Source organism: Vermiculatibacterium agrestimuris (assembly GCF_943193085.1).
GTDB classification, from domain to species: Bacteria; Bacillota; Clostridia; order Oscillospirales; family Oscillospiraceae; genus Vermiculatibacterium; species Vermiculatibacterium agrestimuris.
The window spans coordinates 1-55,941 of sequence record NZ_CALPCU010000001.1 but is presented as its reverse complement, the minus strand read 5'-3'; the positions used below and the strand labels follow the sequence as shown (position 1 = coordinate 55,941).

General features: G+C 61.3%; 57 protein-coding genes, 1 pseudogene and 1 riboswitch (1 of these 59 only partly in view). Of the genes and pseudogenes, 26 read left to right on the top strand and 32 right to left on the bottom strand.

The features are described 5' to 3' along the window. The 4 genes in view from alaS to NFR87_RS00275 are tightly spaced (at most 23 nt apart) and all read left to right on the top strand, a layout consistent with a single transcriptional unit that may run on beyond the window. Positions 1-178 carry the 3' portion of an alanine--tRNA ligase gene (gene alaS / locus NFR87_RS00290; protein ID WP_251444836.1) on the top strand. It extends 2,495 nt beyond the left edge of the window, so 178 of the gene's 2,673 nt are visible here — the last part of the coding sequence; its start codon lies off the left edge, out of view; it ends in the stop codon at positions 176-178. 3 nt (positions 179-181) lie between these two features. Then, positions 182-355, top strand: coding sequence for a DUF4250 domain-containing protein (locus tag NFR87_RS00285; RefSeq protein ID WP_251444833.1), 174 nt, complete (start codon positions 182-184; stop codon positions 353-355). A gap of 23 nt (positions 356-378) precedes the next feature. After that, positions 379-717, top strand: a complete 339-nt coding sequence (locus NFR87_RS00280) for a histidine triad nucleotide-binding protein (RefSeq protein ID WP_251444830.1) — start codon at positions 379-381, stop codon at positions 715-717. Then, the gene (locus NFR87_RS00275; RefSeq protein ID WP_251444827.1) at positions 702-2,759 is read left to right on the top strand and encodes a hypothetical protein; all 2,058 of its coding nucleotides are present in this window, start codon (positions 702-704) and stop codon (positions 2,757-2,759) included. Before NFR87_RS00280 ends, NFR87_RS00275 begins: the two co-directional genes overlap by 16 nt. 95 nt (positions 2,760-2,854) lie before the next feature. On the opposite strand, the gene NFR87_RS00270 is transcribed toward NFR87_RS00275, so the two are convergent. The 5 genes from NFR87_RS00270 to NFR87_RS00250 all read right to left on the bottom strand — a co-directional run bounded on the left by NFR87_RS00270 (position 2,855) and on the right by NFR87_RS00250 (position 8,671). Then, positions 2,855-3,481, bottom strand: a complete 627-nt coding sequence (locus NFR87_RS00270) for a folate family ECF transporter S component (RefSeq protein ID WP_251444824.1) — start codon at positions 3,479-3,481, stop codon at positions 2,855-2,857. A gap of 79 nt (positions 3,482-3,560) precedes the next feature. Continuing rightward, a riboswitch (THF riboswitch) is annotated at positions 3,561-3,663 on the bottom strand. Between the two features lie 52 nt (positions 3,664-3,715). Then, on the bottom strand, positions 3,716-4,309 hold the full coding sequence (locus tag NFR87_RS00265; protein WP_251444820.1) for a ribonuclease M5: 594 nt from the start codon (positions 4,307-4,309) through the stop codon (positions 3,716-3,718). Between the two features lie 3 nt (positions 4,310-4,312). Then, on the bottom strand, positions 4,313-6,196 hold the full coding sequence (locus NFR87_RS00260) for a DUF4914 family protein (protein ID WP_338147017.1): 1,884 nt from the start codon (positions 6,194-6,196) through the stop codon (positions 4,313-4,315). A gap of 24 nt (positions 6,197-6,220) precedes the next feature. Next, entirely contained in the window at positions 6,221-7,258 is a 1,038-nt protein-coding gene (gene holA, locus NFR87_RS00255; RefSeq protein ID WP_251444815.1) for a DNA polymerase III subunit delta, read from the bottom strand. Between the two features lie 84 nt (positions 7,259-7,342). After that, the gene (locus tag NFR87_RS00250; RefSeq protein ID WP_251444812.1) at positions 7,343-8,671 is read right to left on the bottom strand and encodes an MATE family efflux transporter; all 1,329 of its coding nucleotides are present in this window, start codon (positions 8,669-8,671) and stop codon (positions 7,343-7,345) included. Positions 8,672-8,852: 181 nt separating this feature from the next. Between NFR87_RS00250 and NFR87_RS00245 the strand changes: the two genes are divergently transcribed. Further along, the gene (locus tag NFR87_RS00245) at positions 8,853-9,896 is read left to right on the top strand and encodes a DmpA family aminopeptidase (RefSeq protein ID WP_251444809.1); all 1,044 of its coding nucleotides are present in this window, start codon (positions 8,853-8,855) and stop codon (positions 9,894-9,896) included. Positions 9,897-9,944: 48 nt separating this feature from the next. Here the strand turns inward: NFR87_RS00245 and NFR87_RS00240 are convergent. The 9 genes and pseudogenes from NFR87_RS00240 to NFR87_RS00200 form a co-directional block, all read right to left on the bottom strand. Beyond that, a pseudogene (locus tag NFR87_RS00240) lies at positions 9,945-11,353 on the bottom strand (MATE family efflux transporter). Between the two features lie 219 nt (positions 11,354-11,572). Further along, positions 11,573-11,731 (bottom strand): rubredoxin, encoded by a 159-nt coding sequence (gene rd / locus NFR87_RS00235; RefSeq protein WP_251444806.1) that lies wholly within the window; start codon positions 11,729-11,731, stop codon positions 11,573-11,575. A gap of 4 nt (positions 11,732-11,735) precedes the next feature. Continuing rightward, entirely contained in the window at positions 11,736-12,389 is a 654-nt protein-coding gene (locus tag NFR87_RS00230; RefSeq protein WP_251444803.1) for a stage II sporulation protein R, read from the bottom strand. A gap of 55 nt (positions 12,390-12,444) precedes the next feature. Continuing rightward, on the bottom strand, positions 12,445-13,311 hold the full coding sequence (gene ispE, locus NFR87_RS00225; protein WP_251444800.1) for a 4-(cytidine 5'-diphospho)-2-C-methyl-D-erythritol kinase: 867 nt from the start codon (positions 13,309-13,311) through the stop codon (positions 12,445-12,447). A 49-nt stretch (positions 13,312-13,360) separates the two neighbouring features. Further along, on the bottom strand, positions 13,361-14,644 hold the full coding sequence (locus tag NFR87_RS00220; protein ID WP_251444797.1) for a DUF1015 domain-containing protein: 1,284 nt from the start codon (positions 14,642-14,644) through the stop codon (positions 13,361-13,363). 36 nt (positions 14,645-14,680) lie between these two features. Then, the gene (gene thrH, locus NFR87_RS00215; RefSeq protein ID WP_251444793.1) at positions 14,681-15,283 is read right to left on the bottom strand and encodes a bifunctional phosphoserine phosphatase/homoserine phosphotransferase ThrH; all 603 of its coding nucleotides are present in this window, start codon (positions 15,281-15,283) and stop codon (positions 14,681-14,683) included. Positions 15,284-15,314: 31 nt separating this feature from the next. Further along, complete coding sequence (locus NFR87_RS00210; RefSeq protein ID WP_251445140.1) at positions 15,315-16,484, bottom strand: aminotransferase class I/II-fold pyridoxal phosphate-dependent enzyme; 1,170 nt, start codon at positions 16,482-16,484, stop codon at positions 15,315-15,317. Positions 16,485-16,486: 2 nt separating this feature from the next. Further along, on the bottom strand, positions 16,487-16,969 hold the full coding sequence (locus NFR87_RS00205; RefSeq protein ID WP_251444790.1) for an Lrp/AsnC family transcriptional regulator: 483 nt from the start codon (positions 16,967-16,969) through the stop codon (positions 16,487-16,489). A 74-nt stretch (positions 16,970-17,043) separates the two neighbouring features. Further along, the gene (locus NFR87_RS00200; protein ID WP_251444788.1) at positions 17,044-17,613 is read right to left on the bottom strand and encodes a uracil-DNA glycosylase; all 570 of its coding nucleotides are present in this window, start codon (positions 17,611-17,613) and stop codon (positions 17,044-17,046) included. A 443-nt stretch (positions 17,614-18,056) separates the two neighbouring features. On the opposite strand from NFR87_RS00200, the gene aspS reads away from it, so the two are divergent. From aspS to NFR87_RS00140, 12 genes are all read left to right on the top strand, one after another. Beyond that, positions 18,057-19,379: an aspartate--tRNA(Asn) ligase gene (gene aspS, locus NFR87_RS00195; RefSeq protein ID WP_251444785.1), complete on the top strand. Its 1,323-nt coding sequence runs from the start codon at positions 18,057-18,059 to the stop codon at positions 19,377-19,379. A gap of 18 nt (positions 19,380-19,397) precedes the next feature. Then, entirely contained in the window at positions 19,398-19,688 is a 291-nt protein-coding gene (gatC, locus tag NFR87_RS00190; RefSeq protein WP_251444782.1) for an Asp-tRNA(Asn)/Glu-tRNA(Gln) amidotransferase subunit GatC, read from the top strand. Then, positions 19,685-21,133 carry an Asp-tRNA(Asn)/Glu-tRNA(Gln) amidotransferase subunit GatA gene (gene gatA, locus NFR87_RS00185; protein ID WP_251444779.1) on the top strand — a complete coding sequence of 483 codons (1,449 nt, stop codon included), beginning with the start codon at positions 19,685-19,687 and terminating at the stop codon, positions 21,131-21,133. The genes gatC and gatA overlap by 4 nt, the downstream gene beginning before the upstream one ends. Further along, positions 21,130-22,566, top strand: coding sequence for an Asp-tRNA(Asn)/Glu-tRNA(Gln) amidotransferase subunit GatB (gatB, locus tag NFR87_RS00180; protein ID WP_251444776.1), 1,437 nt, complete (start codon positions 21,130-21,132; stop codon positions 22,564-22,566). The genes gatA and gatB overlap by 4 nt, the downstream gene beginning before the upstream one ends. A gap of 92 nt (positions 22,567-22,658) precedes the next feature. Beyond that, positions 22,659-23,315 carry a class II aldolase/adducin family protein gene (locus NFR87_RS00175; protein WP_251444773.1) on the top strand — a complete coding sequence of 219 codons (657 nt, stop codon included), beginning with the start codon at positions 22,659-22,661 and terminating at the stop codon, positions 23,313-23,315. A 1-nt stretch (position 23,316) separates the two neighbouring features. After that, positions 23,317-23,754, top strand: a complete 438-nt coding sequence (locus tag NFR87_RS00170; protein WP_251444771.1) for a cupin domain-containing protein — start codon at positions 23,317-23,319, stop codon at positions 23,752-23,754. A 14-nt stretch (positions 23,755-23,768) separates the two neighbouring features. Beyond that, on the top strand, positions 23,769-24,518 hold the full coding sequence (locus tag NFR87_RS00165) for an SDR family oxidoreductase (protein ID WP_251444768.1): 750 nt from the start codon (positions 23,769-23,771) through the stop codon (positions 24,516-24,518). A gap of 183 nt (positions 24,519-24,701) precedes the next feature. Then, positions 24,702-25,889 (top strand): BMP family lipoprotein, encoded by a 1,188-nt coding sequence (locus tag NFR87_RS00160; RefSeq protein WP_251444765.1) that lies wholly within the window; start codon positions 24,702-24,704, stop codon positions 25,887-25,889. A 240-nt stretch (positions 25,890-26,129) separates the two neighbouring features. Next, positions 26,130-27,665 (top strand): ABC transporter ATP-binding protein, encoded by a 1,536-nt coding sequence (locus tag NFR87_RS00155; RefSeq protein ID WP_251444761.1) that lies wholly within the window; start codon positions 26,130-26,132, stop codon positions 27,663-27,665. Then, positions 27,662-28,801, top strand: a complete 1,140-nt coding sequence (locus NFR87_RS00150) for an ABC transporter permease (protein WP_251444758.1) — start codon at positions 27,662-27,664, stop codon at positions 28,799-28,801. The genes NFR87_RS00155 and NFR87_RS00150 overlap by 4 nt, the downstream gene beginning before the upstream one ends. Continuing rightward, a complete protein-coding gene (locus NFR87_RS00145; protein ID WP_251444755.1) occupies positions 28,798-29,766 on the top strand; it encodes an ABC transporter permease in 969 nt (322 codons plus the stop codon). The genes NFR87_RS00150 and NFR87_RS00145 overlap by 4 nt, the downstream gene beginning before the upstream one ends. A 68-nt stretch (positions 29,767-29,834) precedes the next feature. Then, entirely contained in the window at positions 29,835-31,274 is a 1,440-nt protein-coding gene (locus tag NFR87_RS00140; protein ID WP_251444753.1) for a stalk domain-containing protein, read from the top strand. A gap of 46 nt (positions 31,275-31,320) precedes the next feature. Here the strand turns inward: NFR87_RS00140 and NFR87_RS00135 are convergent, their stop codons facing one another. Together NFR87_RS00135 and NFR87_RS00130 are read right to left on the bottom strand one after the other, a co-directional pair. Then, positions 31,321-31,644, bottom strand: a complete 324-nt coding sequence (locus NFR87_RS00135; RefSeq protein WP_251444750.1) for a hypothetical protein — start codon at positions 31,642-31,644, stop codon at positions 31,321-31,323. Positions 31,645-32,436: 792 nt separating this feature from the next. Continuing rightward, a complete protein-coding gene (locus NFR87_RS00130; protein ID WP_251444747.1) occupies positions 32,437-32,760 on the bottom strand; it encodes an HNH endonuclease in 324 nt (107 codons plus the stop codon). A 117-nt stretch (positions 32,761-32,877) separates the two neighbouring features. On the opposite strand from NFR87_RS00130, the gene NFR87_RS00125 reads away from it, so the two are divergent. Further along, positions 32,878-33,060 carry a hypothetical protein gene (locus NFR87_RS00125; RefSeq protein WP_251444744.1) on the top strand — a complete coding sequence of 61 codons (183 nt, stop codon included), beginning with the start codon at positions 32,878-32,880 and terminating at the stop codon, positions 33,058-33,060. A 93-nt stretch (positions 33,061-33,153) separates the two neighbouring features. On the opposite strand, the gene NFR87_RS00120 is transcribed toward NFR87_RS00125, so the two are convergent. The 4 genes from NFR87_RS00120 to NFR87_RS00105 form a co-directional block, all read right to left on the bottom strand. Then, the gene (locus NFR87_RS00120; RefSeq protein ID WP_251444741.1) at positions 33,154-34,386 is read right to left on the bottom strand and encodes a Zn-dependent hydrolase; all 1,233 of its coding nucleotides are present in this window, start codon (positions 34,384-34,386) and stop codon (positions 33,154-33,156) included. 14 nt (positions 34,387-34,400) lie between these two features. Next, complete coding sequence (locus NFR87_RS00115) at positions 34,401-35,555, bottom strand: amidohydrolase (protein WP_251444739.1); 1,155 nt, start codon at positions 35,553-35,555, stop codon at positions 34,401-34,403. A gap of 88 nt (positions 35,556-35,643) precedes the next feature. Further along, positions 35,644-37,050 carry an alanine/glycine:cation symporter family protein gene (locus NFR87_RS00110; RefSeq protein WP_251444736.1) on the bottom strand — a complete coding sequence of 469 codons (1,407 nt, stop codon included), beginning with the start codon at positions 37,048-37,050 and terminating at the stop codon, positions 35,644-35,646. Positions 37,051-37,162: 112 nt separating this feature from the next. Beyond that, positions 37,163-38,383, bottom strand: a complete 1,221-nt coding sequence (locus tag NFR87_RS00105) for a diaminopropionate ammonia-lyase (protein ID WP_251444732.1) — start codon at positions 38,381-38,383, stop codon at positions 37,163-37,165. Between the two features lie 159 nt (positions 38,384-38,542). Here NFR87_RS00105 and NFR87_RS00100 point away from each other — a divergent pair, with 159 nt between their 5' ends. Then, positions 38,543-39,220 carry a GntR family transcriptional regulator gene (locus tag NFR87_RS00100; RefSeq protein WP_251444729.1) on the top strand — a complete coding sequence of 226 codons (678 nt, stop codon included), beginning with the start codon at positions 38,543-38,545 and terminating at the stop codon, positions 39,218-39,220. A 75-nt stretch (positions 39,221-39,295) separates the two neighbouring features. Here the strand turns inward: NFR87_RS00100 and NFR87_RS00095 are convergent, their stop codons facing one another. The 5 genes from NFR87_RS00095 to NFR87_RS00075 form a co-directional block, all read right to left on the bottom strand. Then, positions 39,296-40,093: a cell wall hydrolase gene (locus tag NFR87_RS00095; protein ID WP_251444726.1), complete on the bottom strand. Its 798-nt coding sequence runs from the start codon at positions 40,091-40,093 to the stop codon at positions 39,296-39,298. Positions 40,094-40,291: 198 nt separating this feature from the next. Then, positions 40,292-41,767, bottom strand: coding sequence for an IMP dehydrogenase (gene guaB / locus NFR87_RS00090; protein WP_251444723.1), 1,476 nt, complete (start codon positions 41,765-41,767; stop codon positions 40,292-40,294). 38 nt (positions 41,768-41,805) lie between these two features. Beyond that, a complete protein-coding gene (locus NFR87_RS00085; protein ID WP_251444720.1) occupies positions 41,806-42,555 on the bottom strand; it encodes an acyl-[acyl-carrier-protein] thioesterase in 750 nt (249 codons plus the stop codon). Then, entirely contained in the window at positions 42,555-43,166 is a 612-nt protein-coding gene (locus tag NFR87_RS00080; protein WP_251444717.1) for a hypothetical protein, read from the bottom strand. The genes NFR87_RS00085 and NFR87_RS00080 overlap by 1 nt, the downstream gene beginning before the upstream one ends. Before the next feature lie 31 nt (positions 43,167-43,197). After that, on the bottom strand, positions 43,198-43,680 hold the full coding sequence (locus tag NFR87_RS00075; RefSeq protein ID WP_251444714.1) for an N-acetyltransferase: 483 nt from the start codon (positions 43,678-43,680) through the stop codon (positions 43,198-43,200). A gap of 153 nt (positions 43,681-43,833) precedes the next feature. On the opposite strand from NFR87_RS00075, the gene spoVAD reads away from it, so the two are divergent. Continuing rightward, positions 43,834-44,844 carry a stage V sporulation protein AD gene (spoVAD, locus tag NFR87_RS00070; protein WP_251444711.1) on the top strand — a complete coding sequence of 337 codons (1,011 nt, stop codon included), beginning with the start codon at positions 43,834-43,836 and terminating at the stop codon, positions 44,842-44,844. Positions 44,845-44,857: 13 nt separating this feature from the next. After that, positions 44,858-45,226, top strand: a complete 369-nt coding sequence (gene spoVAE, locus NFR87_RS00065; RefSeq protein WP_251444708.1) for a stage V sporulation protein AE — start codon at positions 44,858-44,860, stop codon at positions 45,224-45,226. Here spoVAE and NFR87_RS00060 read toward each other — a convergent pair. After that, positions 45,223-45,747, bottom strand: a complete 525-nt coding sequence (locus NFR87_RS00060; RefSeq protein WP_251444705.1) for a ferritin-like domain-containing protein — start codon at positions 45,745-45,747, stop codon at positions 45,223-45,225. The two genes, spoVAE and NFR87_RS00060, sit on opposite strands and share 4 nt — an antisense overlap. A gap of 157 nt (positions 45,748-45,904) precedes the next feature. Here NFR87_RS00060 and trhA point away from each other — a divergent pair, with 157 nt between their 5' ends. Beyond that, a complete protein-coding gene (gene trhA, locus NFR87_RS00055; protein WP_251444702.1) occupies positions 45,905-46,627 on the top strand; it encodes a PAQR family membrane homeostasis protein TrhA in 723 nt (240 codons plus the stop codon). Between the two features lie 56 nt (positions 46,628-46,683). On the opposite strand, the gene NFR87_RS00050 is transcribed toward trhA, so the two are convergent. From NFR87_RS00050 to NFR87_RS00025, 6 genes are all read right to left on the bottom strand, one after another. Beyond that, positions 46,684-47,178 (bottom strand): pyridoxamine 5'-phosphate oxidase family protein, encoded by a 495-nt coding sequence (locus tag NFR87_RS00050; protein WP_251444699.1) that lies wholly within the window; start codon positions 47,176-47,178, stop codon positions 46,684-46,686. A gap of 8 nt (positions 47,179-47,186) precedes the next feature. Then, positions 47,187-47,651, bottom strand: a complete 465-nt coding sequence (locus NFR87_RS00045) for a hypothetical protein (RefSeq protein WP_251444697.1) — start codon at positions 47,649-47,651, stop codon at positions 47,187-47,189. 80 nt (positions 47,652-47,731) lie between these two features. Continuing rightward, the gene (locus tag NFR87_RS00040) at positions 47,732-48,097 is read right to left on the bottom strand and encodes a type II toxin-antitoxin system PemK/MazF family toxin (RefSeq protein WP_251444694.1); all 366 of its coding nucleotides are present in this window, start codon (positions 48,095-48,097) and stop codon (positions 47,732-47,734) included. 195 nt (positions 48,098-48,292) lie between these two features. Continuing rightward, positions 48,293-49,444: an alanine racemase gene (gene alr / locus NFR87_RS00035; RefSeq protein WP_251444691.1), complete on the bottom strand. Its 1,152-nt coding sequence runs from the start codon at positions 49,442-49,444 to the stop codon at positions 48,293-48,295. A 54-nt stretch (positions 49,445-49,498) separates the two neighbouring features. Beyond that, positions 49,499-50,116 carry a hypothetical protein gene (locus NFR87_RS00030; protein ID WP_251444688.1) on the bottom strand — a complete coding sequence of 206 codons (618 nt, stop codon included), beginning with the start codon at positions 50,114-50,116 and terminating at the stop codon, positions 49,499-49,501. 3 nt (positions 50,117-50,119) lie between these two features. After that, positions 50,120-50,989, bottom strand: a complete 870-nt coding sequence (locus NFR87_RS00025) for an NAD(P)H-hydrate dehydratase (RefSeq protein ID WP_251444685.1) — start codon at positions 50,987-50,989, stop codon at positions 50,120-50,122. Positions 50,990-51,397: 408 nt separating this feature from the next. Here NFR87_RS00025 and pheS point away from each other — a divergent pair, with 408 nt between their 5' ends. From pheS to NFR87_RS00005, 4 genes are all read left to right on the top strand, one after another. After that, on the top strand, positions 51,398-52,423 hold the full coding sequence (gene pheS / locus NFR87_RS00020; protein WP_251444682.1) for a phenylalanine--tRNA ligase subunit alpha: 1,026 nt from the start codon (positions 51,398-51,400) through the stop codon (positions 52,421-52,423). Positions 52,424-52,437: 14 nt separating this feature from the next. Continuing rightward, a complete protein-coding gene (locus tag NFR87_RS00015; protein ID WP_251444679.1) occupies positions 52,438-52,797 on the top strand; it encodes an Imm51 family immunity protein in 360 nt (119 codons plus the stop codon). Between the two features lie 47 nt (positions 52,798-52,844). Further along, positions 52,845-55,553, top strand: a complete 2,709-nt coding sequence (gene pheT / locus NFR87_RS00010) for a phenylalanine--tRNA ligase subunit beta (RefSeq protein WP_251444677.1) — start codon at positions 52,845-52,847, stop codon at positions 55,551-55,553. Between the two features lie 100 nt (positions 55,554-55,653). Continuing rightward, entirely contained in the window at positions 55,654-55,905 is a 252-nt protein-coding gene (locus NFR87_RS00005; RefSeq protein WP_251444674.1) for an IreB family regulatory phosphoprotein, read from the top strand. Positions 55,906-55,941 lie beyond the last annotated feature (36 nt).

The window sequence follows — 55,941 nt, the reverse complement described above, 5'->3', positions numbered from 1 at the left end:
GGCGGCTGTTGCCAAGGGCATCAAGGCCGGCGACATTATCCGCTCCGTCACCGCCATCTGCGGCGGCAAGGGTGGCGGCAAGCCCGACTCCGCCATGGGCGGCGGCAGTGACCTGCTGAAGCTGGACGACGCCCTGGCCACGGTGGACGGCTTCGTGGCGGAAAAGCTGGGGCTTTGAGCCATGCTTCCTCAGGATCCCTTTATCCTTTTGAGCGTGGTCAACACCCAGCTCAGAGATCGCTTTCCCACCTTAGCGGCCCTATGCGAGGAGCATGAGACCACGCCAGAGGCCCTGTGTGCCAGGCTGGAGGCCGCCGGCTTCCGCTATGACAGCGCCCAAAACCAGTTTCGGTAATTTGTAAAAAGGAGGAACGCCCTATGTCCGAGTGCCTGTTTTGTAAGATCGTCGCTGGGGAGATCCCCAGCAAGAAGGTCTATGAGGACGAGCTGTGCTACGCCTTCTATGACATCGATCCCCAGGCTCCCACCCACTTCCTGGTCATTCCCAAGGCCCACATTCCGTCGGTATCCCAGGTGGATGAGACCAACGCCGCCACCATCGGCCACATCTTCACCGTCATTGCCAAGCTCACCAAAGAGCTGGGCCTGGAGAGCTACCGCGTGGTCTCCAACATCGGTGACCAGGCGGGTCAGAGCGTCCGCCACCTCCACTTCCACGTCCTCTCCGGGAGGGATATGACTTGGCCTCCCGGCTGATGGTCTCTCCAAAACAGAATAACCCGGTATTGCCCTGGGTCTTCGCCATCATAGCCGCCCCCTTCCTCTGGGGGTGGCTTTTGGTGCGCCTTTGGGTGCTGCTCCCCCTGGCGCCCCTGAGCGGACTTCAGCTGACCGTGGCCGCCGGGGTGATCACCGCCGCCGTTCTCATTTCCGGCACGTTGCTCCATGCCGGGAAAAAGCTGCTGCTTCTGAACCGGCCCTGGCAGACCCTGCTGGTGGGCACAGTAAGCTTTCTTCTGGGCTTTTTCTTCGATGTGAGCCTGTCCATGCCCTCCTCCCCGCCGGAGCTTCCCGGCGTACCGGTGGAGAAGCTCTGCCATATGGGAAACGGCCTGGTTTTTGCCGTCATCGTTCTGGCCCTCTGCCATGCGGGACGAGAGCTTTTGGGCCTGGGACGGGTGCCGTGGCGGCAGATGCTGCTCCTCTTTCTCTGCCTCAACGCCGTCACCGCGCTCTACGCCTTCACCTCAAAGACGGTCTATGTCTGGGACAGCGCCGGATACTGGGCCATCGCCCGCTCTCTTGCGGCGGAGGATCTGATGAACTACGGGCATCTCCTCCGCGTCCTGGAGAGCACACTGACCCAGGATTACAACCAGCTTCTGGCCCTGCCCATCTCCCTGGTGATGCGCCTGTTTGGCGGCAGCCGAACGGTATTTCTCTTCGCCCTGTCCAACTTCTATACCCTCCCCGCCCTCTGGGGTCTGGCCGCCATGGCAAAGGAGAGAAAGTGGAGCGGCCTTGTGCTGGTAGGTCTGTTCCCCATGCTGGGCTATACCGGCCTTGTGGGCTTTGTGGATGTGGCCGCCGCCGCGCTGGGCATCTGGGCCTATGTCATCTATACCAGCGACCGGCCCGCCGTCAGCCGCGGCATCTTCTCCGGCGCACTGTTGGTGGGCTCCTTCCTTCTGCGGCGGTATTTCTTCTTTTTTGCCGCCTCCTTTGGTGTGGCCGCCCTGGTACAGAAGCTGGTCTGCGACCGGAAGAGATGGGCAGACTTCGTCGCCCTCTTCGGCTCCTGCGCTCTGTGTTCTCTGACTTTTACCTACCAATTCCTGCTGGATAAGGTACTGGGCACCAACTACAAGGATCTCTACTCCGCCTATGACCTGGGTCTACGCACAGATATCTTCCTTATCTGCCGCTATTTTGGCCTTATTTTACTCATCGTCGTTTTTCTCTCCGCCCTCTACGGTCTGCGGCGCAAGGAGGATCGGGCCAAGCTGGTGCTGGGCCTTGTCCAGGTGGCGGTGTGCTTCGCCGCCTTCATCGCCGTCCAGTCCCACGGTCAGCAGCATCTGCTCATCTATCTTCCTGCCGTGGCCCTGCTGGCGGTGACGGCCCTGTCCGCCGCGCCCCAGTTCTGGAGCGCCATCTTCGCCATCCTTACGGCGGTGAACTGCTTTATCTACAAGGTACAGCCGGTCTCCATCGCCAGCTTGCGCCTTCCCGCCCTGCTCCCCTCCTTCCAGTTCTACGGCCCCCAGCGCACCGACATCGACCAGCTGCTGGAGCTGTCCGACTTCATTGACGGCCTCTCCGCCACCGAGCCCCACACCGCCGTGGTGATGGCCTCCTCCTTCACCTTTAACAGTGAGACCCTCACCAGCCTCCGGCCCTCCCTGGGCCTTTCAGATCCGCAGGTACGCACCACCATCCAGTACCACGGCACGGTGGACAAGCGGGACGCCTTCAACTGGAATACCCCCACCGCCGACTACATGATCGTGGGCGATCCGGTTCAGGTGCACCTGGGAGAAGAAAACCAACGGGTCATGACCATTCTGGCCTACGATGTGCTGTCGCACACCGGCCCCGGCAAAGCCTACGAACCGCTGCCTGAGACTTTCCAGCTCTCCGACGGCGTCACCGTGCGCATCTACCGGCGTACCCGGCCCTGGAGCTATGAGGAGTACCAGTCCATCTCTGAGCGTCTCACCGAGTATTATCCCGACTACGCAGACCTCTACGCCCTCCCCGCCTGGATGGTGGAGGCCCACGAAAAGGAGACCGGCTGAAACTGCAAAATGCCCGTGAGAAATATTCTCACGGGCATTTTTATGTGCCGCTCACAGTAATCGCAGACGGCACCTGTCCTTGATCCATCGGCCTTCTATATCCCTGCGCTCCCCGCTTTTTCCTCATTGGCCGCCAGCCCCATTCGGCACAGCACGGGATAGAGGGCATTGAGCAGAAGCACGAGCATCAGGGTCTGCACCGGCAACATAAGGAGATTTTTCCAAAAGCTGATTCCGGCGTAGTATAAATACCCCTTTCCGGACAGAATGGAGCTCCATAGTGCCCCCAGGGTCACATTGAGGGCGCTGGTGCAAAGCTTGGCAAGAAACACCCGGGGCAGAGTGGGCTTGGCCCGGTAGAGGAACAGGGCGTAGAAGAGGGTCCCCAGCATCGTGGTGAGGGCATAGCCGGGAAAGTAGGGCGCTCCACTGGGTTTCACAACGAAGGATACCGTATCCTCTGCGAAGCCGAACACAAGCGCCGTCACCGGCCCGCATACCATGCCGCACACACACCGGGCCAAAAAGCCCCAGGTGACCTTGGCCGTATAGAGATCGGTAAGGTCTATTCGAATGGAGGGCAGATAAGACAGGGCCACGCAGGCGGCGATCATCAGCGCCGCAAAGCACAGGATGCGTGGGTTCTTAAAATCGGCCAGCGCATCCCTCCAATAGTCCCCGGAAAAGGGTGAGGCGTAGGTTCTCATTCTGTTTTTAAGCATAAAAATTCCTCCTTCTGCGGTGGGCAGCCCTTTCGGGTGTGCCGCACAGAGGAGGATTTCATGCTGCCGTCCCTTATGCGGCAGCGGGATGCGGAAACGGCACTGCGGAGGTCAAGCCTCACTTCGTCCGGCGGACAACTCCCCGTCCCGCCGGCACTATACACGCCGTTTCCTACTCTGCCTTTATTGTTCTATATCATACGCCATCCCAGCAGAAAAAGCAAGCGCCTTCCGTCAGATCAGCCCCAGCTCTGCCAGCCCTTCATAGCCGTAGAGGGCGTTGAGCACCTCCAGCATGGCGTTGGAACTCAGGTGCTCCGGCAGATCCAGCTTCTTTAACAGCGCCTGCCGCCGCTGGGCGGCGTCCGCCGTCCCGGACAAACCCGCGGCGTATAGATCCCCTTTGGTCAGCGCCCGGCGGGGCGGGACGCGCTCCCCCGCCTCCTCATCCAAAAAGGTGGCACCCGCCTTACGCAGAGCCTCCAGCAACGTCTGGGGCGGCATTCCCTCCACCCCCAGCTTTCCCTCCTTCCCCGGCGCGCGCTTGCGCTTTTCCTTACCGGGGCGGTCAGGGATATAGGCGTGCTTCACCAGGGACGGATCCACCGCCCCCTTCAGAAAATTACGGATCACGAACCCAGCCCCGTCGGAGTCGGTGAGAACGACCAGTCCCCGCTCCGCAGCCAGCCGCCGCAAAAGCGCCAGCCGCTCGGCGTCCTTGAACACGCCAAAACCGGAGGTTTCCAAAATAACGGCGTCCACCACCTGGGAGAGGGTATTTTTGTCATACCGCCCCTCTACCACGATGGCCTCCCTGATTCGTTCCATCGCTTATTCCAGCCCCAGGGGGATCAGTTCGCAGTAGTCCTCCAGGCTGCCGCCGGCGCGGAAACAGTCGATGATCGCCTTGCCCATGGGATGGAGCCGGGCGGTATCATAATCCCTCAGCTCCCGGTCAAAGAACTCTGCGAGGATCTTGGCTCCGGCGTCATAACCTTTCTGTCCCAGCCGCTCCTGAAGCTCCGGCCGGAGGAATTTGGGCGAGATATACTGGCCGTCCACCTTCATCTCCTTCAGAGAGTAGCCCAGAATGGGACACCGGGCGGGAGAAAGGCGATCCATGCGGAAATTCACTCCGCCCCGGCGGGCCAGATACTCCCGGGCGATCCATTCGGCGGAGAAGCCGATGTCATAGATACCGATGTGTTGGTTGGGAATGAGAACATACTTGGTGTTGGGACAGTTCAAGATCTGCTCCATGAGCAGGTTGGCCTGGGTCACCCGTTCCCCGGTGGCAAAGGGCCAATAGGAGCCCACCCCCTCGCTGGCCAAGGGCACATCGTCAACAATGCTGGGGTTATTGTACCCTCTGGGGGCTACCAGCCGCCACAGCCAGGCCAAGGCCGGGGGCAGAATGTGCATCAGCCCCACAATACCGTAGCTGGGGTGCTCCGCAGTGGCGGGGGGCATCCGCACACCGAAGCTGCGCACGTCCACCTCCACCGGCTCCTTCACCACCCGGTCGATCATCCGCCGGGGAATGATGACCCGGGGGTTCGAGCAGGGGGTGCCGTCAGAATCCGGAGAGTGCTCCCAGAGCAGGCAGGTGGCCCTGGGCACCGCCTGAAGGTTGAAAAAGATCAGCGGCTCCTTGGTATGGATGGAGATACGCTCGTAAGTAGGGTCGGCGCCATACTCGTCGATGCCGTCCACCCGGACGAACCAGCCGTCCTCTCCGTCCGAGAGAGTCAGCTTGCCGCTGCCGCCCTGAAAGCTGGGACAGCACATGGCCATATCGTCGGTCACCGGCTCGATGGTACAGGTGTCGCTCATGCTGATGTAGTGCCGGGTACCGTTGACGGTGTTCACTCCCACCAGCACCCGGCCGTCCTCCTCCCGGCGCACATCCTGCAAAAGCTCGCTCTTACCGCCGCCGGAGGCCCCCTCGTGCATCATCACCATCTCATTTTCATAGGGGGTGATGATCCGGGCGGCGGAGGCGTGGGCCGTGACCCAGCCCTCCTGCTCTCCGATGTCCAGCAGCACGCTGTAAACCCCTTTCTTGGCGGAGGGGCCGGGATAGAGATTGTAGGAAAAGATCTCGTGGAGCGTCTCACTGCGGCTGTGTACCACCACCTGCTTGCCGTTGAAGCGGGTGTGGCGGAAGGGCGGCGCCATATAGATAATGGCCCGGGGGGTAAAGCTGTCCACCTCCCGAATGTTCACAAATGCCTGGAGCTGGCCCAGGGCAAAGGCAAAAAAGGCGGCGTTCCGGGGGCAGACCAGCACCGCCTCATAGCCGTAGTCATAGCCCCCCGCCTTAAAGGGCACCAGCACCAGCTCCTGGGTGGCCAGCCACCGCATGGTCTCCTCCCGCACCTCAGAGAAGGGATAGCCGTAGACCTCCTCAAACCGGGGCTTGTCGGTGGGCTGGTCGTCGGCGATGCGCATACTGTCCGGATCCCGGCGGCGCATGTAATCCTCCTCAAAGTTCACCACCGCCCCATTGCGGCAGCGTACCACGCTGGCCTCCTTCACCATCTCGCCGTTCACCTCATAGGAGACCTCAATGCGGTCGCTGCGGCTGTTGCCGAAGATCAGCTCGTACAAGGTCTCCTTGCTCTCGGGAACGATGACGCTGGGGCTGTGTTCCACGATCTGTGCCAGCTCCTGCGGCAGGTTGAATCTCTCCATCAAAATATTCAAAATAAGCACCCTCGCTTTCTGAAAGACATGTTCTCAAGCCGATTTCTTCTCCGCCAGCTCCAAAAGCAGGCCGGTGAGCAGCTCCCCCGCGTCCGCTCCGGTGGATTTCATGGCAAGGTCAGTCTCCTCACAGCGGATGACCGCCCTGCGGCACCATGCCAGGGAGAACCGCCGGGCCGACTGAAGGAGCTTTTCCGCCGTAGAGGCCCAGCTGATGCCCCACAGCTCCATAAGCCACTTGGCCCCTTTCCCATTCTCAATGGCCAGTCGGGCGGTATAGAGCCGCCGCAGCTGCCAGCCCAGCATGGCCAGCAGCCCGATGGGAGTCTCCTGCATATGCAGCAGGTCGGACATGACGGAAAAGGCCTTATCGAAATTCCCCATGGAGATGGCGTCAGTGAGCTGGAACACCACCGCGTCCAGCTGGGGCGTGGCCACCGTGTCGATATCCTGGCGGGTAACGCGCTCGGCCTTGGCATAGGCCCCGATCTTGCCGATCTCGGTGATCAGCCCATTCATCAGATCGCCGCACAAAAACACCAGATAGCGGGCGTCCTCGGCGGAAATTTCATGGCCGAGCGCCTTGAACCGCCGCTGGATCCAGGTGATGAGCCCATCGGGGCCCTGCCGGGGAAAGTTGACCTCCCGTCCCGTCTCCTTGATGAGCTTTGCCAGCTTCACCCGGTTGTCCGGCTTATAGGGGATGACGTCATAGATAAAGATGAGGCACACGTAATCGGGCAGGTCGCTCAGCAGCTCCGTCAGCGCCTCCTTATCCCCCTTATAGATATCGTAGTCGTAAACCTCCACCAAGGTGCGTTCACTCATCATGGGCATGGCGTCCACCAGCTCCCGCAGCCGCTGAATGGTAAAATCTTTCGCCGGCAAAACATGATGGTTGAACTCGTCCAGGCCGCCGGTGAGGAGTTTTTCCCGCATTTCCTTCACACAGTGATCCCGCAGGTAGGTCTCCTCTCCATGAAAGATGTAGAGCCTTCCGATGCTTTCTGCGGCCAGCTCCCGCTTCAATTCCCGGTAGCTGTTATCCACATCATTTTTCTTGAATGCCACGGCGGTTCCCCCCTTTACACACAATGGAGATAGTATATCATATGCATCCGCGTTTTGCAAGCGAGCAAGTAAAATCTTTCATTTTTACAACAAATGCTTCTCTTCCCATGCCCCAGAGCGCCATCGCAGCAGGAACAAAACCGCCCGGATGCACTCATCGCAGGCCATGGCCGCCCACAGTCCCGGCAGGCCATAGCCAAGGTGCACCGCGAAGAGCCAGCCGCAGCCCACTCCCATAGCCCAGGCAAAGATGATGCAGATGGTGATGGGGTACCTGATATCCCCGCAGGCCTGCAAGACCCGGCACATGACCATATTCACCGCCCGTCCCGCCTCCAGGGGAATTTCGATCAGCATAATGACCGGCGCCAGGGCCAGGATGTCCGGGTCAGAGGTAAAGATAGAATAGACCGGCTTTGCCAGCAGAAACAGGAGCACGCTCACCGTCAGGGACACCGCCATGGAGCCCAGCAGGGCCCGCTTTACGCTTTTCCGGGTGCCGGGAAGATCCCCCGAACCCATGAGCCGCGCCACCACCACCTGCGCCGCCTGGGACAGCGCCGCACCGAAGAGATAGGTCACGTTGGCGAACATATTGGCATAGACCCTGGTGTTCACCACGAACTGGGCAAAGCGATTGCAGATGGTCTGGATGCAAATTTGTGACATGTTGTAGGAAAGAGACTCTCCCCCTGTGGGCACGCCGATGGCCAGCAGGCGCTTGAACTGTTCCCAGGGGAAGGGCCGCAGCTCCTGAAGGCAAATGGCCCGTCCGAACCGTTTGCGGAAGAGGACGGCGATGACCGCCACTCCGATGAGCCGGGACAAGTCGCTGGACACCGCCGCCCCCGCCACCCCCAGGGCCGGCACAGGCCCCAGGCCGTTGATCAGGATGGCGTTGCCGCCGATGTTGACGCAGTTCATCAGGACGGAGATGACCATGGTCTCCTTCATCATCTGACTGGAGCGGAAAAAGGCCACAAAGGTCAGGTAAGCGGATTGCAGCGCCATCCCGGCCCCGATGATGCGCATGTACTGGCAGGTCTTTTCAAAGATGTCGGCATGGACGCCCATAAGCCGGAAGATACCGGGACAGAACAGGATCAGTACGGCACTGACTATAACTCCAAAACCGATATTGGTCACCAGCGCCACCGTATAGGTTCGGTTGAGCTTGGCGGTGTCCTTTGCTCCTATGTATTGGGAAATGAGGATGGTCGACGCGGTACAGATGACGGAAAAGACCAGCAGCACCAGATTGGTCACTTGATTGGCGTTGCCGATGGCTCCCACCCCGCCGGGGTCGTGCCAACCCACCATGATCTGATCGGCGTTGCCCACCAGCATCTGTAAAAGCAGTTCTATAAAAATGGGCCAGCACAGCCCAAGGATATTGTTTTCCCGCTGTTTCATTTCGCCTCTGCCTCCTTCTGGAGCGTACTACGCAATTATACGGACTTCCCTCAAAAAGGCAATGGGCGTTCCCACCAGATTTTAGACCCTCCCCCGGCCCCCTTTCCAGCATTTTTCCCTTGCCCTTGACGGCGGTCGTTTTGGCGGGTACAATGGAGAAAAACCTTCCAGGAGGGATACTATGAAACAGTCTCGCGCCCGTAACTACGGCGTTGCAGTCGGTTCACTCCCCACCGGGGCCGGAAACCGGATCACCGACGTCCCCGGCGTCACCGTTGGGCACTGCACCGTGGACACCGAGGAGCATAAGACCGGCGTGACCGTCCTTCTTCCCTGCCCCCAAAACCCGTTCACTCACAAGCTCCCCGCCGCCGCTTTCGTCCTCAACGGTTTTGGCAAGAGCCTTGGCCTGGTTCAGGTGGAGGAGCTGGGCGTCATTGAGACCCCCATCGCCCTGACCAACACCCTCAACGTGGGTATCGTCCACGACGCCCTGGTGGAGTACATGATCCGCCGCTGTGAGGCAGATGGCGTCGACCTGCGCTCTGTAAACCCGGTGGTCTGCGAATGTAACGACGGCGGCCTGAACCACATCCAAAAGCGCGCCGTCACCCGGGAACATGTCTTTGCCGCTTTTGAGGCCGCCGGGGCCGACTTTGCCGAGGGGGACGTGGGCGCCGGCAAGGGCATGGTCTGCCACGGCCTTAAAGGCGGCGTCGGTTCCGCCTCCCGGCGCATGGAGGCGGACGGACAGACTTATACCATGGGCGCCCTGGTGCTGGCCAACCACGGCAGCATGGCCGACCTCACCATAAACGGCGGCCGCATCGGCCCCCGGTTGGATGCCGCCAAGGCCGCCAAGGAGAGCGATGTGGGCTCCTGCATCGTCCTTCTCGCCACCGACCTCCCCCTGGACAGCCGCCAGCTGGGTCGGGTGGCCAAGCGCGCCTCGGTGGGCCTTGCCCGGCTGGGCTCATACATCGGCCACGGCAGCGGCGAGGTGTTCCTGGCCTTTTCCACCGCCAACCCCTTTGACCCCGGCGACAAGTCCGCTCTCCGCCAGGTGACCGCCTTCCACGAGGAAAAAATGGATCTCCCCTTCCGCGCCGCCGCCGAGGCGGTGGAGGAGGCTGTTTTGAATTGCCTGTTCACCGCCCGCACCTGCACCGGTTGGGATAAAAAGACCGTCTACGCCCTCACCGATCTGTGGACGCCGGAGGCATAAACAGAACAAAAGGGGCCCGGCAGTGCCGGGCCCCTTTTTTCCACCTTTTTACGCCTTCTCCCCGGCCCTGTCTCTCAACGCCCGGCAGGTATAGACGATCGCCGTCAAACAGATGAAAAAGGTCAGCAGATCGGACACCGGCATGGAGTAGAGCACTCCGTCCAGTCCGAACCACCGGGGCAGCAGCAGGGCAAAGCCCACGCCGAAGACCACCTCCCGTACCAGAGAGATGACGGTAGAGGCAACAGCCTTTCCCAGGGCCTGCAGGTAGATAAATGTGCCCTTATTCACCGTGGCCAGCACTGTCATGCACAGATACACCCGGAAGCACTTGATGGCGTACTCGGTATAGTAGGCGCTCTCGTTGGCCGCCCCAAACAGCCCAATAAGCTGTCCCGGCAGCAGCTCCACAATGAGCAGGGCCACTCCGCCCACGATCGCCTCTGCCGTCAGCAGGCGGACAAACAGAGCCTTTGCCCGGTCTTTGCGCCCCGCGCCGATGTTATATCCCACCACCGGGATACAGCCTGCCGCCAGCCCCACAGCGATGGAGATGACGATTTGAAAGAACTTCATTACGATACCCAGCACCGCCATGGGGATCTGGGTAAACTGCGCCTGACCAAAGATGGGGTCTATCGCGCTGTATTTCAAGGTCATGTTCTGGATCGCTGCCATGGCCATGACCAGGGAGATCTGGGACAAAAAGCTGCATCCGCCCAGCGGCAGATATTTCCTCACCAGCGCCCCGTGAACTCGGAAGCTGCCCTTTTCCATCCACACGGCCTTCATGTGGCAGAGGTACCAAACCGCCAGCGCGGCGGTGAGTATTTGCCCCAGCACAGTGGCCACCGCCGCGCCCATCATCCCCCAACGGAAGACAAAGATGAAAATGGGGTCGAGGATGATATTGACCAGCGCCCCCGCCAGGGTAGAGGCCATCGCAAACCGGGGGCTTCCGTCAGAGCGGATGATGGGGTTCAGCGCCTGTCCGAACATGTAAAAGGGCACGCCCTGGGTGATCCAGAAGAAGTACTCTTTGGCATGGCAAAAGGTCTCATCATTGACCCGTCCGCCGAACATCGTCAGGATGCGCTCCTGAAACACAAGATAAATTGCTGTCAGGATCAGGCTGATGGCAATACACAGCAGCACGGCGCTGCCGATGCTCTTGTGGGCGTCCTCCCGGTTCCCCGCCCCCAGGCTGATGCTGACAAAAGCGCAGCAGCCATCGCCGATCATTACGGCCAGCGCCAGGGCCACCACCGTCAGCGGGAAAACCACCGTATTGGCCGCGTTGCCATAGGAGCCCAGATAGTCCGCGTTGGCGATAAACAGCTGATCCACGATGTTGTAAAGGGCCGCCACAGCAGAGAGATCACGCAGGGCACGGCATATTTGCCCATCAGCTTGCCGATGGGCTCTTTTTCCAAAAAAGCGTTTGATTTTTGATCCATGTCTCTTCCTCCTGAACATAAGAAAGTACCCGACATGAAGAGCTGGACTTATGCCTTCAGGCCGCGCGCCTTCTATCTTAATTTGGGTTTTCGGACAACAAAAAAGCAACGTGCAGCATTCAACCGGAATTACGCGTTGACGCTACACGTTGCAACATAAAATATAACAGATGGCAAGCACAAAAGTCAAGATTGGATTTTCACTCTATGGGCAAAATTTTATGCCTTCTCGAAAACGTCCTTGCCCATGCCGCAGATGGGACACACCCAATCTTCAGGCACATCTTCCCACGGTGTTCCGGGGGCCACGCCGTTGTCGGGATCGCCAACCTCCGGGTCGTATACATACCCACAGGGGCCGCAGACATACTTCTCCATGCTCTCACTCCTTTCCCAGTTTCTCGGTCAGCTCGTTCCAAAATTCCAGCGCCTTGAAGCGCACCTCATAGCCCTCCTCCCCGGTGATAAGCCCCACCTGGTTCCCGGTGAGGCCCGCCGCCTCGGCGGTCTGCTGGCTTACTGAGTCCATACACAGGGGCGGAAAGACCACGCACCACCAGTTGCGGCCCTTCCCCTCTCCCACCGTGATCCGCAGGGCGGTATAGCGGCCCGCCGGGAGGGAAAAGCCGGTATATTGCCGGGTGGGAAACCACACGTCCTCCTCCAGCGCCGCGGTCACCGGCCTTCCTTCGGCGGCCTCGGCTCCGGCCCGGGCCAGCTCCTCCAGGTGTTCGCCCAAAGCCGTTCTGGCCGCGCCCTGACCCTGAATATCCTCCAGCCAGGGCTCCGCCGCCTCCAGCACCGCATCCCGCACCCGCAGCTTCACCAGCTGCTCCTCCAGCGCGTCCGACGCGCCTACCACATGGAGGCGCACCACTTTTTCCGACAGCGCCCTCTGCTGCCCGGAGAGCCAAGTCCCACCCAGCGCCGCCACGCATATGCCCAGCATCAGCGCCAGCTCCCAGCGGTGAAGCTTATTTTTCCCCTTGGAACCCATTTCCCGGCGCAGGGCGCCTGTTTTTCCTTTCAATAACAAAATGGACACACCCTTCTGTAAAGCGTGTATCCATTTTTTCCATTTTTGACCCGTCTTAATCCACCCCTGTGCAGGAAATGAAGGTTTCAGGCCAAATTTTTTTCAGGGCTGCAAACGCCTCCACCGCCTTTTCCTCTGCGGAAAAAAGTCCATATACCATGGAGCCGGTCCCCGTCATACAGGCGCCCAAGGCGCCCCTGTCTACCAGCGTCCCCTTCACTTCCTCCACCACGTCCCGCTGCCGCTTGGGCAGCACTTCCTCAAAGACATTGTAGAGTCTTCGGGCCACGCCGGGCAAATCCCCCGCCTCCAGCGCCCCGATCATCCCCGGGGTATCGGGACGGCCGTGGAACCTCTGCCCGTCCAGCTTGGCAAAGAGCTCCGGAGTGGATACCGAGAAACCGGGCTTCACCAGCACCGCCCAGCACGCCGGCAGCGCCGGCAAGGGCGTCAATTTTTCTCCGATCCCTTCCGCCAGAGCCGTTCCGCCCATGACGCAGTAGGGCACATCCGCCCCCACGCTCCTGCCGATCTCGGCCAGCTCCTCCACGCGCAGGCCCAACCCCGCCAGACGGTTCAGGCCCCGAAGGACGGCGGCGGCGTCAGAGCTGCCTCCGGCGGTACCCGCACAGACCGGGATCCGCTTTCGAAGGTGGATGGTCAGCCTCCCCCAGTTTCCCCCGGTAGCCTGTCGAAGGCGCTGCGCCGCAATGGCCGCCAAATTTCTTCCATCCACTGGCAGAAAGCCCAGATCCGCAGAGATGACTGTGCCCTCCCCCGGTTCCAAGGTGAGGGTCACCTCATCGGCCAGGGAAACAGAGGTCATTACCATCCGCATCTCATGATAGCCGTCCTCCCGCTTCCCCAGCACATCCAAGGTCAGGTTCAGCTTCGCAGGAGCGGTCAATGTCAACGTCTCCACAGCAGTCCTCCAAATTCAGAACAAATGCCATCCATGAAGCATTGCCGTTTTACCGGATCTTACGAGCCTCCAGATAATACCGCTTGTCGTGAGCCTCCCCCATGGAGAAGGTCTTTCGGGGCAGGACGCCGCCATTCAGAATGGCCGGAAACAGCTCCACTTTGCTCAACGCCGGCAGGATGAAGCCAAGATTTCCCGGCTGGCGGGCCAGGTCGCAGGTCACACCCATGCCGTGGATGTAATCGATACTGCCTCCGTGCGCTTTGATGTATTCGTCCAGAAAGCTCTGAAGGGTGCCCACCGGCAGAGGTTGGACGGGATCGGGCACCGTGACGGCGCCCTCCCCGCCGGCGTAGATATAGCGCAGGATATGGCCGGGGCCCTCCCCGCCATAAGCACCCGAAAAAGATTCCAGCAGAGAGCTGAGCAAGTCTTTTCCCTTGACGTTAAAAAGCACCCTGTGTATGGCCTTGAACTCCAGGGAGGAATCATAAAGGTTTATCACTTCACACAAAGCATACCGGGCGGGCAGCTCCTTCCACCTCTCCTGGGGCACCAGCTTTTTCTGCCGCTCATAGCACTCCTTGGCCGTAGTGAGAGAGTGGTTCCCATCTCCAACGGCAAACTGGAAGGGTATCTCCGCGCTCTGGGGGCCATACCGCTTCTCCATCGCCTGGGGGGAATTGAGGGCCTGGAAAGCGGCGGCGACCTGGGTCATGGTCGCCTCATCCAAAAGCCAGCCGGAGAGATGGCCGCCGCCAGTCATCAGGTCAAAATCATAGAGAAGTTCCAACTCCCCCTTGCGCGCCGCTAGCGGCTCGATGACCGTCCGCTCCGGGTCGTCGCACAAAAGCATGGCATGGGGCAGTTCGATGGGGGCGTTCTTCCGCACCGCCACCCGGGGCGGGATGCGGCTCATAACAGTACCCTCCGTGGCCCGGACAGGCGTCTGGGCGTCCGGCTCGTAATCATACTGCTCCAGATCCAGCGCGCCCACCAACCCCCGGCGCAGCTTGCCGTCCCGGAGCGTGCGCTCCACATAGACGAGCGCCCCCGGCAGCTCACGGAAGCGCCCCTCCCGGAGGTAGCGGGTCATGGTATTGTTGATCTCCACGATGTCCGTCTCCACGTTGGGGCCGTCCAGGCAGCTCTCCGGTAAGATCAGCCGAAGGGCAGAGGGCGCTCCGCCCACGATCTGCTCCACCTCCGCCCAGTACTCCGGCTGGGAGACATATTGGTCACAGGCCACCACTGCCCACTTACTGTATTCACAGTCCCTGGGCAGCAGGATATCAGCCGGCCCGAAGGCCAGGCCCTGGAATCGTTCATCCATGGCAGATCCCCTCCTATGTAAATGGGCCTGAAGCTCTCAGGCAATGACCGCCTTGATGGCGGCGAGCAGGTCGTCAAAGGTCTCATAGGCCGGCAGCTCAGGATAGTCGGCCTTGATCTTGTCCGTACTCTTAAAGAGGAAACCCGCCTTACTGGCCTGGATCATACCCAGGTCGTTGTAGCTGTCCCCGGCGGCAATGGTCTCATAACCGCAGGACTGGAGCGCCTTCACCGTGGTGAGCTTGGACTTCTCACAGCGCATCTTGAAGCCGGTGATCTCCCCGTTGACCGCCACTTCCAGGGTATTGCAGAAGATGGTGGGCCAGCCCAGCTTCTCCATGAGGGGCTTGGCAAACTGCTCGAAGGTGTCGCTGAGGATGATGACCTGGGTAAGGCTGCGCAGCTCGTCCAGGAAGACCTTGGCCCCGGGCAGGGGATCGATCTTGGCGATGGTGGCCTGGATCTCTTTCAGCCCCAAACCGTGCTCCTTCAGGATGCCCAGCCGCCAGTTCATCAGCTTATTGTAGTCGGGCTCGTCCCGGGTGGTGCGCTTGAGCTCAGGGATCCCACTGGCTTCGGCAAACGCGATCCAGATTTCCGGAACCAGGACGCCCTCCATATCCAAACAGACGATATTCATACCCACTTCTCCTCTCTTCAGGCGTTTTCCATTATTTTTTCAGACCATCCAGGAAGTGCTCCAGCCGCTCCAAAGCCTCGGCCAGATCCTTCATGGAGGCGGCATAGCAGGCCCGAACAAAACCCTCTCCTCCTGGGCCGAAGGCAGAGCCGGGAATGACGGCCACATGCTCGGCCTCCAGGAACCGGTCGCAGAACTCCTCAGAGGTGAGGCCGGTGGAGCGGATGCAGGGGAAGGTGTAGAAGGCGCCCCGGGGCTCAAAGCACTCCAGGCCCAGGCGGCGGAAGCCGTCCACCAGGAAGCGGCGGCGGCCGTCGTACTCCTCCTTCATGGCCTCGATATCTCCATCGCCGTTGTTCAGCGCCTCAATGGCGGCATACTGGCTGGTGGTGGGGGCACACATGATGGCATACTGGTGGAGCTTGGTCATGGCGGCGATGAGGGGTTGGGGGCCGCAGACATATCCCAGCCGCCAGCCGGTCATGGAATAGGCCTTGGAAAAGCCGTTGACCACGATGGTGCGCTCGTACATATCCGGGATGTTGGCCATGGAGACATGGTGCTGGCCATAGGTAAGCTCACAGTAGATCTCGTCGGAGACCACCATGATGTCGGTGCCCCGAAGCACCTCGGCCAGGGCCTCCAGATCCGCCCGGCCCATAATGCCGCCGGTGGGATTATTGGGGAAGGGCAGCACCACCGCCTTCGTCCTGGGGGTGATGGCGGCCTTCAGCTCCTCTGCCGTCAGGCGGAACTCGTCCTCCGCGCGGGTCTCCACCGGGACGGGCACTGCGTGGAGCATGGACACCAAGGGGTTATAGCACACGAAGGAGGGCGAGGGGATGATGACCTCGTCCCCCGGCTCCAGTATGCAGCGGAAGGCCAAGTCCAGGCCCTCGCTGCCGCCCACCGTAACCAAAATCTGGCCGATGCCCTCATAACTTAGGTCAAAGCGGCGCTTGAGGTAACGGGAAATGGCTTTGCGCAGGTCGGAAAGACCGGCGTTGGGACTGTACTTGGTAAAGCCCTTCTCCAGAGAATAGATGCCCGCGTCCCGAATGTGCCAGGGGGTGATGAAGTCGGGCTCCCCGATCCCCAGGGAGATCCCCCCCTCCATGCCCTGGAGCAGGTCAAAATATTTACGGATGCCGGAAGGCTTGACCTTTTTGATCCTTCCGCACAAGATCTTCTCGTAGTCCATCATCACTCAAGCACAAACCTTTCCTGCTGTTCCTCCCGCTTCTCGAAGACCAGGTGGTTCTCCTTGTACTTGCGGAGGATAAAGTGGGTGGCGGTACTGGTGACCTCGTCGATGGTGGACAGCTTCTCCCCCACGAAGTGGGCCACCTCCTTCAAGGTGCGTCCGGAGATGATAACGGTGAAGTCAAAGGCGCCGGACATGAGATAGAGGCTCTCCACCTCGTCATACTGGTAGATGCGCTGGGCGATGCGGTCAAAGCCGTCCCCCCGCTGAGGGGTCACCTTCACTTCGATAAGGGCGGTGACCGCCTCCCGCTGGGTGCGGTCCCAGTCCACCACGGCCTGGTAGCCCAGGATAAGCCTCTCGTCCTCATATCCCTTGATGGCGGTCTTTACCGCCTCCACACTCATACCGGTCATGGCGGAGAGCTGATCGGGCGTCAGGGTGCAGTCGGCCTCCAAAAGCTGTAACAGTTTGGTATCCATTGTGATGTCCTCCTATTTCAATCGCTCATTTGGTTATTATACACGCTCCGCTCTGCCTTGACAAGGGTCGACGCTCAGTAGGTGCGCTGGCACACCTCACGGATCTTAGATTGGATGGTCTTCAGATCATCGAAGGTCTCGGGTCTCCTGCGCGGGTCGCGGAGAAGGGCCGCCGGGTGGAACAGGGCAATGCGCAAAATGCCGTCCCTTTCAAACCACTGGCCGTGCTCCCGGGTGATCTTAAAATCCTCTTTAATGTACTTCATGGCGGCGATGCGGCCCAGGCAGATGATGATCTTGGGGCGAATGAGGGCGATCTGCCGCTCCAGCCACTGCTCACAAGCCTCCTGTTCGATGTTCAGGGGATCCCGGTTCTGGGGCGGGCGGCACTTGACCATATTGCCGATATAGATGTTCTTTTCCCGGCTCAGGTCGATGATCTCCAGCATCTCGTCCAGCAGCTTGCCGCCCCGGCCCACGAAGGGACGGCCGGTCAAATCCTCCTGTTCCCCGGGGCCCTCGCCGATACACATGACCTCCGCCGTCTCCACTCCCTCGCCAAAGACCACATTGGTACGGGTGTCCGCCAGGGCGCAGCGGCGGCAGGACAGACATTCCGCACGCAAAGCTTCCCATTCGTTCATTGCCATCTCTCCCCTTTTGTGTTTTTCCCATTCTATCACAAGAGCGCACAAAAGCAAAGATGTGATTCTGTTCAAATTCACTATTGCAATTGAAAAAGACTGTGCGTATAATAACAGACAACAAAAGCGATGAAGGAGACCGCCCCTCGGGCGTGCCGACAGAAAATGCGGGTCACCGGCTGAGAGCCCGCCACGGCAAAGAGAGAAGGCGCAACGCTCCGGAGCTGACCGTTCGAAGGCCCCTTGGGCAAGTAGGGCGGTACGGCCTTTCCACGTTACGGGAAAACGAGTGGCCGCCTCAAAGGGGAGACGACAAGCCTGGGTGGTACCGCGGAATTTTCCGTCCCGAAGCTGTATTGATACAGCTTCGGGACTTTTTTCGTCTCAGGCGCCATTACACGGCCTCATTCAAGGGGGGATCGGGCCGGAAAAGGTGATGCCAAATGAAAACGATAGATGGAATTCTGACCCGGCGAACTGTGACGCTGAAGGCAGTGGTCTCCGGCACGTGGGAGGGCCGCACGGTGACGGTGGAGGGCATGATCCATGCCCTTCGCGACATGGGCGGCATGGTCTTCCTCACCCTCCGGGGGCCGGAGGGCGTGCTCCAGTGCGTCTTCGACCGGCCGGCTCTGCTGGAGGACGTCACCGAGGAGTGCGCCGTAGCGGTGACCGGCGTGCCCCACAGGGAGCCTAGGGCGCCTGGGGGCGTGGAGCTGGCCGGATTGGAGCTGGAGCTCCTCTCCCGGCCCGCCGGGCCACTGCCGGTGCCCATCTCCAAGCGGCGGCTCAACCTGAACCTGGACACGGAGCTGTCTCTGCGGCCGGTGGTGCTGCGCGCCCTTCGGGAGCGCTCCATCTTCCGCATCCAGGCCGGGCTGTGCCGGGCCTTTCGGGACACCCTCCACAGCCTGGACTTCACCGAAGTCCACACCCCCAAGATCGTCCACGCCGGAGCGGAGGGCGGCTCCAACATCTTCCGTCTGGACTACTTCGGCCGGAAAGCCTTTCTGGCCCAGTCCCCCCAGTTCTACAAGCAGATGATGGTGGGCGCCTATGAACGGGTCTTTGAGGTGGCCCCCGTATTCCGGGCAGAGAAACATTCCACCGCCCGGCACCTCAACGAATACACCTCCATGGATCTTGAGATGGGCTTCATCCGTTCCTTTGAGGAGATCATGGCGGTGGAGACCCGGTTCCTGCAAAACGCCATGGATCTTCTGCGGGAGGAATATGCCGCCGATGTGGAGCGGCTGGGGATCGAGCTGCCCGACGTATCCTCCATCCCCTGCCTGCGCTTCGACGAGGCCAAGACCCTGGCCGCGGAAAAGTACGGCCGGCCCATCCGGGATCCCTATGACCTGGAGCCGGAGGAGGAGCTGAATATCGGCCGGTATGTCAAGGAGGAGCTGGGCAGCGTCTTTGTGTTCGTCACCCACTACCCCTCCAAGAAGCGCCCCTTCTACGCCATGGACGATCCCGCCGACCCCAGATTCACCCTCTCCTTCGACCTGCTGTTCCGGGGCATGGAGGTGACCACCGGAGGCCAGCGTATCCACGAGTATCAGGCCCAGGTGGAGAAAATGCTTGCCCGGGGGATGCACCCGGAGGAGTTCGAGAGCTATCTGATGATCCACAAATCGGGTATGCCGCCCCACGGCGGACTGGGCATCGGCCTGGAACGGCTCACCGCCAGGCTGTGCGGGCTGGACAACGTCCGCCACGCCTGCCTGTTTCCCCGCGACCTGTCCCGTTTGGAACCCTGAGGTAAGGAGGAAAACAGAATGAAGATCACCGAAGAAATGGTTGCGTATATCTCCACCCTCTCCCGGCTCAAGCCGGACGAGGCGGAAACCGCCCGAATGACCGCCGAGCTGGAGAAGATCGTCTCCTATATGGATCTTTTGAGCGCCCTGGATGTTGACGACATTGAGCCCATGAGCCATGTGTTCCCGGTCAAGAACGTGATGCGCCCGGACACGGTAGAGCCCTCCTTCCCCCGGGAGGAGCTGTTGAAAAACGCCCCCGGCAGGGCCGACGAGGCATTTTTGGTGCCAAAGGCGGTGGAATCATGACGGAACTTTATAAGATGACCGCCCTGGAGCTGGGGGCGGCTTTGAAGAAGGGGGCGGTCTCCCCCGCCGAAGCCCTGACCGCCGCCAAGGAGCGCATCGCCGCCTGCCAGGGGGACAACAACGCCTTTATTACTGTCACCGAGCCCCAGCCCAACAGCGGGGACAGCCTTCTGGCCGGGGTGCCCATGGCCTACAAGGACAACATCTGCACCCGCGCTGTCAAGACCTCCTGCGCCTCCAAGATCCTGGGTGATTTTTCCCCCTGCTATGACGCCACGGTGGTGGAAAAGCTCCGCGAAGCCGGGGCCGTATCTGTGGGCAAGCTGAACATGGACGAGTTCGCCATGGGCTCCACCTCTGAGACCTCCTTCTACGGCCCGGTCAAGAATCCCTGGGACTTGACCCGGGCCCCCGGCGGCTCCTCCGGCGGCGCTGCCGCCGCCGTGGCGGCGGGAGAGGTCTGGTACGCCATCGGCAGCGACACCGGCGGCTCCATCCGCCAGCCCGCCGCCTACTGCGGCGTGACGGGCATGAAACCCACCTACGGCACCGTGAGCCGCTATGGCCTCATCGCCTATGCCTCCTCCCTGGATCAGATGGGCCCCATCGCCCGTTCCGCCGCCGACTGCGCCGCCGTGCTGGATGTGATACAGGGCAAAGATCCCCGAGACGGCACCAGCCTGGCGGGAGCCTACGGCGGGCTCCTATCCTCCCTCACCGGAGATGTGAGGGGGCTGAGGATCGGCCTCCCCGCCGACTGCTTTGGCGAGGGGCTGGACAGTGAGATCCGCAAGGCTGTGCTCTCCGTGGCCCAGGTGCTGAAGAGCCGTGGGGCCACAGTGGAGGAGTTTTCCCTCCCCGTCATGGAGTATGTGGTACCCACCTATTATATCATCGCCTGTGCCGAGGCCAGCTCCAACCTGTCCCGGTTCGACGGGGTGAAGTACGGCTGGCGGGCCGAGGATTACGAGGATCTGACCGACCTCTACAACAAGACCCGCACCGAGGGCTTTGGCAGCGAGGTCAAGCGGCGCATCCTGCTGGGCGCCTTCGTCCTCTCCACCGGCTACTATGACGCCTACTACAAAAAGGCGCTGCAGGTAAAGGCTCTCATCAAGCGGGCCTATGACGAGGCGTTCCGGAAGTACGATGTGCTCCTCACCCCCGTGGCCCCCACCACCGCTCCGCGCCTGGGAGAGAGCCTTTCCGACCCGCTCAAAATGTATCTCTCCGACATCTATACCGTCCCCCTCAATCTGGCAGGGCTTCCCGGTATCTCCATCCCCTGCGGCTTCGATTCCGCCGGCCTGCCCATCGGGGCCCAACTGGTGGGCCCGGCCCTGGGGGACGGGGTCATCCTCAACGCCGCCCACGCCTTCCAGCTGGAGACGGCGTACCATCAAGCCCATCCGGACACACAACGCGCAGGAGGTAGAGAAGTATGACCTGGGAAACTGTCATCGGCCTGGAGACCCATGTGGAGCTGTGCACCAAGACGAAGATCTTCTGCTCCTGCACCACCGCGTTCGGCGGTGAGGCCAACACCCACTGCTGCCCGGTGTGCACCGGCATGCCGGGCACCCTCCCCGTCCTCAACGAGAAGGTGCTGGAATTCGCCGTAAAGGCGGGGCTGGCACTGAACTGCGCCATCACCCCATACAGCAAGTTTGACCGGAAGAACTACTTCTACCCCGACCTGCCCAAGGCTTATCAAATTTCTCAGCTCTACCTGCCCATCGCCCGGGACGGCGAGGTGTCCTTCTCCCTGTCCGGGGGCGGACACAAGACCATCCGCATCCACGAGCTGCACATGGAGGAGGATGCGGGCAAGCTGATCCACGACCCCTGGCTGGATCAGACCAAATGCGACTACAACCGCTGCGGCGTACCCCTCATTGAGATCGTCACCGAGCCCGATTTCCGCTCCGCCGAGGAGGTCATCGCCTATCTGGAAAAGCTGCGCTCCACCCTCCAGTACCTGGGGGTGTCCGACTGCAAGATGCAGGAGGGTTCTCTGCGCTGCGACGTGAACCTCTCCGTCCGCCCCGCCGGCTCCCAGGCGCTGGGCATCCGCACCGAAATGAAGAACCTCAACTCCTTCAAGGCGATTACCAAAGCCATCGCCTACGAGGCCAGGCGGCAGATCGAGCTGATCGAGGAAGGCAAGCCCGTCGTACAGGAGACCCGGCGGTGGGACGATAACAAGGACGCCACCTTCGCCATGCGCTCCAAGGAGAACGCCCAGGATTACCGCTATTTCCCAGAGCCGGACATCCCGCCCATTGAGCTGTCCAGTACGTATCTGGCTGGGCTTTTCAAGCAGATGCCCGAGATGGCCGAGGCCAAGCAGGATCGCTATCAGGCCCAGTACGGCCTGCCCCTGTACGACGCCCAGATGATCACCGGCCAGAAGGCCCTGGCCGACTTCTTTGAGGAATGTGTCCGGTTGGGCACGGAGCCCAAACAGGCCGCCAACTGGATCATGGGTGAGGTGATGGGCGCGCTCTCCGAGGCGGGTCTGGAGGCCAGGGATATGAAGCTCTCCCCCGCCACCCTCGCCCGGCTCATCGCCCTGGTCAGAGAGGGCAAGCTGAACCGCAACACCGCTGTGAAGGTCTTTTTTGCCGTCTTTGCCGATGACGGCGACGTGGACGAATACGTGAAGGCTCACGGCCTGGAACAGGTCAACGATCCCCGCGCCCTGGCCGCCGCTGTGGAAAAGGTTTTCAAGGCCAATGCCCAGTCCATCGCCGACTTTCAGGCGGGCAAGGAAAAGGCTCTGGGCTTCCTGGTGGGCCAGGTCATGCGGGAGCTGAGGGGCAAGGCCGACCCCAAGGCCGTAAACGCCGCTGTGCTGGAAAAGCTGAAGTCTTTCTAAAAAGCAGGAGAGGAGGCCAATCGCCTCCTCTCTTGTTTTTCCGCCCAGACCATGGTAAACTTATCCTATTCTATATAAAGAAGGTGCACACTATGGACGATCAGCTGCGGCTGGAAATTTGCGAGGTCTGCCGTTTTCTCTATGACCGGGGGTACGTGGTCTCCAACGACGGCAACGTATCCGCACGCACGCCCCGGAACACCATTCTCATCACCCCCTCCGGCGTGGGCAAGGGACGGATGAAGCCCGACATGCTGGTGGAGACCGACCTGGAGGGACGCATCCTCTCCGGTGACCGGCATCCCTCCTCCGAGGGAAAAATGCACTGGATGGTCTACCGGGAGCGGCCGGACGTGATGGCCGTCGTCCACGCCCATCCCCCCATCTCCACCGCCTTCGCCGTCTGCCGCCGGCCGCTGAAGGAGCGCTATCTCAACGAGCTGATCGCCGGGCTGGGCGAGGTGCCCGTCACCGAATTCGCCATGCCCTCCACTGACGAGGTGCCGGATTCCGTGCGGCCCTATGTCCATGACCACAGCGCCGTCATGCTGGCCAACCACGGCGTTTTGGCCTGGGGCGCCACCCTCATCTCCGCCTTTGACCGGCTGGAGGTGGTGGAGCAGACTGCCAAGGTTTATTATTATGTAAACCAATTGGGCGGTGGCGTGGAGTTCAGCCCCGAGCAGGCCGCCCAGCTCAAATCCATGGCGGGCTTCTATCAGAAGCTGGCGCAGAAGCGGGAGGATTGATATGGAACATCAAACCGCCGAAGCGGTCATCGCCGCCCTGGGACTGGTGCCCCTGGAGGATGAAGGCGGCTGGCACCGCACCATGTGGCGCTCCGCCGACGATACCACCGTCAGCTACATCTACTATCTTTTGAAGCGGGGCGAGCGCTCCCGCTGGCACAAGCTCCACCGCTCCAACGAGGTGTGGACGTGGTGCGCCGGAGGCAGCCTGGAAATGACTCTGGGCGGCTCCGGGGCGCGGCCCACGGAGGAAAGGCGCATCCTGTTCGGGCCCCGGACGGGCACAGATGAAGGGTTTGTGGCCGTGGCTCCCGCCGGGACATGGCAGACCACTCATGTGGCAGACGGGGACTGGGCGCTTGTGACATGCGTGGTCTCTCCCGCCTTTCGCCCCGAGGACTGTTATCTGCCCCATCCACCCATTGAGGAAATGCTGTAAAGGAGAAATGCTTTATGAATTTTTCGCTGAACGGTAAGATCGCGGTGGTCACCGGGGTCAGCCGGGGACTGGGCCAGGCCATGGCCCTGGCTCTGGCCGAGGCCGGCGCCGACATTGTGGGCGTGGGCCTTCGCGGTATGGGAGATACCAAACTCCAGGTGGAGGCCATGGGCCGCCGGGCCTTTGAGATCGTCCACGACCTGGGCGACAGCGACGCCGCCCCCGCTTTGGCCGGGCAGTGTATTGCCGCCTTTGGCCGGGTGGATATTCTGGTGAACAACGCCGGTATCATCCGCCTCTCTCCCGCCGAGGAACATTCCGCCCAGGACTTCGACGCGGTGATGGCGGTGAATCTGCGCTCTCTCTTCCTTCTCACCCGGGACATCGCCAAACAGATGATACCGCTGGGAGGCGGAAAGATCGTCAACATCTGCTCCGTCCAGTCCTGCCGGGGCGGCTCCGGGGATGCGGCCTATGTGGCCAGCAAGCACGCCGTCCACGGCCTCACCCGGGCCTGGGCCAACGAGTGGGCCAAGTACCATATTAACGTAAACGCCATCGCCCCCGGCTATATGGTCACCGACAACACCGCCACCCTTCGCACAAAAAAGGACGCCGTGGCCGCCATCGACGCCCAGATCCCCATGGGCCGCTGGGGCGTACCGGAGGATCTGATGGGCCCGGTGGTGTTCCTCTCCTCCGCCGCCTCTGACTACGTCAATGGCCACATGCTGGTGGTGGACGGGGGCTATCTCAACTGCTGACCCCTTTTAAGCTCCTGTAACCGGTTTTTTGACAAGTTAGTGTAAAAAATATGAAAATCCCATCTCACTTTCTGATTAAATGCCACCTTGTTATTCTGCCGAAATTTGATATCATGTATATAGACGCGGTAATTCCCCGGTGTTCTCCGCGCGTTCCACCCAAATAAAAGGAGGAAAACAAGAATGAAAGTGAGCAAGAAGATCTCTGCACTGGCGCTGTCCCTTGCCTTGACCCTCTCCCTCGCCGCCTGTGGCGGTGGCTCCGCCACCACCCCCGCTCCCGCCGAGAGCAAGGCCGCCGAGCCCGCTCAGTCTCAGGCTGCCGAGCCCGCCGCCGAAGGTCTGAAGATCGCCATCTGCACCAGCCCCAACACTGTGGATGACGGCTCTTTTAACGAGGACAACTATGACGGTATCCTCTCCTTCATCGCCTCTCGTGGCAATATCGATACTGTGACCGCCAACCAGGAGCCCACCGGTGATCCCGCCGCCGCCGCTCAGCTGGCAGGCGACATCGTGGCCGACTATGACATCCTGGTATGCACCGGCTTCCAGTTCGCCGGCATCGGCACTCTGGCCGCCGACAACCCCGACAAGAAGTTCATCCTGGTGGACTCCTTCCCCACTGACAGCGAGGGCAACGAGGTCTCTCTGGACAATGTCTACGCCATGCAGTTCGCCGAGAACGAGTCCGGCTTCTTCGCCGGCATCGCCGCCGCTCTGGAGACCCAGACCGGCAAGGTGGCCGTGGTCAACGGCGTGGCCTATCCCTCCAACGTCAACTATCAGTTCGGCTTCATGTCCGGCGTGAACTACGCCAACAAGAACCTGGGCGCCAATGCCGAGTGCGTGGAGATCGCCTCCTATGCCGGTACTGACGTCACCGGCGCCAACGTGGGCGGCAACTATACCGGCAACTTCGGCGACGAGGCCACCGGCAAGGTGCTGGGCCAGGCTCTGATCCAGGAGGGCTGCGACATCATCTTCGTGGCCGCCGGCGCTTCCGGCAACGGCGTGTTTACCGCCGCCAAGGAGGCCGGCAACGTAAAGGTCATCGGCTGTGACGTGGATCAGTATGCCGACGGCGTCAACGGCTCCGACAACATCATCCTCACCTCCGTTCTGAAGAACATGGCCATCAACGTGGAGCGTCAGCTCAACGCCATCGTGGACGGCTCCTTCCAGGGCGGCAACTACACCCTCCAGGCCGACACCGACTCCACCGGCTTCGTCACCAACGCCGAGAGCCACCAGTGCTCCGATGCCACCATGAAGGCCATGAACGACGCCTATCCCCTGGTGAAGGACGGCACCATCGTCCCCGCCTCCAACTTCAACGGCAACACGCCCGCTGAGTTCCCCGGCCTGTAAGCCAAGCGCGCATTGACCTGTCACTGATGACGGGGCGCTCCGTTCGTATCTCAGAAACCACCTCAGTTTCTCAAATACCTGCGGAGCGTCCCGTCTCTCTTTTTTCATTTGACAGGACGGCACTTTCGGAAGCGCACCGCACGGCAGTGTCTTTCCGAAAGCGCCCGTCCCCATAAAACGGTACTCCCCCCTCGCGGCACACCCGCCGCAAGGGCCGAAACACAAAGGAGGATGACACACATGGCAACGGACGAGTATATCGTGGAAATGCGCCACATCACCAAGCGTTTTCCCGGTATTGTCGCCAATGACGACATCTCACTGAGCATCAAAAAGGGTGAGATCTTTGCCCTTTTGGGGGAAAACGGCGCGGGAAAGTCCACCCTCATGAGTATGCTCTTCGGTATGTATGAGCCTGATAAGGGCGAGATCTACATCCGGGGCAAAAAGGAGCGCATCTCCTCCCCCAACCACGCCACCCGGCTCAACATCGGCATGGTGCACCAGCACTTTAAGCTGGTGAGCAACTATACCATCGCAGAGAACATCATCCTGGGCATCGAGCCCAAGAAAATGGCCGGGCTCTTTCCGGTGGTGGACATCAAGGGCACCAATGAGAAGGTGGCCGCTCTGTCTAAGCAGTACGGTCTGGAGGTGGATCCCACCGCCAGGATCGAGAACGTAAACGTCTCCACCCAGCAGCGGGTAGAAATTTTGAAGATGCTCTACCGGGAGGCAGAGATCCTCATCTTCGATGAGCCCACCGCCGTCCTCACCCCTCAGGAGATCGAATTCCTGCTCCAGATCATCCGGGGCCTGCGGGATCAGGGCAAGACCATCATCCTCATCACCCACAAGCTGGAAGAAATCAAACAGGTGGCTGACCGCTGCGCCATCCTCAACCGAGGCAAGCTCATTGATGTGCTGGATGTGGCCGCCACCTCCACCCAGACCATGGCCAACCTGATGGTGGGCCGGGAGGTGGATTTCGCCGTCGCCAAAGCTCCCGCCCGGCTCGGCGGTGAGGTATTGAAGGTCGAACACCTGACGGTGACCAACGCCGATGGCTTCCCGGTTGTAAAGGATGTCTCCTTTACTATCCGTGCCGGCGAGATCTTCGCCATCGCCGGCGTCTCCGGCAACGGCCAGACTGAGATCGCCGACGCAGTGGCCGGGATGCTCCCCGCCGCCGAAGGCGTCATCACCTTGGACGGCGCCGACATCACCCACGCCTCTGTTCGGACGCGCACCGACCTGGGCCTGTCCTACATCCCGGAGGATCGCCAATCTGTGGGGCTGGTGCTGGATTTCCCCCTGTCGGACAATCTGGCCCTGAAGAGCTATTACAAATCCCCCTTCTGTGAAAAGGGCATTTTGAACCACGCCGCCTTTGAACGCTACGGTGAGGAGCTGGTGACGACCTATGACGTCCGCTCCGGCCAGGGAGTGCGCACCATCACCCGCTCTATGTCCGGCGGCAACCAGCAGAAGGCCATCATCGCCCGGGAAATCGCACTCTCCTCCAAGCTGATGATCTTCGTCCAGCCCACCCGGGGCCTGGACATCGGCGCCATCGAGAACATCCACCGCCAGATCATCGCCGAGCGCGACAAGGGCCGGGCCGTCCTGCTCATCTCCCTGGAGCTGGACGAGATCATGGGTCTGGCCGACACCATCGGCGTCATCTTCTCCGGGCAGATGCTCAAGATCGCCCCTGCCGACGCCATGACCACCAACGAGGTGGGCCAGTACATGATGGGGGTGAAGCAGGAATGAAGCAAAACTGGTTTTTGAGACTTATGGGTGACAGTAAGCGGCAAAAGATCACCATTCCCATTCTGGCCATTCTTTTGAGCCTGCTGGCGGGCGCGGTAGTCTATCTGTTGCTGGGCAAGAGCCCCATCACCGCCTATCTCAGCTATCTTCAGGGCTCCGGCCTGCTGCCCAAGGGCAACTATGCCGCAAAGAAGAGTATGCTCACCGACTTCATGAGCCTTCTTAACGCCTGGACGCCCATGCTCTTCGCCTCCCTCTCTGTGGCGGTGGCCATGCGCTCTGGCCTGTTCAACATCGGTGTATCCGGCCAGATGATGCTCGCCGGCCTCATCGCCACCGTCACCGTGGGCTACTCCTCTCTCCCAGCCCCCATCGCCAAGCCTCTGGTGGTCGTCATCGCCGCCCTTGTAGGGGCCCTTGTAGCTGCCCTCATCGGCTTCCTCAAATATAAGTGGAACATCAACGAGGTGGTCTCGGCCATCATGCTCAACTATATCGTGCGCTACTCGGTGAGCTTCTGCATCAAGCGGTTCATGGCCGATCCGGTCTCCCGGCAGTCCAAGGCGGTCTCGGCCGCCTCCCGCCTGTCCCTCATGGACACCGAGCTGGGCGGGCTGAAAATGGATATCCCCCTGGGCATTCTCCTGGCGCTCATCACGGTATTTTTGGTCAAGTTTCTCTTTGACAAAATGCGCCTAGGCTTTGAGTTCCGCACCATCGGCGCCAACCCCAGAGCCGCCATGTACGCCGGCATCAATGTGGGGCGGAACCTGGTGGTGACCATGGCCCTCTCGGGCGCCCTGGCCGGATTGGCGGGCGCCACCTATTTCCTGGGCTATTACGGCTCCATCCAGCCCGACACCCTCATCTCCACCGGCTTTGACGCCATCGCCGTGTCCATTCTGGGCAACTCCAGCCCCATCGGCATCCTCCTGTCCTCTTTCCTCATCACTGTCATCGATAAGGGAAGCACCTACATGAGCTCCACCGTGGGGGTGCGGCAAGAGATCGGCTCTCTCATCACCGGCCTCATCCTCCTCTTTGCCGCCTGTGGAGCCTTCTTCAGCTATCTCATCGAGCGCGGCCGCCAAAAGGCCGCCGATGCCTGTAATACCGGAAAGGAGGAGCGGGTATGAACCTCATCAACACCCTTATTATCGACGGACTCTCCTTCGCCCTCCCCCTCTTCATCATGGCCATCGGCGGCATCTACTCCGAGCGCAGCGGCGTGACCAACCTGGCCATTGAGGGTCTTCAGGGCTTTGGCGCTTTTGTGGGCGCCCTGTGCGCCACCCTCATCTCCGGCTTCTTTGCCGCGGGCAGTCAGGCGCCCATGCTGCTGGCCATGGTCTTTGCCATGCTGGGCGGCATGATCTACGCCATGCTCCACGCTGTCCTATGCGTCAATTTCAAGGCCAATCAGGTCATCTCCGGCGTGGTCATCAATATTCTGGCCACCGCTCTGACCACCTTCCTCACCAGCCAGATCAACACCTCCGTGTTCGGCGCCCCCTCTAATAAGTTCGTTCTGACCACCTCCCTGCGTTTCTCGGTGCCGGGCCTGTCCTCCATCCCAGTGCTGGGTGCCCTCTTCACCAGCCTCTACCCCTTCGAGCTCATCATTATCCTGGTGGCGCTGGCGGCCTGGTACTTCCTTTACAAGACCCCCTTCGGCATGCACCTGCGGGCCTGCGGCGACAATCCCCACGCCGTGGACGCCGCCGGTGTAGAGGTCGGCCGGGTGCGCTTTGCCGCCGTTATGGTCTCCGGTGCCCTCTCCGGTCTGGGCGGCATCTGCTTCGCCTACTCCATCTCCGCCCAGTTCTCCCCCGCCATCTATATGGGCTACGGCTACCTGTCCATCGCCGCGCTCATCTTCGGCAACTGGCAGATCATGCCCACCCTCTGGGCCTGTCTCATCTTCGGCTTCGCCCGCTCCGCCGGCTTCGCCCTGACCCAGGCGCTGGGCCTTGCCGCCGCCTTCCAGGATCTCTTCATGACCCTGCCCTACATCATCACCCTCCTGCTCCTGATCTTTTTCTCCAAGTCCAACCGGGCGCCCAGGGCCTTGGGTGAGATCTACGACAAGGGCAAGCGGTGACCTTCCCCCCGTTCGTTTTTCACCTTCGGGTGACGGCGATAAAACCAAATTGCAAAGGAGAAAACAGAATGAACAAGAAGCGTATCCTCTCTGTGTCCCTGGCTCTGGCCCTCACCGCCGCCCTGGCGCTGCCCGCCATGGCCGACAACCTGGTTCGCAAGACCATCGACGTGGATGCCGGCATCGGTGTTTTCGTGGACGGCCAGCAGATCACCCCCACCAACGCCGGCGGAGCTCCCGTCGATGTGTTTGCCTCCGACGGCACCACCTACCTGCCCGTCCGGGCCATGTCCAACGCCCTGGGCGCTCAGGTGAGCTACGATGCCGAGAGCTTCCGGGTCAATGTCTCCACCCTCCCTGTGGACGACAAGGCCGCCGAGTACCTCAAGGCGTATTTCAACATTGAGCCTCTGACCGGCGCCGTCTCCGTGGACGCTTTTAACGCCGCCCTCACCGCCATCTTCGGCGAGGAGGCCGTAAAGGCCGACGCCGCCACTGTGGCCGCCGCCGTGAAGGCCGCCGTCATCAACTGCGGCCTGGCCGAGCTGGCTCCTGTCTATGCCGACAAGGCCGCAGCTCCTGCGATCAGCGGCCTGGCTGAGGAGCTCCTCCCTTATGTGGCCGTGGCCATCAACACCGGTATTGTCTCCAACACCTGGAATTTCACCGCCGTCCTGGACGGCGACACCGCCACCCAGCTGCTCATGAACGCCGTAAATGTCTCCGGCAAGGGCCGCAACTACCTGGGCAAGGTCAGTGATCCCGACATCGCCCGAAAGCTCCAGTCCGCCTGGACCACCTTCGGCAACTTTGACGACGCCGTCCTCTCCCAGCTGGGCGCCGACCTGGTCATCGCTGAGGCTTCCACCGGCTACAACCTGAAGTTCGACGGCTATAACGCCAACTTCCTTCCCGCGTACACCATCCAGTATGGCCACAGCGATATCACCCACGCCATCCAGCTCATGGGCCTGCTCCAGAGCGAGGGCATCGACGCCAAAGTGGCTCTGGAACCCAAGACCTCCATCTACGAGTACATGGTGGACTGGGGCGATCCCACCAAGGCAGAGGCCACCCCCACCTATGAGCTCAAGCCCATCGAGGGCACCGACCGCTGGCTGTGCTACGCCACCGAGTACGATATGATGCTGGAGTTCGACACCGTGGAGGACAAGAACGCCCTGGACAGCCTCATTGAGACCTACTCCAAGAAGTACTCCGCCAACCAGAACGAGGACGGCAGCTTCAAGACCCCGCTGATCGCCGGCGCCTGGTGGAACCCCCTGTACAGCTCCTATGTGCCCATGGCTGACGCCGACGCCTTCACCCTCATCAAGGACAACGTGATCCGCAACGGCGCTTACACCATCCATCCCTTCAGCATGGTGGATGACACCGCCGCCATCGCCAAGGTGGTCGCCGAGAAGGCCCCCGACCTGTCTGTGGAGCTGGTGGATCTCTACGTCAACAACGCTTTCTACCGCTATCTCAACGGCGAGGGCGAATAAGTCCGCCTCAAGATATAGTGCCCGGGCGCATGCTCGGGCACTATATCTATTTCTCGAACGCTTGTTCTAGTGTTCGCATCACCCAGGCGTAAAGGGACAGCCCCTCCGCCTCGGCCGCAGCCCGGCATTTTTCCGCAAGGGCTCGAGGCACCCTCGCCCCCACCAGGACACGTCTTTTGTGGTCGGTGCGGCGGTCGCTTTCTCGTTTGGCCATACACCGCCCAGCCGCCGCCACGGCGTGCATGGCGACCTTTAGGGCCCACTCCTCCCCCGGCGTTTTCGGCTGCTCGGTGAGGAGATACAGCATCTCCATTCTCTCCTTAAAGGGGAAGTCGTCTAAGTATGGCACTATGTGGTCGTAACCTTCCATTTCGGTATCTCTCCTTTCGGTACGTCACAGGCGGTTAAAAGATAAAAGCCATTGCAGCGCAATGGTTTGCGGTTTTCTCCCTTGACTATGTGACCGGCACGCTCGAGCCGGGGCGGGGCGAAAAGGCCGCCGCAAGGCGGCCAGCCCCGGCGAGGGAGGAGCGAGGGCAAGGCCCAGAGGGCCGCAGCCGGGGGGCAGCCGGGGGCCAGGCGGCGAGTAGCCGCCGAGACCGGCCCCCGCCCCCAGGGCGGCAAGGGGGGGCCCCGGAGCGGGCCAGGGGCGCAAGGGCGAGCCCGAGGCAGAGGGAGGGCGACCAAAGAAGCCCGACCGGGCCGAGGGGGAGGCCAAGCCCCAGGCCCGAGAGGCGGGCGAAGAGGCGGCGAGCATTGGCCGCCGCCGACCCGCCGACGAGCCCCCGCAGGGGCGAGCGACGGGGGGGAGCGCCGCCCCGAGCGACGGGCGAGGGCCGCCGCCGACAAGGCCGAGACGGGGCGAGGAGGGCGGGCCGGGAGCGCAGCGGACGGGGCGCACCGCCGCCCCGACGAAGCCCCGAGCGAGCCGCCAACGCCGCCGCAAGGCGAGCGGGGGCGAGGGAGCGCGGGGGGCGACAATGCCCGAGCATACCGCCCATGTTCCCGACCGCAGGGAGGGAACGACCGGGCAGGGTGACCCCCGAGCGGTGAGACTCTCTCCTGTTCGCTTCTCTCATCAAGGCGAGGGGGCCGGGCCCCTGGCCGGTGAGATCCCTCCCGCTCGCTTCCCACGTCCGTAAAAGGGGGGCCGAAGCCCCCCTCAGAACTTCCACTCATAGGCCCTTGTGCTCCAGGGATTCCAGACTATGCCTTCCGAGGCGTAGAGGTTTGACAGGTATTCTACGCATGCTTGCTCCATGTCCTCCACGCTCTTTCCCACGTAGTCTATATCCGTGCCATGACATAGGCAGTGACACTTGGGGCATAGGGTGATGAGGTTCATCTCCGTATCCGGGCCCCCCTGGGAGCGTAGCACCACGTGGTGCAATTGAAGGTGACGGGGGTCGTCGCACAGGGCGCAACGGTACCCGTCCCGCTTGTAGACCCGCTTCCTGGCTGTTTTGTTGACGTTGGCTGATATCATGTTCAGCACTCCTTTCTGTCTGGGCCTGTCCGCCCGACACGACCAGGGCAGCCCCGCAAGTCAAGGGCGGGAACCGGGGCCGAAGGCCCGCACCCTTGACCAGGGGCTATACTGGGAGTGACGGACGGCAGGGCCAACCACTGCCTTCCATTGGCCGACAGGCGGGAGCGTGTTCCCGATATCACTTCATCCGACCAAGCCCGAAGGGCGCAGGGTCGGAGACCAGATGGAACTGTGGAGCTGGTGGATCTCTACGTCAACAACGCTTTCTACCGCTATCTCAACGGCGAGGGCGAATAAGTCCGCCCCCGGCTGCGAAACAGAAAATAGAAAACCGGCCGCTTCCTCTTTGGAGGAAGCGGCCGGCTTTTTATGAAGGGACTTGTGTGACGCTCACTTCGCTTCGGACATTTCCACGACCACGTCCAAAAACACCTCGGCGCCCGCCAGCAGATCCTCCTCTTTGGTAAATTCCCTGGGATTATGGCTGATCCCGTTGACGCTGGGAACAAAGATCATCGCGGTGGGACAGATGCGGGCGAGCATCTGGGCGTCCTGCCCCGCACCGGAGGTCATACGGCGGCAGCGCAGTCCCCGCTTTTTCGCGTACTTCTCCACAAGTGTGACGATGCCCTCGTCGAACAGCACCGGCTCGAAACGGCTGAGCCGTTCTGTGGTGATCTTTACTTTATCCGTCTTCTCCAGCTCCGCCAGGTAATCGGCAAGGGCCTTCTCCTCCTCCCGGAGCTTTTCCTCATTGGGATTGCGTACATCCACGGTGAACACCGCCTTGGAGGGAATGACGTTGATGGCGTTGGGCTCGAAGGCGATACAGCCGGTGGTACATACCGTGCGGCTGCCGGGCAGCAGGCAGCGCTGGCGCATATAGGTGATCACCTTGGCGGCGGCCACACCGGCGTCGATCCGATAGGAGGTAGGGGTAGTGCCGGCGTGGTTTTGGACTCCTTCAATGGTGATCTTCTGCCAGCTGATACCTTGAAGATCCTCTACCGCACCGATGGCATAGCCCTCGGCGTCCATAATGGGCCCCTGCTCGATGTGCAGCTCCACAAAAGCGTAGGGCTTCAGAAAGCCCGGCTCCACCGTGCCGGCATAGCCGATGCGCCGGAGCTCTTCCCCCAGAACGGTGCCGTCCACGCCGACCGTGGCCAGGGCGTCGTCGCACTTCATGCCCCCGGCATAGACCAGCGAGCCCATCATATCCGGGGAATAGCGGATCCCCTCCTCATTTGTCCAGGCGGTGACCACCAGGGGGCGGGCCGTCGCGGCGCCGGCCTCCCGCAGGCTCTGAATGATCTCCAGCGCGGCCAGCACGCCATAGCAGCCGTCATACTGCCCGGCGTTGATCACCGTGTCGATATGGGAGCCCAGCATCAGCGGCTTTTGACCCTGATTCTCCGGCGTTTCCCAAATGCCATGGATGTTGCCGATCCGGTCCACCACCACCTTCAAGCCGGCTTCCCTCATCCAGCCAGAGACCAGATCCCGGCCCTCCTTCTCTGTGTCGGAGGCACAGGCGCGGGTGCGCTGTCCTTCCGCGTCAAGGCCCGTTTTGCCAAGGGCAAACAGGTGCGCAAGCAGACGCTCTTTGTTGATCTTAAACATAGATTCTTCCTCCTTTATTTGGGAAGCCGTTCCCGGATAAGCTGGGCAAACACCCGGGCGCCAAGCTCCAGTATATCATCGTTATAGTCAAAACGCGAGTTGTGCAGCGGAAGATCTCTGCTCTGGTCGCCCACCGCGCCGCCCAAGAAGAAAAACGCGCCGGGCACCTTCTCCAAAAACGCACCAAAATCCTCGGAGGCCATAAAGGGCGAGCAGTTCCCGTCCACCTTGTCCTCACCCAGCACATGCCCCGCCGCCCGGATCACGGCCTCCACCGGGCCATCCCAGTTGACGGTGGGGGCAAACTCGTGGGTGTACAGGAAATCGAATGTGGCGCCATTGGCCTCACAGATCCCCGCTACGATCTCCCGCATCCGCTTCTCGATGAGCTGTCCGGCCGCCTTGCTGTAGCTGCGGCAATCTCCCAGGATCGTAACGTTGCTGGGGATGGCGTTGTGGGCGCCGTCGGTAAAGAGCTCCGTACAACTGACCACCACCGGCTCAAAGGCCGCGGCGCTGCGGCTGGGAATGGTCTGAAGGGCGAGGATGACCTGCGCGGCGATGACCAGCGGGTCGATGGTCTTTTCCGGCGCGCTGGCATGGCCGCCCCGGCCATGGATCTCGATCTTGAAATTGTCCTCACAGCTGGCGAAGCCGCCCTTACAGATATTTACCGTCCCGGCCGGCAGGGCCGGGTTATTGTGCTGACCGTAGATCTCGTCGATGGGAAACCGCTCCAGAAGCCCGTCCTTCAGCATGGCGCGGGCCCCCCTGCCCGGCTCTTCGGCGGGCTGGAACAGGAAGATGGCGGTGCCGTTAAAGTCCCGGCTCTCACTGAGGAGCTTGGCCGCCCCCAGCACCGTGACGGTGTGCCCGTCATGGCCGCAGCCGTGCATCTTGCCCGGACATTGGCTTTTGTACGCGGCAGTTCCCTCCTCGTTCAGGGGGATGGCGTCCATATCGGCCCGCAGGGCCACGGTCTTCTCTCCGTCGCCCACCTTCAGCCGCCCGATCACGCCAGTGCCACCGATGCCGGTGAAGACCTCCACGCCCATCTCCTTCAGCTTCTCCGCCACAAAAGCGGCGGTGCGCACCTCCTCAAAGGCGGTTTCAGGATGGATGTGGAGCTGATGCCGCCACGACCTTAAAAGCTCGTTCAATGCAGACATATTTTCCTCCTTTCTGCCGACATACCCGGCAGGTTTCCGCTTGCCGGGCGTCGGTATATCAAAGTGTTTACTCCCGTGACAGGAGCTCTTACTTCCGCTCCATCGCGATGGCGTCCAGGTCACCCTTGTGGTCGAACCACTCTTTGGTGAGCTTTCGCAGCTCGCCGCCCAGCAGGATCAGGCTGGGCACGTTCAGGAAGATGACCAGGCCGTTGCCAAAATCGGTGAGCACGAAAATGTCGGTCATGCTGCTCATACATCCCGCCACCACCATGAGGATAAAGAACACCAGAAGGATATTGACAAACACCTTGCTGTTTGTGGCGGCCGTGGCCTGGATACGCAGGCCCTGGGCGTTGGAGATGATGGAGCTGATGGCAAACAGCACAAGGCAGAACAGGCACAGGTAGCGCCCGGCGGTGCCCAGCACGGAGCCAAAGGCCAGGGAGCTGAGGGTGGCGCCGGTCTCGCCGAGCTGCCACACGCCGCTGAAGATGATCATAAAGCCGGTCAGAGAGCAGATGACAATGGTGTCAAAGAAGGTCTCAAATACGGCCCACATACCCTGCTGGGCCGGGTGGTCGATGGCTGCGGCCTGGGCGTGGATGGTGGCCTGAAGGCCAAGTCCGGCGTCATTGGAGAACACGCCCCGGGCCAGGCCCTGGCGGATGGTGGCGGCGACGGCGGCGCCGGCAAAGCCTCCGATGGCGGCCCGCCCGGTAAAGGCGCCCACAAAGATCTCCTTGAGCGCGCCGCCGAAGTTGCCGATATTGGCGCCCACGATGATGACGGCGCAGATGACATAGACCACGCTCATGGCGGGAACCATTTTGTCGGTGATCTTGGTCAGGCGCTTCATTCCGCCCAGCATAACGAAGATGACGATAGCGGTGACCACCAGACAGGTGGCAATGCGGGGGATCCCAACGGCAAACAGGTTGTCGGAGATCGCTCCGCTGTGGACGCCGCCGATGGTGCTGAGGGTAAGCAGAGAGAGGGTCGTGAAGGCGTAGGCCAGCGGCTTGCACTTCAGGCCGTCCCGCATGTACATGAAGGGGCCGGCCAGATATCCCTCCCCATGGGGATTTTTCTGGCGGTAACGCACGGACATGGTCACCTCGGCAAACTTGATGGCCATGGCCACGATGCCGCAGATCCACATCCAAAACAGCGCGCCGGGGCCGCCTACCGCGATGGCGGAGCCGACGCCGGCAATGTTGCCGGTGCCGATAGTGGAGCCCAGCGCGGCGGTCACCGCCTGGAAGGGCGAAATGCCGGCGGCCTTCTTCCGCGCCTGCTCCTCCTTGTCAAAGAGCGAGCCCACAGTGCTTTTCATGATGAAACCAAAGTGCCGGAACTGAACGCCGCCGATCACAAAGGTCAGGATGATCCCTCCGCCCACCAGCACGATCAGAATGGGGAGCCCCCAGACCCAGTCGACCACGGCGTTGACAAATCCATAGACCCCTTGCAGAACACTTTTCAAGATATCCATTATAGCATACTCCTTTCTTTTTTCACAGGGTACGACACACACGAACGATCCGAACTGCCGGGTCAAGCGCCTTTTGTAAGTCTGAAGCTGTCACGGGAGGAACAGGGGTAGGTCAGGGGGTGTCGAGAGGATATTCGCCTTTTTGAACGATGCGGGCATAGCCGTCGGGGTCTGTGTCCCCCTCGGTGTTGAACAGCAGGATCACGGAGTTTTCGTCCAGTCCCATCTCCGAGCGCACCGGAGCCAGCTCCTCCCGCTCCAGCAGCATGAGAAGAGCGCCAAAGGAGGCGGCGCCGGACTCTCCCGCCACCACTCCGGGATCGTCCTTCAGCGGGGCGGCCAGCCGCCGCATCCCCTCGGCGGCCACGCCGTCGGGGCAGGTCAGGTACCAGGAGGCAAAGTCCCGGAGAATGGGCCAGGTAATGGTGCAGGGCTCGCCGCAGTTCAGCCCCGCCATGATGGTCGTGCCGCTGCCCGTGGCCGGGTGGGGGGTGCCGTCTCCCCGCCGGGCGGACTCGTAAATGCAGGCCACCTCCTCCGGCTCTACGGTGGCCACAAGGGGCCGCTCGTCGCAGCAGTTCATCAAAAAGCCGGCGACTCCCCCGGCCATGGCGCCCACGCCCGCCTGGAGAAACACATGGGTGGGGGCCTTTCCCCCATCGTCCCGGAGCTGGGCCAGCGCCTCCCATACCATGGTGGTGTAGCCCTGGACGATCCAGGCAGGCACTTTTTCATAGCCCTCCCAGGCGGTGTCCTGCACCAGGTACCAGCCCTTCTCCTCGCTCATGCGCCTGGCGTAGCGCACCGCGTCGTCATAGCACAGGTCGGTGATGGTGACCTCCGCCCTGCCCGCGTCCCGAATGGCCTGGGCCCGGTTTTCCGCGGAGCCCTTCGGCATATAGACATGGGCCTGGCAGCCCAGCTGTCCCGCCGCCCAGGCCACCCCCTTGCCGTGGTTACCATCGGTGGCGGTGACAAAGACCATCCGGGAGATCTTTTGCTTCAGCTCCGGCCTCTTCAGGTCATCAAAGCGGATGGTGTTGACGTCCAGGCCAAGCTGCTCACACACGACGCAAGCCAGGGCATAGATGCCGCCCAGGCCCTTAAAGGCGTTGAGGCCGAAGCGCTTGGACTCGTCCTTTATGTAGATCCCCCTCACGCCGGTTTTCTCCGCCAGCGCGCGCAGAGCTACCAGTGGCGTCGGCTGATACTCCTTCAGGGCCTGGTGCAGATGCCGAACGGGCAAGGTGGCCTCCAGGCTCAGAAAATCGGGGCCCGGCCCCTGGGATACCGCCGGATTTTTTAGAAACCGCAGCTTGGGACGCGCCGTCATATCTCTCATTCCTTTCTGGTTTTCTTGTGATATGCAGTATGCAATATATCGCGCTTCTGTATGGCATATTCTATCGGATTATGCTATAATAGTCAATAATTTATGTTGCACGATTTCCCTCCTGATTTTTTGTACATTCCGACGAAAGGACGAGAGCCCATGCCTATTCCATCCGCTGCCGGCGGCGCCGAGCCGCGTCAAACCGCCAAGGAACGCGTATACAATGTTCTGCGTGACTGGATCGTGGAGGGCACCCTCGTTCCGGGCGAAAAGGTCAATGACATGGAGATCGCGGCCTACTTCGGCGTGAGCCGCACTCCTGTCCGGGAGGCCATTCAGCTCCTGGCCGATCAGCGGCTCATTGATATCTTCCCCGGCCGTGAAAGCCGGGTGGCACCCACGGATCAGGCGAAACTTCTGGAGGTCTACATCATTATGGCGGAGCTTCATGCTCTTGCCGTGCGCTTTGCCTACGATAAGCTTACCCCTGAACACATTCTGGAGCTTGAACAGGTTAACGAGCGGATGGCTCAGGCCTGGCGCGCGCACGACCGGGAGCAGATACGCGCTGCGGACGAGCAGTTTCACCAGGTATTTTTCCGCTTGGCGGACAACGACTTTTTGAGCCGCTTTGCCAATACCCTGCTGGCCCATGTCCGGCGCATGGAGAATCTGTTCTTTACCCTCAACGGAAATTCTGTCACAGAGCATGAGGCCCTGCTGGAGGCGCTGCGGAAAAAGGATCTGGAGCTGGCGGTGACCCGGGTCAAGGAAAACTGGCTCAACACCGCCGATATCCTGGCCCAGCACTTTGCCGAGGAGCGGCAGGATCCATAGGCCGCCCTCCCCCGCTGAAGCAATAAAAAAACCGCCCCGGACACATATGTGTCCGGGGCGGTTTTGCGCGATATCTCAGCCGTAGAAGGAGTGACCTCCGATGGTGCAGATCAGGTTCTTGTTCCGGGAGGCCCAGCAGGACTTGCCCGCACCGTTGAAGTAGTACGCGCCGGGCACCACATTGGCCCCCTCCAGCACCAGCCGGGCGGCCAGGATGGCGTCGGCGCTGGGGGTGGCGTTGGTCGCGCCCGGGAACTGGTTGGGCGCGTATACCACCCCGCCCACTGTGTTGGGAAACTGGGTGCTGTTCACCCGGTTCATAATGACACTGCCCACCGCCAGCTGGCCCAGAAAGGGCTGATAGCCGCTCTCGTGCATGATGACTTTCGCCATGATATCCAGGGTCTCCTCGTCATAGGGCCGGCCCTCGGCGGTCAGGGGCGTTCCCCCTGAGTAGAGCACCACCTTTTTGTCCCAGCCCGCCCAGGCGCCCAGCGCTGTGGCCAGCGTGCGGGTGGGCACCCAGGCGGCGCCGTCCGGATCGCCCCACACCCCACCCGGGATATACAAATACCGGCCGTTGATGACCAGGCAGGGGTCTCCCACCCGGACGGTCATGGTAAAGTCCTGGGCGGTGGCGATAAACTGGCCATCCTCCCAAACCACCTGGGCGTCGGGCCGGATGGCCGCTGTGGCGGCGTAGAAGGGCAGGTAGGAAACCCCATTGCTCAGCCGGGCCTGGAACCCCACCACGCTCTCCTCGTTCAAAACCACTTCCACATTCTCATAGCTCTCCTCCGCGCCATAGGCCGGAAGAGAAAAAGACAGCAGCAGAGTCAGGCTCAAAAGCCCTTGCAGGATACGTTTTTTCATTGTCATCCGCTCCTCACTGTTTCCGGTTTGCAACTTTTTGTTACCATATTGTAATCTATTTTATGCCAAATTGCAAGCCCTGTTCCCCTGCCCGGTTCCGCAGAAAAGTACCATTTTGTATCGAAAAGCACATGTTATTCCCCTTTTTTATAAGAAAACGCCCCGCCGGCAGCCCGGCGGGGCGTTTGAAAAGATTTTTTACTGGGGGTTGATGGTGTAGTTGGGGGCCTCTTTGGTGATATAGATGTCGTGGGGATGGCTCTCCTTCAGGCCCGCCGCCGTGATCTGGATGAACTGGGCCCGCTCCTGGAGCTCCTGGATGGTGGCGCAGCCGGTATACCCCATGCCGGAGCGCAGGCCGCCCATGAGCTGGAAGATGGTGTCGCCCACCGATCCCTTGTAGGGGACACGGCCTTCCACACCCTCGGGAACCAGCTTCTTGTTCCCCTCCTGGAAATAGCGATCCTTGGAACCCCTGGCCATAGCGCCAAGGGAGCCCATGCCGCGGTAGACCTTGAACTGGCGGCCCTGATAGACCTCCGTATCGCCGGGAGATTCCTCACAGCCCGCCAGCAGAGAGCCCAGCATCACCACATCGCCGCCCGCCGCAATGGCCTTGGCGATGTCGCCGGAATATTTCACGCCGCCGTCGGCCACGATGGGCACGCCGTACTCCCGGGCTACCCTGGCCGCATCGTAGACGGCAGTGATCTGAGGCACGCCGATACCCGCCACCACGCGGGTGGTACAAATGGAGCCGGGGCCAATGCCGATTTTCACACAGTCCGCACCCGCCTCGATAAGCGCGCGGGTGGCCTCAGCGGTGGCCACATTGCCGGCGACGAGCTGCACGTCGGGATAGAGGGCCTTCACCCGCTTGACGCACTCCATAATGTTGTGGCTGTGGCCGTGGGCGGAATCCAGCACCAGCACGTCCACGCCGGCCTCCACCAGAGCCCGGGTACGATCCAGCACATCGCTGGTGACGCCGATGGCGGCGCCCACCAGCAGCCGGCCTTTCTCGTCACGGGCGGAGTTGGGGTAGACCTGGGCCTTCTCAATGTCCTTGATGGTGATAAGTCCCTTGAGCCGGAACTCACTATCCACAATGGGCAGCTTCTCGATCTTATGCTGGCGCAGGATCTCCCGGGCCTCCTCCAGGGTGGTGCCCTCGGGGGCGGTGACCAGGTGATCCTTGGTCATCACATTGTCGATGAGCTGGTTCATGTCGCTTTCAAACTTCATATCCCGATTTGTGATAATACCGATGAGCTTGCCGTTATCACAGATGGGCACGCCGGAAATGCGGTACTTGGCGCACAGCTCGTTGGCCTCGGCCAGGGTGTGGCCGGGCGCCAGCCAGAAGGGGTTGGTGATCACTCCGTTCTCACTGCGCTTGACCATGTCCACCTGCTCGGCCTGGGCGCCGATGGACATATTTTTATGGATGATGCCGATGCCGCCCTCCCGGGCGATGGCGATGGCCATACGGGACTCGGTCACTGTATCCATCGCCGCGCTCATAAGAGGAATATTGAGGGTGATCTTTTTGGTCAGCTTGGTGTGCAGATCGATGTCGGCAGGAAGGACATTACTCTCCGCGGGGACGAGGAGCACATCGTCGAAGGTGAGTCCCTGCTTGACGAACTTCTGGGCGGCATCCGGATTGACCATGAAAGCATCTCCTTTTCTATGGGTAAATTTTATTTATTTTAACCCTTTTCTCCCCACTCGTCAAGAGTGAGAATCGCGTCAAAACGGCTCTCCCCCGCCGGGCTCACGCCGTGGACGAAACGCTCCTTTGTATCGCCGCCCACGTAGACCAGGAGGCTCTCCCCCGCCATACATTCCTTCAGATATCCGATCTGAAGCGACGAGACGAACCGGTCGGCCAAAGCCGTCTCCAAGCCCGCCGCATCGGCGGCCAGGTCGGCGTAGCGGACATTGTTCACGTGGCCGTTGCAGTCGATATCGCTGTAGTGGAACCGCCGCTCCTCGGCCAGGATCATGTCCTCCGGCATACGCACCTTTGCCAGCTTGCGCTGCTTGCACAGCTCCCCGCCGCCGGTGCGCATCACATCCTCCACGGTGGACATTTTGAGGAGCCTCCGGCTGTCCGCGTCCGCCAGCACCCAAGCGCTCACCGCCTCCCCCACCGGCTCTCCGTCCACAAAGAGGTCGAAATCCCGGTAGAGCATGGCGCCCCGGTCTGCCCGGTGCCAGGTTCGGATGGTCACCTGCTGATTCCACAGCAGGGGCCTGTCCAGCCGGTACCACATCCGTGTCACCATCCACAGGGCGTTATACTTCTCCAGCATCTCCGGCCCGGAGGCGTGAAAGGCACAGGCCGCCTCGGTGGCCGCCTCCTGCAGCAGGTTTAGCACGCCGGAGGGCCGGCACTGGGTATAGATCCCCGCATCCGCCGCGCCCACGCGGCAGGTCATCTCATAAAAGACGCCCATCATGCCTCCCCCTTTCCACCGATGGTCAGGGTATAGCGGCAGCACAGATCCTCCAAGTCCTCCCCGGTGGCGGCGGGAAGCCGCAGCTTGGCCCCGCACTGGGCGCAGGTCAGCTCCACCGAGCTGTAATGCACTTTTACTTTATAGTCTTTCGCTCCACACTCGCAGGAGATGCCGCCCCGCTGCGCAATATCCTTCAGCTCTCCCAGCACCTCAGTCATCACCGCTTCATTGAGGAATGTCTCCTGCCCGTCCTGATCCTCAGACATATGGGCCGCGGCCTCCTCCAGCCGGCGCAGGGCCTGAAACACGGCCCGCTCCGTGCCGATATAGCAGCAGTCAAGTCCTGTGGCTTTACAGGAAAAGGCCAGAGCCTCCTCGTGGAGAAGGGTGTGGACACTGCAGCGGATATGGTGATCCCGGCCGCAATAGGCGCAGGGGACGGTGAGGTCGGCATGGTCGGCCTCCAGCTCCACCAGCAGAGCGGAGCCCCCACAGGGGCAGGGCAGCTTGTTGGCCGCGGCGGCCAGCTGGAACTGTGTGCGCTCCACCACTACACTCTGCTTGCATTTGGGACAAATATAGGCCAAGGTGCGTTTGGGTTCTTCCATAAAGCTCTCTCCGTTTTCCTTGGTATAAGGTCTACCGCTGATATTCATAGGCGATCCGGGGTGTACCGTCCTCCACATAGATCATGCCCCGTCGCGCGAACCCGTGCTTTTCCAATAGATCCTGCATGATAGAGTTGACCTCGTGGGTATCCGCCCGAATATGGGATATCTGTCCCGCACAGAAGGCCAGCACCTGGGCAAACACGCCCTTTATCGTCCCATCGCTGCCCATCCGGTGGATGGTGCCGTAAGGCATATCGCTTCCCCAGGCTCCCTGTTCTATGATCCGATAGTTCGGTTCCTCCCCGACGAGAAAAACAAAACAGCCGTGGGCTGTCCCATCCTCTCCACAGACCACATAGAGCCGGCCCTTTTGGATATCCTCGTCCAGCAGACACTCCGGATAGCCGTTGATCCACTGGCTCCGGTTGCCATTGGCGATCATATAGGCCCGGGCTGCGCTGTATATCCGCAAAATATCCTGGGTGTCTGACCTGACGGCTTTGCGTATCATCCCGATTTCCCCCAAAACTGGTTTTTTCTATTGTAGCACAGCTTGTCCACACTGTAAACGGAGAAGAAAAACGAAAAAGCCATTCTTTCACGGTTATTTTCTTAGCCTTTCGCTCAAACTAACCGCACTTTCACAGAAAGCAAAGGTGATACTATGCCAACCAAAAAACTGGGCACCCAAACCGTAGCCCTGGCCACCCCTCCCGCCATCATCGGCCATGCCAACATTGTGGGCAAAAAGGAGGGGGACGGCCCTCTGGCCAACAGCTTTGACCACATCGAGCAGGACGACACCTTTGGAGAAAAGACCTGGGAAAAGGCGGAGACCTCCATGCAGAAGCTGGCCCTGGCCATGGCGCTGGACAAGGCGGGGCAGGCGGCCTCCAACCTGGACTACCTCTTTGCCGGAGACCTTTTGAACCAGTGCATCGGCTCCGGTTTTGCCGTCCGGGGGCAGGACGTGCCCTTCTTTGGCATCTACGGGGCCTGCTCCACTATGGGCGAGGGCCTGTCCCTGGCCGCTATGATGATCGACGGCGGCTTCGCCCAATTTGCCGCCGCAGTGACCTCCTCCCACTTCTGCTCCGCCGAGCGGCAGTACCGCACCCCGCTGGAATATGGCGGCCAGCGCACCCCCACCGCCCAGTGGACGGTCACCGGCTCCGGCGCGGTGGTGCTGGCCAAGGACGGCCCCGGCCCCCACGTGACCCACATCACCACAGGCAAGGTGGTGGACAAGGGCATCAAGGACGCCAACAACATGGGCGCCGCCATGGCTCCCGCCGCCTACGCCACTCTCACCGCCCACTTTCAGGACACCGGCCGCCAGCCCTCTTTCTACGACCTCATCGTCACCGGTGATCTGGGCAAGCTGGGCAAGGAGATCCTGCTGGACTTCTTTCAGCGGGATGGTCTGGAGCTTCCCAACTATGACGACTGCGGGGTAATGATCTTCGACCTGAAAAAGCAGGACGTCCACTGCGGCGGCTCCGGCTGCGGGTGCTCCGCCACCGTGCTCACCGGATATCTGCTCAACGGGATGCGGGAGGGAAAATGGCAGAACATCCTCTTCTGTCCTACGGGCGCCCTGCTCTCTCCCACCTCTACCCAACAGGGGGAGTCCATCCCGTCCATCTGCCACGCGGTGGCCATCAGTATGTCCTGAAAGGAGCTTTTCAATGGATGTTTTTCTGGAATATGCCAAAGCCTTCCTCTGTGGCGGGCTTCTGTGCCTGATCGGGCAGCTTCTCATCGACAAGACCCCTCTGACCCCCGCGCGTATTCTGGTGGCTTATGTGGTCTCCGGCGTGGTCTTGGGCGGCCTGGGACTCTACAAGTACGTGGTGGAATTCGGCGGCGCCGGCGCCACGGTTCCTCTCACCGGCTTCGGCTATCTGCTGGCTAAGGGCGTGCAGAAAGCGGTCGCGGAGCACGGCGTGTTGGGCGCCCTCACCGGCGGCGTCACCGCTGCGGCCGGCGGCATCACCGCCGCTATTTTCTTCGGCTATCTGGTGGCCCTCATCTTTAAACCCAAGTCCAAAAGCTAACCCACGCCGAAATAGCTCTCCAAAAAGCAGGAGAGAACCTGGACATGGATCTCTTCGTCGGCGATGATCCGCCGTAGGTTGGCCACGATATTCTCATCCTTGATCCACCCAGCCTGCTGGGTGTACTTTCGGATGGCCGTCCGCTCATCCTCCAACGCGTAGCGCAAAAATTCCTCCAGGCGCCGGGGGTAGCGCAGGTACTCCGGCGTCCAGTACCGCCGCACGCCCCGGAAGGGCGACCAAAGCCGGGGATCCTCTCCCAGCTGACGGGCCAGCTCCGAGAAGATGCCCAGGTGGCGCATCTCCACCATGGAGATGCGCTCCAGACTCTCCGCCACCTCGGGAAAGCCCGGCTGGGTAAAGTGGCCGTAAAGATAGACCGCGATGGCCCCCATCTCCGAAACGCTCCCGCCCACATTGGACAACATGGCCTGACCGTAACGCCGGTTCCGCCCCTCCGCCTTTACCTCGGGATAAGGCCCTTCTGCCGCATATCTCGCCGCGCAGGATATTTCCTCCATGCCCTGTCCTCCTTTTTTAATCTTGCCCTTTACCCTATGCCGGCGCATCGTTGTCCCATGTAAATATAATTTTTAATATTATGTCACATATTTTTATTGATTCTATATTCCCATTGTGATATACTATCCGTATCAATAAAAGGATCGGGTGATCGGTATGGCATTTGTCAACGCTGTTCCCTATAGAAACCCCCTGTCCAAGCGGGGTGAACCGGGCCGGGACCCCTACGACGGCCTGCGGCCCTGGTCGGCCATTACCCACGGCGTGGGGGCCGCTCTGGCGGTGCTGGGAACCGCATTTCTGCTGGTGCGCTCTGTTCTCTTAGGGCTGGACGCCTGGCACATCGTCTCCTTCGCCGTCTACGGCGCCTCTATGATCTGCCTCTACACCGCATCCACCCTTTACCACAGCGTCAACGCTCCGGTGGCTGGGCGGCTGGCTCTTCGGAAGTACGACCACTGCTCCATCGCCCTGCTCATCGCCGGAAGCTACACCCCCATCTGCCTTACAGCCCTTCGCACGCAGGGGGCCTGGGGCTGGGCGATCTTCGGCGTCATATGGGCTATGGCCCTGTGCTCCTGCACCCTGTCCCTCTTTTGGATCGGCGCTCCCCGGTGGCTCACCGCCGGGGTCTACCTGATAATGGGCTGGCTGGCCGTGGTGGCCTTCTACCCTCTCCTGCAAGCCTTTCCCCCCTCCGGGATGGCCTGGCTGCTGGCGGGCGGAGGGCTCTATACCGTGGGAGGCGTGCTCTACGCCGTCAAATGGCCGGGGCGGAACAACCTCCGGTTCGGCTGCCATGAGATCTTCCACCTTTTCATCCTCCTGGGCAGCATTTGCCACTTTTTTATGATGTACCAGGTGATCTGTTTCCTTTAAATCCAGAAAAAAGAGCGGAAAGCATCAGCTTTCCGCTCTTTCTGTTTTCCTTTGCTCTATTGCCGGTTTTCCGCCAGCTCGCGGCCCTCTTTGCCGGAGAGATGCTCCACGGAAAACTCCAGCAGGCAGACCCTGCCCCAGCCGTCCCGGATCTCCTCCTGGGTCTTCGCGGGCAAAATATTGGGGCTGTATTTCTCCGCCAGCTTCTCCAGAGCCATCCGCCGCTCTCCGTCCTCCTCCATGATCCGGATCTGGCCGAAGGCGATCACACTGCGAAAGCCGGTGGTGAATCTCTCCGGTATCACCTGATCCTGATCGATCACACAGAAGGAGGCCTTATCGCTGCTGCGGATCGCGTCCAGCTTATGGCCTGTCACCGCGCAGTGAAAATAGATCTTTCCGCCGTCGGCTATGTAGCTCATAGGTACGGCGTAGGGGTAGCCGTCGTCCCCGGCCAGAGCCAGCACCCCGGAGGTGCCCCGGGCCAGTACCGCGGCGCACTCCTCCGGAGAGAGGGCCTGATTTTTCCGGCGCATCTCACGAAATCCCATACTCCGCCTCACTTCCAGCTGCCCAGCACCATGAGGGTGACGGCAGTGGATGCGGTGAGCTGCTGAGCGTCCCCGGTGGCCAAATAGAGGTGGTTGGCCGCCAGTTCGCCGCCGTTATGGGGCACGCCGTCAGTGACGTCCAGCAGCGGCGCGGTGGTGGTAAGGCCCCCCTGCCGCAGCAGAAGCTGGCTGCCGGCGGAGAGGGTCAGGGTCTTTCCCGCTTTCAGCTCCACGGTGGTGAAGGCGCTCTGTCCCCCCTCCTGAAGCTTCTTGTTCAGGGCCGCCTCCCGCTCGTCCAGCTTGGCCTCTACCTGCCGCAAGATCTCGGGCAGGGCCTTTTCGTTGAGATAGCTCAAAGTCACCAGGGGATCGTCCTGGCTGCCCTGGGTGCCCGCGGCAAAGGCCACGCCGCCGATGACTCCCGCCACCAGCACCGCGCAGGCCAGACGGCTTGTCCACTTTCCGCTCTTCATGGAAGTTCCTCCTATGTACAAATTCCAGTCCCAGTGGCTGGGGCGGGCCCGCCCCAGCGTGCCCCTCCCCGCCACTTTGCTCATACCATCTGTCTCGGACGCAGGCCAAAGCTCACGGCGATGGCCCCATCCACCTTTTGCATCTGTTCCTCGTCCAGCCGCCCCATATACTCTCTCAGCCTCTTTTTATCCAATGTTCGGATCTGCTCCAGCAGCACCACGGAATCCTTGGGCAGGCCGTAGGTGTTGGCCGAGAGATCAATGTGAGTCGGCAGCCGGGCCTTGCCGGTCTGGGAGGTGATGGCGGCGGCGATGACGGTGGGGCTGTGCCGGTTGCCGGTGTCGTTCTGAATGATCAGTACCGGCCGCACGCCCCCCTGCTCACTGCCCACCACTGGGCTCAGATCGGCGTAAAAAATGTCTCCGCGCTTCACGCTGACGTCCACAAGGCTCACTCTCCGCGGTTCAAAGTCACCGTTGACGCCGGGCCGGGCCCGGTCTCATCGGTCACTATGATTTTCCCACGGGGCGGCGGGATTTATACCCATCTCTCTGCGATTTACTCGCTTTTGGTGGGATCCACCCGCCGATCCGGCGTTGACCTCCCCGAGTCATTGTACGCAGGGAGCGCCGGGATGGTGTCAGCTCCGCGCCTGCCGGGGCGCCCGCTTGTAGAGACGGGGCACCCGTTTGTTGACGTTGCACAGAAGCTCGTACTGGATAGTGCCCGCCAGGGCGGCGGCGTCCTCCACAGGGACATGGGGGCCATAGACCTCCACCTCATCCTCCGGCTTCACACCGTCGATCCCGGTGACGTCGATCATGCACTGATCCATGCAGATGCGCCCCACCACAGGCGCCAGGGCGCCCTTCACCCAAACCTTCAGCTTGTCCGAGCAGGCCCGGGGCAGGCCGTCGCCGTATCCGATGGCAATGGCCGCTAAGCGGGTGGGCCTTTCCAGCGTATGGGTACAGCCGTAGCTCACCGGCGTTCCGGCGGGCACGTCCTTCACCGAGATGACCCTGGTCTTCAGCGTCATGAGGGGCTCCAGGCCGGGGCCGTCCAAACCCTCGCTGTCAGGGGACGGATAGTGACCGTACAGGGCGATGCCGGGACGCACCATATCCAGATAAGTACAGGGATAGTATAACACAGCGGCGCTGGCGGCGCAATGGCGCAGGGGAAATTTCACCCCTTCTGCCTCCAGCTTGTCCAGCAGCTCCAGGAACCGGGTGAACTGGAGCATCGTGTACTCCTCACTGCCGTCAGCGGCGGCAAAGTGGGTAAAGACTCCCTCCCAATTCAGACCGGGCAGGGCGTGCATCTCCCGCATCGTCTCCACCGTCTTGTCCATGTCCTCTCCATCGCACAGAAGGCCCAGCCGGGTCATTCCCGTGTCCGCCTTCATGTGGACGGTAAGGGTCTTGCCCGCTTCTACCGCCGCCCGGGAGAGGGCCCGGGCTGCCTCAGGGTCAAAGACGGTCTGCGTCAGGTCGTGGGCAAGCAGTTCCTGCGCCCAGAGCGGGTCGGTATAGCCCAAAATGAGGATGGGGGCCTTGACGCCCCCCTGGCGCAGCTCGATTCCCTCATCCAGGCAGGCCACCGCCAGATAGTCCGCTCCCAGCCGCTCCAGCCAGCGGGCAACGGGAACGGCCCCGTGGCCGTAAGCGTCCGCCTTCACCGGGCACAGGAGCTTACAGCCATGGGGCAGCATGGCACGAAGGGTCTCATAATTGTGTTCCAAGGCAAACAGGTCGATCTCCGCCCAGGTGCGGCGGGGCTGAACGTCCATAGGTATCTCCCCTTTTCTTTGGTAAGGTCATTGTACTCCCAGAGCGCCTTCCGGTCAAGTCTCCCCGCTCTCCGGCAGGGTCATGACAAAGCCGGCGCAGTCGCACCGGAGCACCGTAAAGCCGCCGTCGCTGAGCTCGGCCCTGACAATGGCCAGGCTCTCTCTGTCCAGCCACAAATCGGTCTCCGTCCCCGTCCCCGGCTCGGCGTTGGGATCCCGGTTTATCAGGTGGAGCCGCGTTTCCCCATCCCAGTCCTCCAGAACGCACTCCGCCAGAAAGCCCTCCCGAAGGCAGGTCAAAATGGCGGGTACCGCGTCTATGGGGCTGAGGCCCGCGGCATCCAACGGCCCGGTCTCCAACATAACTCCATCATACTCCATGGCGGTCTCTCCCCTGGCGATACGGGCCACGGCCCCCGCCACGTTCTCCGGGGCGGTGATGGTCAGCAGGGTCTCCCCCTCCTTCTCCCAGGAAAAATCCACCCCGTAGGTATAGACCCGCTGACCGTAGTCGGCGGTCATGTCCATGTGTCCCTGGCAGGCGGTCATCTCCAAATACCTACTCCGGGCTTGCTGCAACAGCGTCTCGGCCTCGTTCTCCTCCCCGGCCCCGCCACAGGCGGTCAGGGGGAGAATGAGGGTCATCATTAGCGCGCAAAGCCGTTTGCGCACGTTTTACTCCTCCTCGCACTCCTTCATCGCATAGGGGATGGCCTCTATAAGGTCGCCCACCGTCATACCCCGCTCCCCTTTTTCCGCCGCGGCCAGGTCGCCCGCCCGTCCATGGAGCCAGACAGCGGTGGAGACGTCCTCTCCCTGGGCCAAAAGGGCCGCCATCAGGCCGGCCAGCGCGTCCCCGCTGCCGCCCCGGGCCATGCCGGGATTGCCCGTGGTGTTTACCCGGCACCTGCCGTCGGGATAGGCTGTGACGGTACGGTGGCCCTTCAGCACCAGCGTACAGGGATGCCCTCCCGCAAAATCCCGGGCGGCGGAGAGCCGGTCGCCAATGGGCAGGACGCAGCCCGACAGCCGGGCAAACTCCCCCTCGTGAGGGGTGAGGACAGTGGGCGCGGAGCGTTTGTCCAACACATCTATATGGCGGGAAAGAATATTTAGACCATCGGCGTCCAAAACAATGGGGCAAGTAATATCGCTTAACAGGCCCAGCACCCAGTTCTCTGCCCGGGCGGCCTGCCCCAGTCCGGGGCCTATCAAAAGGACGTCGGCGCTCTCGGCCTTTTCCAACAGGATCTTATAGGAATCCGGGACGGGCCAGACCATGGCCTCGTCGCAGCACTTGGCGGCCACGATGGGGTAAACCTCCTCCGGCGTTCCCACCGTCACCAGCCCCGCGCCGCCCCGGACAGCGGCCCGGGCGGCCATGCAGGGGGCTCCGGTGAAGCCCCGGCTGCCGGCAAGGATAAACACTTTACCAAAATCCCCCTTGTGGGCCTCCTGCCTCCGGTGGGCCAGACAGGGCCGCTCCGCCGCCGCAGCAGGGCCGCTCTTCCCATCCCTGCCGGCCTGCCATGCTGTCTCTTTCATCCAAACCGCCCCTCTCCTTCATGTCAGTCCCATTATAGGCATTTTCCTCTTGCATTTCAACCGTTTTTGTGGTATAAAGGACGGTAGCAGCAAGGCTTTGAACAGGAAAATAGCGTGTTTGCGCTTCTCCAGAGAGGGCTGGCCACCGGTTGAGAGCCGGCCCGGAGCGTGTCGCTTGGTTCGCCTGGGAGCCGCCGCGGGGAAAGACGCGGACGGATGGCCCTCCGTTATCGGGGCAAGAGTGTGTACGTCAAGCGTACAAATGCGGGTGGTACCGCGGAAGGTGAGCCTTTCGTCCCCAGGTATGGGGAGGAAAGGCTTTTTTGTTCGTCCGGCGCTGCCGGTAACAAAGCGCCGCCTTCCGGTCATTTCGTTTCTTCACATCCAAATAAAGGAGTTTAGAGGAGTATGAAAGAACAGCTGTCAAAAATCAGGGCGGAGGCCCTGGCGGCCCTGGATGGCACCCAGGCCGTTGCCGATCTGGACGCCCTCCGGGTCAAATACCTGGGCAAAAAGGGCGAGCTCACCAACCTTCTCAAGCAGATGGGCTCCCTGTCCGCCGAGGAGCGGCCCCAGATGGGCGCCCTGGTCAACGAGGTGAAGGCAAACCTGGAGGCCGCTTTGGAGGCTCAGGCCAAGAAGCTGGAGGCCGCCGCGCTGGAGCACAAGTTGAAGCTGGAGGCGGTGGACGTGACCATCCCCGGCACCGTCCCCACACTGGGCCACAAGCACCCCATGTACCTGGCCCTGGACGAGATCAAGGACATCTTCATCGGCATGGGCTTCACCGTGCTGGACGGCCCGGAGATCGAACTGGCCACCTATAATTTCGACAAACTCAACGCCGAAGAGGGCCACCCCTCCCGGGACTGGTCGGACACCTTCTACTTTGATGAGGACAGCCGGGTGATGCTCCGCAGCCAGACCTCCCCCATGCAGGTGCGGGCCATGGAGACCATGCCCCTGCCCATCCGGATCATCGCCCCCGGGCGGGTCTACCGGAAGGACGAGGTGGACGCCACCCACTCCCCCATGTTCCACCAGGTGGAGGGCATGGTCATCGACAAGAACGTGACCATGGCCGATTTGAAGGGCACCCTGAATCTGCTGGCCGAGCAGCTCTTCGGCAAGGGCACCGTCACCCGGTTCCGCCCCCACCACTTCCCCTTCACCGAGCCCTCCTGTGAGATGGACGTCCAGTGCCACAAGTGCGGCGGCGTGGGCTGCCCCACCTGCAAGGGGGAGGGCTGGATCGAGATTTTAGGCGCCGGCATGATCCACCCCCGGGTGCTGGAGATGGCTGGCATCGACCCGGAGGAATGGTCGGGCTGGGCCTTCGGCATGGGGCTGGAGCGGACGGCCATGCGCCGGTTTAAGATCGCCGACCTGCGGCTCATTTTCGAAAACGACGTGCGGTTCCTGGAGCAGTTCTAAAGGAGGGACGGCGTATGGCAGACTATGTTCAGGTTTTTCCCTGTGGGGAAAGTATAGAGGTCCTTTTAAACGCCGAGCATGAGAGTATTCTTGCCCTCGGCGAAAAGATGAACGCCGCTTGTGAGGACGCCTATATGAACGGCTACAACTGGGAGGCCTTTTTTCGGTATTATCTGGAACAGAACGATCCGGACATCCTGACGGACATGAAGACGGACCCGGAGGCGGGGATGTATGTGGCCTATTGGCCTCTGACAGTAGAAAACGAAGCCAGGGCGAAGCGCTTCGAGGACATCATCCGTGCCTTGGCGGAAAACGAAGAAGCCCTCTGCCGCCTGGTCCGGGAGCACGGCAGCGAGATCGAGTGGGACTGAACAGCGGGTATTCCACCGCTGATGAAACGAAAAGAGGAGTTTTCTGTATGAATCTTTCCCGTGAATGGTTAAGTGAATTTGTGGACGTGGGCCCGGTGAGCGACCGGGACTTCGCCGAGGCTATGACCCTGTCCGGCTCCAAGGTGGAGACCTACACCGACCTGGGCGCCGAGATCAAGAACGTGGTGGTGGGGCGCATCCTCTCCATGGAGCGGCACCCCAACTCCGACCATATGTGGGTCTGCCAGCTGGATATCGGCCAGGATGAGCCAGTGCAGATCGTCACCGGCGCCTGGAACATCCACGCTGGAGACCTGGTCCCCGTGGCCAAGGACAACTCCTGGCTCCCCGGGGGCGTCCATATCTCCCGTGGGAACCTGCGGGGGGTAAAGTCCAAGGGGATGCTCTGTTCCCTCAGCGAACTGGGGCTGGACGAGCGGGACTTCCCCTACGCCGCCATCACCCCCGCCGCTATTCTGGGGGACTATCATCCCCTGGATCCGGAAAAGCCCTCCATCTCCGCTGATATCCAGCCCGGGGACAAGATCTACGGGCCGGTGGTCTGCGCCGGGGTGGGAACGGTGGCCCCCACGGAGGATGGGCGCTGGTCCTGCGGCCTGATGTGGAAGGAGAACGGGGAGCCTGTGGGCACCACGGTGGAAACCGTCTGCCCCAACCTCCACTCCATGGATCTGGTGGCCTTCAACACCAAGACCCGGACTATCTGCACCCTGGAAGATCTCCACGCCCAGCAGGCCGAGTTCCCCAACTGCCGGCCCAGCGGCATCTTTGTCCTCCAGGAGGACTGCAAGCCCGGGGACGACATCAAGGAGGTCATCGGGGTCAACGACACCCTGGTGGAGTTTGAGATCACCCCCAACCGCCCCGACTGTCTGTCGGTCATCGGTCTGGCCCGGGAGGCAGCCGCCACCTTTGACAAGCCCTGCTGCTTCCATACCCCTGAGGTAAAGGGCGGAGCCCAGGGAGTGCTCCCTGAGCTGCTGGACGTGGAGACCCCGGCGGCCGACCTGGTGCCCCGGTACACCGCCCGGATGGTGCGCAATGTGAAGATCGCCCCCTCCCCCAAGTGGATGCGCCGGCGGCTCCGGGCCATGGGAGTGCGGCCCATCAACAACATCGTAGACATCACCAACTATGTGATGCTGGAGTACGGCCAGCCCATGCACGCCTTTGACTACCGCTATGTGAAGGGCGGAAAGATCATTGTCCGCCGGGCAGTGGAGGGCGAAAAGCTCACCACCCTGGACGGCAAGGAGCACACCCTGAACGCCAACCACCTTGTCATCGCTGATGAGACCCGGGCCGTGGGTCTGGCGGGCATCATGGGAGGACTCAACTCCGAGATCGTCGAAGACACTGTGGACGTGGTCTTTGAGTCAGCCAATTTTGACGGCACCTGCATCCGCAAGGGCGCCCTGGCCTTGGGTATGCGGACCGAGGCCAGCGCCAAATTTGAGAAGGGTCTGGATCCCATGAACACCCTCCCCGCCGTGGAGCGGGCCTGTGAACTGGTGGAGCTGCTGGGGGCCGGCGAGGTGGTGGACGGGGTCATCGACATCCTCAACTACGTTCCCCAGCCCACCCTTCTGAAGCTGGAGCCGGAGAAGATCAACGCCCTGCTGGGCACCGATGTGGCGGAGAATGTGATGTATACCTACCTCCAGCGGCTGGGCTTTGAGACCACCGAGGAGAGAGGCGTGATCAAGGTTCCCTCCTGGCGGGGGGACGTGAAGCGGATGGCGGATCTGGCCGAGGAGGTAGCCCGGTTCTACGGCTACAACAACATCCCCACCACCCTTATGCGGGGCCAGACTACCCAGGGAGGCTACTCTCCTACCCAGCAGGTGGAGCGGACCCTGGGGGCGGCCTGCCGGGCCATGGGGTACGATGAGATCATCACCTACTCCTTCATCTCCCCCACCTACTATGACAAGATCGGCTGGGGGGCTGAGGATCCCCGGCGGGAATCCTTCCGGATACTGAACCCCCTGGGGGAGGACACCTCCATCATGCGGACCACCACTCTGCCCTCCATGTTGGAGATCCTGACCCGGAACTACAACTACCGGAACAAAAACGCCCGGCTTTACGAAGTGGGGCGAATCTACCTCCCCGGCGGGGAGGATGGGCTTGCCCAGGAAAAGAAGTTCCTCTCCATGGGCGCATACGGCGATGGGATCGACTTCTTTGCTCTCAAAGGCTCCATCGAGGCTCTTCTGCGGGAGCTGCGGGTGGAGAACATCTCCTTCCAGGCCGTCACGGACGCTCCCTCCTACCACCCCGGGCGCTGTGCCCAGGTCCTGGCCGGGGATACCGTACTAGGCGTATTCGGACAGATCCATCCCCTGGTGGCCCAAAACTACGGCGTAGACGCGCAGTTCTACTGCGCCGAGCTCAGCTTTGAAGCTCTGATGGCGGTCAAGGGCTCCGATCCCGTCTATACTCCCCTGCCCAAGTTCCCCGCCGTCACCCGGGATATCGCCGTGGTCTGCGACGAGGCTGTCACCGTAGGGGCGCTGGAGGCTGCCATCCGCAAGGGGGCCAAGGGCCTGCTGAAGGATGTCTCCCTCTTTGACATCTACCGGGGCAAAGGCGTGGACGAGGGCAAGAAGAGCGTGGCCTTCAACCTGGTTCTCCGCGCCGACGACAGAAGCCTCACTGCCGAGGAGGCCGACGAGGATGTAAAGAGTATCCTGGATACTTTGAAGCGCGAGCTGGGGGCCGTGCTGCGCTGAGCTTGTAATATTAAAGAAAAATAAAATTTACCTCTTTTCTCTTTACACCACGCCATTTTTCGAGTACAATCTCAATATACCCCAAAGGGAGGTGTCCCACATGGAAGATATGGATTTCACCAGAAAATTCAACATCCGCTACGAAAAGGATCAGGAGATCAAAGCCATCCTCACTTCAGTCTACGATTCTCTCAAGCAGAAGGGATATGACCCCATCAACCAGATCGTGGGCTACATTCTCTCTGAGGATCCCACCTATATCACCAATTACAACAACGCCCGCTCCCTCATCCGCAAGCTGGATCGGGACGAACTGCTCCAAGAGCTTGTAAAGCAGTACCTGTCCGACTGAACCCTACAAAGGAAAGGGCGCGCTCCGTAGGAGCGC

Bases quoted from the DNA above. Each gene is read 5' to 3' on its own strand.
- NFR87_RS00285 (WP_251444833.1), top strand. From the start codon at position 182: ATGCTTCCTCAGGATCCCTTTATCCTTTTGAGCGTGGTCAACACCCAG.
- NFR87_RS00280 (WP_251444830.1), top strand. From the start codon at position 379: ATGTCCGAGTGCCTGTTTTGTAAGATCGTCGCTGGGGAGATCCCCAGC.
- NFR87_RS00270 (WP_251444824.1), bottom strand. From the start codon at position 3,481: ATGCTTAAAAACAGAATGAGAACCTACGCCTCACCCTTTTCCGGGGAC.
- NFR87_RS00265 (WP_251444820.1), bottom strand. From the start codon at position 4,309: ATGGAACGAATCAGGGAGGCCATCGTGGTAGAGGGGCGGTATGACAAA.
- NFR87_RS00250 (WP_251444812.1), bottom strand. From the start codon at position 8,671: ATGAAACAGCGGGAAAACAATATCCTTGGGCTGTGCTGGCCCATTTTT.
- NFR87_RS00245 (WP_251444809.1), top strand. From the start codon at position 8,853: ATGAAACAGTCTCGCGCCCGTAACTACGGCGTTGCAGTCGGTTCACTC.
- rd (WP_251444806.1), bottom strand. From the start codon at position 11,731: ATGGAGAAGTATGTCTGCGGCCCCTGTGGGTATGTATACGACCCGGAG.
- NFR87_RS00220 (WP_251444797.1), bottom strand. From the start codon at position 14,644: ATGGATGAACGATTCCAGGGCCTGGCCTTCGGGCCGGCTGATATCCTG.
- thrH (WP_251444793.1), bottom strand. From the start codon at position 15,283: ATGAATATCGTCTGTTTGGATATGGAGGGCGTCCTGGTTCCGGAAATC.
- NFR87_RS00210 (WP_251445140.1), bottom strand. From the start codon at position 16,484: ATGGACTACGAGAAGATCTTGTGCGGAAGGATCAAAAAGGTCAAGCCT.
- NFR87_RS00205 (WP_251444790.1), bottom strand. From the start codon at position 16,969: ATGGATACCAAACTGTTACAGCTTTTGGAGGCCGACTGCACCCTGACG.
- NFR87_RS00200 (WP_251444788.1), bottom strand. From the start codon at position 17,613: ATGAACGAATGGGAAGCTTTGCGTGCGGAATGTCTGTCCTGCCGCCGC.
- aspS (WP_251444785.1), top strand. From the start codon at position 18,057: ATGAAAACGATAGATGGAATTCTGACCCGGCGAACTGTGACGCTGAAG.
- gatC (WP_251444782.1), top strand. From the start codon at position 19,398: ATGAAGATCACCGAAGAAATGGTTGCGTATATCTCCACCCTCTCCCGG.
- gatA (WP_251444779.1), top strand. From the start codon at position 19,685: ATGACGGAACTTTATAAGATGACCGCCCTGGAGCTGGGGGCGGCTTTG.
- gatB (WP_251444776.1), top strand. From the start codon at position 21,130: ATGACCTGGGAAACTGTCATCGGCCTGGAGACCCATGTGGAGCTGTGC.
- NFR87_RS00175 (WP_251444773.1), top strand. From the start codon at position 22,659: ATGGACGATCAGCTGCGGCTGGAAATTTGCGAGGTCTGCCGTTTTCTC.
- NFR87_RS00170 (WP_251444771.1), top strand. From the start codon at position 23,317: ATGGAACATCAAACCGCCGAAGCGGTCATCGCCGCCCTGGGACTGGTG.
- NFR87_RS00165 (WP_251444768.1), top strand. From the start codon at position 23,769: ATGAATTTTTCGCTGAACGGTAAGATCGCGGTGGTCACCGGGGTCAGC.
- NFR87_RS00160 (WP_251444765.1), top strand. From the start codon at position 24,702: ATGAAAGTGAGCAAGAAGATCTCTGCACTGGCGCTGTCCCTTGCCTTG.
- NFR87_RS00155 (WP_251444761.1), top strand. From the start codon at position 26,130: ATGGCAACGGACGAGTATATCGTGGAAATGCGCCACATCACCAAGCGT.
- NFR87_RS00150 (WP_251444758.1), top strand. From the start codon at position 27,662: ATGAAGCAAAACTGGTTTTTGAGACTTATGGGTGACAGTAAGCGGCAA.
- NFR87_RS00145 (WP_251444755.1), top strand. From the start codon at position 28,798: ATGAACCTCATCAACACCCTTATTATCGACGGACTCTCCTTCGCCCTC.
- NFR87_RS00140 (WP_251444753.1), top strand. From the start codon at position 29,835: ATGAACAAGAAGCGTATCCTCTCTGTGTCCCTGGCTCTGGCCCTCACC.
- NFR87_RS00135 (WP_251444750.1), bottom strand. From the start codon at position 31,644: ATGGAAGGTTACGACCACATAGTGCCATACTTAGACGACTTCCCCTTT.
- NFR87_RS00130 (WP_251444747.1), bottom strand. From the start codon at position 32,760: ATGATATCAGCCAACGTCAACAAAACAGCCAGGAAGCGGGTCTACAAG.
- NFR87_RS00120 (WP_251444741.1), bottom strand. From the start codon at position 34,386: ATGTTTAAGATCAACAAAGAGCGTCTGCTTGCGCACCTGTTTGCCCTT.
- NFR87_RS00115 (WP_251444739.1), bottom strand. From the start codon at position 35,555: ATGTCTGCATTGAACGAGCTTTTAAGGTCGTGGCGGCATCAGCTCCAC.
- NFR87_RS00110 (WP_251444736.1), bottom strand. From the start codon at position 37,050: ATGGATATCTTGAAAAGTGTTCTGCAAGGGGTCTATGGATTTGTCAAC.
- NFR87_RS00105 (WP_251444732.1), bottom strand. From the start codon at position 38,383: ATGACGGCGCGTCCCAAGCTGCGGTTTCTAAAAAATCCGGCGGTATCC.
- NFR87_RS00100 (WP_251444729.1), top strand. From the start codon at position 38,543: ATGCCTATTCCATCCGCTGCCGGCGGCGCCGAGCCGCGTCAAACCGCC.
- NFR87_RS00095 (WP_251444726.1), bottom strand. From the start codon at position 40,093: ATGAAAAAACGTATCCTGCAAGGGCTTTTGAGCCTGACTCTGCTGCTG.
- guaB (WP_251444723.1), bottom strand. From the start codon at position 41,767: ATGGTCAATCCGGATGCCGCCCAGAAGTTCGTCAAGCAGGGACTCACC.
- NFR87_RS00085 (WP_251444720.1), bottom strand. From the start codon at position 42,555: ATGGGCGTCTTTTATGAGATGACCTGCCGCGTGGGCGCGGCGGATGCG.
- NFR87_RS00080 (WP_251444717.1), bottom strand. From the start codon at position 43,166: ATGGAAGAACCCAAACGCACCTTGGCCTATATTTGTCCCAAATGCAAG.
- NFR87_RS00075 (WP_251444714.1), bottom strand. From the start codon at position 43,680: ATGATACGCAAAGCCGTCAGGTCAGACACCCAGGATATTTTGCGGATA.
- spoVAD (WP_251444711.1), top strand. From the start codon at position 43,834: ATGCCAACCAAAAAACTGGGCACCCAAACCGTAGCCCTGGCCACCCCT.
- spoVAE (WP_251444708.1), top strand. From the start codon at position 44,858: ATGGATGTTTTTCTGGAATATGCCAAAGCCTTCCTCTGTGGCGGGCTT.
- NFR87_RS00060 (WP_251444705.1), bottom strand. From the start codon at position 45,747: ATGGAGGAAATATCCTGCGCGGCGAGATATGCGGCAGAAGGGCCTTAT.
- trhA (WP_251444702.1), top strand. From the start codon at position 45,905: ATGGCATTTGTCAACGCTGTTCCCTATAGAAACCCCCTGTCCAAGCGG.
- NFR87_RS00050 (WP_251444699.1), bottom strand. From the start codon at position 47,178: ATGGGATTTCGTGAGATGCGCCGGAAAAATCAGGCCCTCTCTCCGGAG.
- NFR87_RS00045 (WP_251444697.1), bottom strand. From the start codon at position 47,651: ATGAAGAGCGGAAAGTGGACAAGCCGTCTGGCCTGCGCGGTGCTGGTG.
- alr (WP_251444691.1), bottom strand. From the start codon at position 49,444: ATGGACGTTCAGCCCCGCCGCACCTGGGCGGAGATCGACCTGTTTGCC.
- NFR87_RS00025 (WP_251444685.1), bottom strand. From the start codon at position 50,989: ATGAAAGAGACAGCATGGCAGGCCGGCAGGGATGGGAAGAGCGGCCCT.
- pheS (WP_251444682.1), top strand. From the start codon at position 51,398: ATGAAAGAACAGCTGTCAAAAATCAGGGCGGAGGCCCTGGCGGCCCTG.
- NFR87_RS00015 (WP_251444679.1), top strand. From the start codon at position 52,438: ATGGCAGACTATGTTCAGGTTTTTCCCTGTGGGGAAAGTATAGAGGTC.
- pheT (WP_251444677.1), top strand. From the start codon at position 52,845: ATGAATCTTTCCCGTGAATGGTTAAGTGAATTTGTGGACGTGGGCCCG.
- NFR87_RS00005 (WP_251444674.1), top strand. From the start codon at position 55,654: ATGGAAGATATGGATTTCACCAGAAAATTCAACATCCGCTACGAAAAG.